Below are 56907 nucleotides of genomic sequence, written 5' to 3'. Positions count from 1 at the left end.
GCGAGCTTGTCAAGGGTTTGCTCAACCAGGGTTTTGGCGGCCGTTTGCGCGGTGTGATCCGTGCTGCCATAAGCTGTCTCAATAGCGAGGCATCCTCGCCGGACCGGATCACTGGTAAAGACTCCGGCTTTGCTCCCAAACAGGCGATGGAGGGCTGGCTGACCGACGTTCAACGCGTCACAAATCATTGAGACGCCAAGTTGGTCGGAGCCATTTCGATGGAACAATGGTTCCGCAATCGCTGTTGCGCGCGTCTTGTCCAGCCGGGGAGGGCGCCCGCGATTGAAGAGGATGGGAAAGTCGTCTTCGATTCCAACGCGATCCTTTTGCATCTGACTGACAAGACCGGGCAGTTTGCACCACCTGCGGGCGCGGAGCGTGCGGATGTGTTGTCCTGGTTGTTCTTTGTGGCCACAGGCGTCTCGCCGTTCTCTGGTCAGGCCGTGCATTTCGTACATATGTGCCCGGAGGACTTGCCCTATGCCAAGAACCGGTACCTGAAAGAGGTCGAACGGCATTACAGTGTGATGGACAAGCGGTTGGGGGAAACTGAGTGGCTGGCGGGAGCGGACTATTCCATTGCCGACATCGCGGCTTGGGGCTGGCTGAACGTGGCTGGCTTTATTTTGGGCGAGACAGGTCTTTCCCGCTGGCCAAATCTTGAACGGCTGCACACCGCAATCTCGGCCCGTCCAGCCGCCGCGCGTGCAAATGCAGCCAAGGAGACGTTGCCATTCAAGAAAGACTTTGACGATCAGGCGGCGCGGGCTCTGTTCCCGCAGAATTTCGCCACCTGAGCGCTTCGGCAAAGAACCCCACAGGCATTTTATGAATGCCTGTGGGTCCTGTGTGTCGCGTCGCAAACGCCGTTCAGAAGGACGATTCAGCATGTCAGACCCATCTCACCCCCCGCAGAGGGCGCATTTCAGCGAAGACACCTCTGTCGAGGTGGTGACCGCACAAAACCTGAATGCGGCAGAACCGCGCCTGCGTGAACTGACGGATGTGCTGATCAAGCATCTTCATCAGGCTGTGAAAGAGATTGAGCCGACGCAAGAGGAATGGATGAAGGCCATTCAGTTCCTGACAGCCACGGGCCACAAATGCGATGATTGGCGTCAGGAATTCATTTTGTTGTCGGATGTTTTGGGGGTGTCGACGCGCCAGACAAACTGTCTGAAATGCAGATCGACGCGCCCTACTACTGGGACGTTGCATTCGATTTCGTTCTCACGCCGATTGACTGATAGATCCCTCAACCGATTTCAGAAGACAGCTATGACAGACACACAGATCACAAAAGACGATACTTTGAAGGCAACAGACGGGACGCTGCAGAAGCAACTCTATGTTGTCTCCACTTCGCTCGTTGGCGGATTGGGTCCAGTCATGGCCGTGTTGAAAGAGCATTTGGAATATCTTGTCGCGATCGGAAAAAACGCAGTTCCCTTTGGGGCAGGGCCGCATTGGGCTGATGATGAGGAAAGCTGGAACGGCGAAGGGATGGTGATCCTGCGCGCCGAGAGCCTTGCACATGCCACCAAGCTGGCCGCGCAAGATCCAATGCATGCAAGCGGGGCGCGGAGGTTCACGGTACGGCCTTGGCTTTTGAACGAAGCCGGCATGAGCATTCAGTTCAATTTCGCGACGGGGTCATATTCTGTGACATAACCCTGGTAGCGCAGGCGCAGGGGTTACGAGCATTTGGGGTACTCCCGTACATTTGGCATGTTCTCGGGGATTGATGGTGAGATTGCGTTCGATGCGGAAGATCCTGCTGCCTCTTCGGTCAACGTGTCCATGCCCGTTCTGGCCATGTTCACCGGCTGGGAAGAGCGGACGCAGTATTTCATGTCCGATGACTTTTTCGGGGCAAGCGAAGGTGACCTGATCGAATTTGCATCCACCGGCATTGAAGTGACCGGTGAGAAAACCGCGAAAATCACCGGCGATCTGACGATGAACGGAACAACGAAAGCGATCACTCTGGATGTGGAGCTGAAGCAAGCGTCGCCCTATCCTTTTGGCCCAAAAGAGGGAACGCCAACCATGGGATTCCAGGCGACGACCACGGTTTTGCGGTCTGATTATGGGTTGGGTGCATTTGCACCAGCCGTCAGCGATGAGGTCGAGGTCATCATTTCTCTGGAGGCCGCCAAGCCTGCCGAAGGTCACACATTTTGAGGCCGACTGGTATCTGGTTGCCGCTGACCTTTCTGCGATCCCCGGTGCTGCGGCGACGCTGGAGGCGATGCCAGCAACGGCGAAAGGTGTCGCCATTTTTGAGGTGACGTCACCCAAGGACTGCCAAGCCATTGCGATGCCCGAAGGTATTGATGTGCATTGGCTTATTCAACCTGATCCGCATATGCCCTCAACGGCGCAAGAACGTCTGATCCGGTCGATCAATTGGCCGGACGGCCGTGTCCAGACGTGCATCGCTGGCGAAAGTGGCGTTATTCACGCCTTGCGTGCATTCCTCACCCAAGAAAAACAGGTGGCGAAGCCCGATATGTATATCTCGGGATATTGGAAGATTGATCTGGTTGAAGAAGACCACCAGAAAGCCAAACGTGCCGAGGGATGAATGCCTTGCTCAGACAGAACGATCAAACTCGCCCCTGATACGCTTTATGTATGGAGCAACATATTAATCAGTATTGGATTTGTCAGGTCAGACTGCGTTTGAGTGACGCGAGAAGGCCCCGCCCTTTCATCACAACGCAACCCCAGGCGCGGGGTCATGACACAAGGAAACGCAATGCAGCCGTTTATCTATACTGGCCATCCGGCCCGCGTGATTTTCGGCGTTGGCACGACGGCAAGGCTATCAGCCGAGGTCGAAAAACTGGGCATCGAAAAAGCGCTGGTTCTCACCACACCGCCGCAGAAAGAGCAGGGTGAAGCCCTGGTCGAGCTGCTGGGTGCGCGCAGTGCCGGGCTGTTTGCCGAAGCCACGATGCACACGCCGGTGAATGTGACGGAGCGGGCGATAGAAGCCTATCATCGCTCGGGCGCCACCGGTGTTGTATCGATCGGCGGCGGATCGACCATCGGTCTGGGCAAGGCCATTGCCCTCAGAACCGACTGCCCGCAGGTTGTGCTGCCGACGTCTTATGCGGGGTCGGAGATGACGACGATTATTGGTCAGACGGAAGAGGGGCGCAAAACGACCCGAAAGACCCAAAAGGTGCTGCCTGAAACGGTCATTTACGACGTGAACTATACGCTCACTCTGCCACCTGTCATGACCGTAACAAGTGGCATGAATGCAATCGCCCATGCGGTTGAGGCGCTTTATGCCGAAGAAGCAAACCCTGTTCTGTCGCTGATGGCCGAGGACGGGATTGCCAAGATGGTTGCAGCCCTTGGGCAGGTGCAGGAGCGCCCGCAGGATGTAGATGCCCGCGCAGATGTGCTTTATGGTGCCTGGCTTTGCGCGATTTGCTTGGGCTCTGGTGGCGTGGCGCTGCATCACAAGCTGTGCCATGTGCTGGGCGGGTCGTTTAACTTGCCGCATGCGGAAACCCATACGGTCGTGCTGCCCCATGCGCTGGCCTATAACGCCCCAGCGGTGCCAAATGCGATTGCGGCACTGCGCCGGGCCACCGGGTCCGACACGCCAGCGGCAGCCCTTTTCGATGTTGCACAATCGGGGGGCGCCCCGACAAGCCTGCGCGACCTGGGCATGCCCGAAGACGGTATCGAACGGGCTGTTCAGATCACCTTGGAAAACCCGTATTTCAACCCACGCCCACTTGAAGCTGATGCTCTCAAGGCAACCTTGTCCGCCGCCTGGGCGGGGGACCGACCGAATGCATAAGCACAGGTGACACCCTTGGATTTTCATCTGATCTTTCGCGGCTCTGTTGTGCGCCGGGCCGCCGTCATGGCAGCCATCGTCGGCTGCATTATTGCTGCGATCAATCACGGAAATCATATCTGGGCTGGCACAATGTCGATCAGTGCATGGGTTAAGGTCGGGATCACCTTCTTTGTCCCTTACACTGTTTCCACCATCTCGTCGGTCCTCGCGCTGCGGGAACAAGACCGGCTCATTGAAACCTTGCGCGAAACGCAAAAAGCCAATGGTCTTGGCACAGCAGGCGGTGGTCTTCCAACCACATAATTCTCACCAAACGCGGAACCCAAAATGACCCTTGGCCCACTCCCTCACATGACCCCTAAAACCATTGGATCGCTGCAGGTGTTCGCCTGTGTCGACTCTGCCGGCCCGACGCGGCTGCCGTCCGAGTTGCTCAAGAACGTCCCGGCAGAAGCCACTGCGCCAGAGTGGTTGGCCCCCTATCTGGCAGCAGATGGGCGCATGATTATGGCCTATCAGTCCTTTGTTCTGAAATTGGGCGCGCGCGTGATCGTCGTGGACTGTGCTGTGGGCGAGGATGGGAATTTCCCAGCTCGCCCCGATTGGCACGAAAAGAAATCCAACTGGCTGGCCCATCTGGGACTGGCAGGTGTAACGCCGGATCAGGTCGATACCGTGTTCCTCACCCACCTGCACATGGACCACACCGGCTGGTTGACGCGCAAGAACGCAGGCGAATGGGTTCCGACATTCCCAAACGCGCGTCACCTTGTCAGCCAGATCGAATTTGATTTCTGGACGACGCGCCACCAAGAGTTTCCGTATATGTCGACCTCGATCCCGGATTCGGTCGCACCGGCCGCGGATGCGGGGTTGATCGAGATCGTAGTGCCGGGCGCGGCCATTGCGGAAGGGCTGCAAGTCGTTGACCTTGCTGGCCATTCACCCGGCATGATCGGGTTGGAATATACGGAAGGCGGTTCCGTTCTCGCCGCATTCAACGCGGATTTGATGCATCACCCATTCCAACTGGCCCATCCGCAATGCCCAACACTGTTTTGCTCCGATCCAGATGCCGCTATCGAAACGCGCCGAGCCAAGCTTGCGCAATATGCAGACGCGCGTACCGTGATGTTCAACAACCACTTTCCGGGGGAATGTGCGGGCCGTGCGGTGCGGGCCGGTGACGGCTATCAGTTCGTTCCGTCAGACTAGCCGAGGAGCGAAGGCTGTACACAGTCCATAGGAGAACACATGGATTGGGATGAAATGGCACGGCCGCGGCTTGCGACGGCGCCCGATCTCAAAGCCGCATTCCAAGAGGTCTATGCGGCGATCTTTGAAGCGGCCAATCTGCGACCAGGTGAGCGTGTGTTGGACGTGGGCTGCGGGACCGGCCCAACTCTGACGGCGGCATCTGAGGCGGTTGGCACGGAAGGGCATGTTGTGGGGATCGACATTGTGCCGCCCTTGCTCGCCGCCGCTGCAAAGCGCACGTCTGGTGCGGTCGAGTTGATTGTCGGGGATGCGGGCGCCTATGACTTTGAGGCGGCACGCTTTGATGCGATCATCGCGAATTTCGGCATCATGTTTTTTCAAGACAACGCCGCCGCTTTTGCCAATCTGCGAAAAGCTGTGCGACCCGGCGGACGCCTGATTGCGACAGTTTGGGGCCCTCCACAGCAAAACCCGTGGTTTTCGATGCCGCGTCGATGTGTCGATCAGGTTATCGCGGATGTTCCGAGGCCTGACTTGACGGGGCCGGGTCCCATGCGGTTTGGGACGCCAGAGGGCCTTATCGAGGCGCTCACTTCGACAGGCTGGGCGCCAGAGGTTGAGCCAATGGACTTGCTGCTGCATCCGCCCGGCCCGGCAGAACGGGTGACGGATTTGCATATGACATTGACCGTCCCGATGATGTTGAAAGGTGTCGAGGTCACAGATGATCAGCTTGACGCGGTCAGGCAGCTCCTTCTGACGGCTTCCAGCGCAGACGAACAGGGCAACGACGTGTCAGTGCCCGCACATATTCATGTGGTGACCGCGACCGCTCTTTGATCGCAACATGAACTGCGTTACAGGCTGTCAGCTCTGGCGCTGGAACCGGCACAGGCGGCTCTCATCCAGATCAACACCTAGGCCGGGCCCAGATGGCAATTGTGCCGCACCATCGACGTAACGGATTGGCGTTTCAACCAGATCCTCCGACATTAGCATCGGGCCAATGATCTCTCCGCCGAATGGCAAAGACGGGAGCGCGCATGCCAAATGCAGTGCGGCCGCCGTTCCCAAAGACGTTTCAAGAAATGTGCCCATATAGGGCGACATGCCCGTTATGGCGGCCAGGTTCGCCATGCGGAGAGACGGCAGGATACCGCCCGCTTTCATAAGTTTCAGCGACAGGATTTGCGCCGCACCGTGCTCGGCAGCGCACAGCGTATCGGCCGCAGAACATGCGCCTTCATCGATCATGAGCGGCAGCGTGGTTTTTGCAGCAAGCCGTGCCATGGATGCCATTTGGTGACGGGGCAACGGTTGTTCCACAAAGTCTATTCCTGTGGCTTCCAGGGCGACCATCGCGGGCAAGGCTTCCGCTTCGCTCCAGGCTTCGTTGGGATCAACGCGCAGTCCGGCGCGCCCATTCAAATGCGACATATATGCGTCGATGCGCGCCATATCCTCGGACAAGGGCAGGGCGCCCATCTTGACTTTGAAGGCGCTCGCCCTGCGGGTCTCGAGCATGTTGTCCATTTCAGCACAGTCTTGCTGAATATCGCCACTGGCGATCGGCCAGGCGACCGCACAATTGGTGCGGTATGTGCCACCCAGCAGCGTCGCGATTGGCACACCCAATTTACGGCCCTGCAGATCCAGAAGCGCCATTTCGACGCCTGCCTTGACAAAACTATTGCCGCGCACCGACCTACCAATGGCATGCATCGTTGGGCCGGGTGCATCCGCCTTCGCGCCGATAAGCAAGGGTTTGATGTAGTGCACGAACGTCGCGTGCATGGCCTCAACACTATCCCCGGACCACCATGGCCCGCAGGGCGCCACCGCTTCACCGACGCCTTGGGCCCCGTCCTTGGACCACAGTCTGATAACCAAGCTGCTTTGAGCGCGGCTTTCAAATCGGGCAAAACGCTGAAGCCTGCGAAACGGTACATCGACGATCATCGCCTCGACCTTATCGATCCGATCTGGTTCGGCAACCTCGGTTGATCCAATTTCTACACTTGGCGAGCTTTGTAGATTCACGGGCGGTTTCCTTTGTTTCCAAGAATTTACATACTCAACTCATTGCGGCATAATACTATTTAGTCCGGCTCACCATACGGAAATAGTATCACGTGGAATTCAGACAGCTTCGCTACTTCATCGCCGTTGCCGAAGAGGGCAACATTGGCCGTGCTGCCGAACGCTTGCACGTCTCGCAACCTCCGATCAGCAGGCAGATTCAAGCGCTTGAGCATGAATTGAATGCCAAACTCTTTGATAGAACGCCCAAAGGCGTCAACCTGACGGACGCCGGGCGGATATTTCTGAATGATGCAAAAAAGGTTCTGGCCCAGACCCGGACAGCGATTGATCGAACGCGCGCGGCAGAGCGCGGAGAGTTGGGTCAGTTGGATTTGGCCTTTTTCGGCTCAACGGTCTACGGGGCCGTCCCGCTTGCCCTGCGCGCATTTCGGCGGGCCTACCCCTATATCACGGTGACACTGACGCGTATGGGCAAAAAAGAGCAGGTAGATGCGATCCGGGATGGGCGCATTCATGCAGGCTTTGGTCGATATTTTCAGACAACCGACGATATCGCGGTCGAACATTTGGTGGATGAGCCGCTTTATGCGGCGGTCCCTGCGGATCTTGCCTTGTCGCGACGTGAAAGCCTTTCGCTCGGCGACCTGGATGCGCTTTCGGCGGTGCTTTACCCAAGTGGCGACCGTCCCAGCTTTGCCGATGAGATCATTCGCGTTTTCTCGGATGCTGGCCGTACTCTGACCGTTGATACTGTCGCGTCGGATTCAGCCGCTGCATTGGCCATGGTCGCCTGTGGCGGACGCTTCACACTTGTGCCCCAAGCCATTGCCGCTTTGCGGTTTCCCACTCTCGGCTACGTCCCTTTGATCGATGAAACACTGACCGCACCGTCATCCTGCATTTTCCTTTGCAAAGATCAGCCACCGGTTTTGAGAGAGTTCCTAAAGGTCATACGCACAGTTTCGTTCAATGCTAGCTCTGATACGATTTTGGTATGAAGGCCCAAGAGCAAAAGTATTGGAGCGCAAGGACCGGGCCACCCTATTGTTAATCCAGACACCACTAGGGAGGCAGATATGAACGAACGTGTAACGACGATTACCATGGATATTGTTGAGTCCATTCGCGATGTCCTTCGGAAACATGACGTCACATTCTCAGAATACCGTGCCGGAATCATGCATCTGGCGAGGACGCAGGGGGACGGAGAAATCCCACTGCTCGTCGATGTGTTCTTCAACTCAACGATTGTTGAAATTGAGAATAGAGCACGCAAAGGATCGAAAGCGGCGATCCAGGGCCCGTACTTTGTGCCTGATGTGCCGCATGTGAATGGCGAGCTTGCCATCGAGGCGTCGGCCAAAGATCTGCCGAAGATGGTCATGCGTGGCAAAATCACCGATCAAGATGGAAAACCGGTGGCGGGTGCCGTCATTGATGTTTGGCACTCAACCCCGCAAGGCACATATTCTGGCATCGAGAAGCATGGCGATCTCGACAAGAAATACTATCGCGGCAAGATCTCGACCGATGCAAACGGCCGATATGAATGCAAGTCGATCCTGCCGGTGGCCTACCAAATTCCCAACAAGGGACCGACAGGGATGCTGCTGGAAGAATACATGGGCGGCCACTCCTGGCGTCCGGCCCACATCCACTATTGGGTGCAGGCCGATGGAAAGCGGGACTTGATCAGTCAGGCCTATTTTGAGGGCGGCGAGCACATCGAAGACGATTGCTGCAACGGCGGCGGGACAGATTTCATGGTGCCCGAAAAATACGAGGGCGACGTGCGTGTCATGGAGGTCGACTTCGTCCTTGATGAAGCCGTGGCATCCCTAGAAGCTGCCGAATAATCAAAAAAGACCAATCGGGGCCGCTCAGCGCGCCCCGTTTTTCGTTGCGCAAGGGCCAGATGGGCCTACCGCAGTCTATCGACGTGGGAGGATGAAATGTCAGCAAAGTACCATACGGAAGTTCTGGTGGTGGGCACTGGGCCGGCAGGCGCCGCGGCTGCCGCACTTTTGGGCCGCTACGGGATCAACGCGCTCTTGGTCAACAAATATGGTTGGACCGCGCCCACGCCCCGCGCGCATATCACCAACCAGCGCACGATGGAAGTGATCCGCGACCTTGGCATCGAGGATGAGGTCAAGCTGAAGGCCGTGCCAAATGATCTGATGGGCGAAAACACCATCTGTGCGAGCCTCGCAGGGGAAGAGTTCGGGCGCATTCGCACTTGGGGCACAGATGTCCGCCGCCGCGCCGACTATGATGAGTGCTCGCCCACGTCCATGTGCGACATCCCGCAGAACTATCTTGAGCCGATCCTGGTCAGTTCTGCCGCGCTCAGCGGGGGCAAGGTGCGTTTTGACACGGAATATCTAAGCCACACGCAGGACCAAAGCGGCGTCACCGCCACGCTGCGCGACCGTCTGACCGGTGAAGAGTTCGACGTCCGTGCGAAATACATGATTGGCGCAGACGGGGCGAATTCGCAAATTGTGTCCGATCTTGAGCTGCCGATGGAAGGCAAGATGGGGCTGTCCGGTTCGATCAACATGCTGTTCGAGGCCGATCTGACCGAATATGTCGCGCACCGTCCCTCCGTTCTGTATTGGGTCGTTCAGCCCGGCTCGGATATCGGCGGTTTGGGCATAGGCGTTGTTCGTATGGTGCGGCCGTGGAACAAATGGCTGGCCATTTGGGGCTATGACGTCGAACAGGGCCCACCAGAGATCGACAATGACTTTGCGAAAAGCATCGTGCGTAAACTCGTGGGCAACCCCGATCTGCCGGTCAAGATCGAGGCGACATCCACGTGGACGGTGAACGAGATGTACGCCACCAACCTGCAAAAGGGCCGCGTCTTTGCGGCGGGCGATGCGATCCACCGGCATCCGCCGACCAATGGTTTGGGGTCGAACACCTCGATCCAGGACAGCTTCAACCTGTGCTGGAAAATCGCGATGGTGCTCAAGGGGCAGGCCGACCCTGCGCTTTTGGAGACATACACAACCGAACGCGCTCCAGTGGCCAAACAGATTGTGACTCGCGCCAACACATCGCTGGGCGACTTTCCCCCAATCGCGATGGCACTGGGGCTGCCCAAGGCCAAGAGCATTGATGAGATGTATGCCAACATGGCCGCCCGCAAGGACAGCACGCCCGAGGCAGAGGCGCAGCGGACGGCCCTGCGCGATGCGATTGCCGGGACCGACTATGTCTATAACGCGCATGGGGTCGAGATGAACCAGCGCTACGACAGCATGGCGATTGTCGATGACGGCTCTGAGCCTGAAACCTTCGCTGATGACGAATTGTATCATCAGGCGTCATCGCGCCCCGGCGCACCTGTTCCCCATGCGTGGATTTACCAGCAAGATGGGCAACAGGTTTCGACGAAAGACCTGTGCGGCAAAGGGGGCTTCACACTGCTCACCGGATTGGGCGGCGAAGGTTGGCATGCGGCCGCAAACGCGGTGTGCGAAGCCTACGGCGTCGAGGTGACGGTGCATATCATCGGCCCCGGCCAAGCGCTTGAAGATCACTATGGCACCTTCGCAAATCTGCGCGGCACGACCGATAGTGGGGCGCTGTTGGTCCGGCCTGATTTTCATGTGGCCTACCGGTGCGACGTGATTTCTGCGGCAGCAGCGGGCGATTTGACGGCCGCGATGGGCCGCATTCTGGGTCGTGAAGCGGTACAAGTTACCGCGGCGGCTGAATAACCGTCCCCGAGGGGCGGCTTTCGGGTGGCCGCCCCCAAATTGTCAAACCAAGCCAATAGAATGGCAGTTAGATCATCCATGACACCTCCCTGTATCATCTGCGTGGCCATCACCGGCTCACTCCCGACCAAAGCCAACAATCCGGCGGTGCCAATCACCGTGTCCGAGCAGATTGAAAGCACGCACGCGGCCTTTGAGGCCGGGGCGCGCATCGTCCATGCCCATGTGCGCAATGACGACGAAACGCCCTCATCCGACCCCGAGAAATTTGCCCGGCTCAAAGAGGGGATCGAGACGCATTGTCCGGGGATGATCATCCAGTTTTCGACAGGCGGACGGTCGGGTGCAGGCAAAACCTGTGGTGGCATGTTGCGCCTCAAGCCCGACATGGCATCGCTGTCGGTTGGGTCGAACAACTTCCCGACGCGTGTCTACGAAAATCCACCTGATCTGGTGGATTGGCTCGCAGGCAAGATGAAGACCCACGGCATCAAGCCGGAAATCGAGGCCTTCGATCTCAGCCACATCCTGCAGGCCGCGAAAATGCACGAAGATGGCAGATTGGCAGACACCCCCTATGTGCAGTTTGTCATGGGCGTGAAAAACGCGATGCCGGCTGACCGCGCGGTGTTTGATTTCTACATCGCGACGGTGAAGCGGTTGTTCGGCGCAGATGCCCAATGGTGCGCTGCCGGGATTGGGGCCCATCAGTTGACATTGAATGACTGGTCGGTTGCGGCGGGTGGTCATGCGCGGACCGGACTTGAGGACAACGTTCGGCTTGATCGTGAGACGCTGGCACCATCAAACGCGGCCCTGGTAAGACGGGTCGTCGACATCTGCGAGCGATATGAACGCCCGGTTGCGACCTGGCAGGAGGCACGCAAGATACTGGGAGTGCCCCAGGCTTAGATTACGCATTCGCTCCAAGCCCGTTGATTGATTCAAGCAGAAGGGCTGTTTGGACAAGCGAAGCCCCGGTTGCAAGGCAAAGCTGCGGCATCGCGATCCATTCCAGCGTCCACGCACGGCCAGACCGGAAGCCTTCGTGCCGGGCCGCGCGTGTCAGGCTCATTTGCAGCGTTCCAGCATAATCGCTGAGCGCGATCAGGGCCTCTGCTTTCACCGGGTTGTTCTTGTGCGCCATGGCAGATGACCCGCCACCGGACAAAGTAATCTGCGACGGGCCGATCGCCGCCATCAACGCGATATCCTCGCCAATCTTGCCTGCCGCGGTGGTGATCTGTACCAGCGCATGCGCGACGTTGGCGATGATGCTGCGATCCATGTGCCATGATCTGCCGGGGTCGGTCAGGTTCAAATTCCTGGCAAAGGCCACCCCGAGCTGTGCGGCATTCGGGTGGTCCCGCATACCAATTGGCCCGCCCCATTGGATTTGAGCCACCTGCTTTCGAGCGGTTTCCACACTGGTCAGAAGCCGTGGAACGGGGTGCCGCCAACGGCCAATCGTTTCTGCAACGCGCGTTTCCAGTGCCGGCTGCATGCGGGTGAAGGCTACCAGACGGGCCGTGCCAAACCGCCGCTGCAGATCGTCCAGGCTTTCGTCCAAGTTTTGCAGGCGCTCCAGAAGAATGCGCAGAACACCTTGCAGGGCAAGTACAAGGCTTGTGTCCATCACATCCTGGGAGGTCAGCCCCTTGTGAACCCATTCGGCGGCGTCCGGCCCAAGCTGCGCCTGCAACATCTTGACGAGCGCGGGAACGGGCACGCCATCGCGGGCAAAACCGTCCTGTAAATCTTGTGGGTCTATCTGTGCCGCCTCGATGCTGTCTGCAACGCTGTACGCATCGGGCGTTTCGCCAATATCCCCCAAAGCGCGGGTCCAAGCCGCTTCGACTTTGAGCATGCGTTTCACCTCTGCCTCAGGGGCAAAGATGGCAGCAAGGTGATCGTCCCCGAACAGACCACGCATCCAAGGATGCGTCGCGAGGTCAAACATATGGCCGCAGTCCGAGGATTTCACGCGCTTGAGCCGCTGTGGCCACAGGGCGGTCATATTTGGCGCAAAGATCAGCCGCGCGTTCGATCAGGGCGGCATTCGACGGGGCGAGGGTGGATTTGTCCAGACGTATGTTGTCTTCCAGCCCGGCCCGTGTGTTCCCACCCGCCGCGATGGCCCATTCGTTGACCGTCACCTGCGCTGCACCGATGCCTGCAGCACACCACGCAGCCAGCGGTGCGCGGCTTTGCATCATGTGGACGTAGAAATCAAAGACCTCGCGATCCACGGGCATCGCGTTTTTCACGCCCATCACGAACTGGACATAGAGCTTTCCATAAAGCTTGCCTGACGCGCTCATATGAAGCGCTTGCAGGATATGGCTGAGATCAAACGCCTCGATCTCGGGGGTGATGGCATGCGTCTGCATCTCGGAGGCGAGCCACGTGACCAAGTCGGGTGAATTCTCATAAACGCGGGTCGGGAAGTTATTCGACCCCACAGAGAGCGACGCCATATCGGGCCTGAGCGGCAACATGCCGCCGCGTTCACGTCCCGCACCGGATCGTCCCCCGGTCGAAAACTGAATGATTACGCCGGGGCAGTGCTTTTCCAACCCTTCCTTGAGGGCCGCAAATTTTTCGGGATCGCTTGAGGGGGTTTCATCCTCATTGCGGACATGGGCGTGGATAATCGACGCCCCTGCCTCAACCGCTGCATGGCTGCTTTCGATTTGCTCGCTCACAGTGATTGGAACAGCAGGGTTGTCAGATTTGCGCGGCACCGACCCAGTGATCGCACAACACAGGATGCAGGGCTTGCCGCGCACATCAGACATCGAAAAACACCGTTTCTTTAGGGCCTTGGAGGCGGATTACATGCGTGTAGCCCGGTTCCGCCTTGGCGGCGACAAGCGTCTCCGCGCGATCACCTGCGGCGATCATGAATGGATCAGAGGCGTTGTTTTCGTCCGGGAAATAGATGCGGCTGGTCAGGGCGAGGTTGATGCCGCGCGCTGCAATCCAGACCAGAACATGCGGGGCTTGGCCCTTGAGCGCGCCCGGCTTGAGCGTCTGGAAACGGGCCTGTCCAGTTGTCAAATCAGCAGCCTGACGCCCCCAGTTGGAAAACTGCGCCGTCGGTGCATAGCTGCCCTCTGGTCCGGCCTGCCAGATCTCGATCAGCGCATCTTTGACGGGCGCGCCTTCGCCGTCCAAAACGGTAATATCAAGCGTCATTTCATGGCCTGGCGTGACACCAGCGATCATCTTATGGCCAAACGGCGCGCCCATACCGCGTTGCTCCAGCCCCGCAGTCTGCGGCGCGCAACCGATATGGACATAGGGACCCGCGGTTTGTGACGGGCTTTCCTTGAAATCAGACATCACCGGCCCTCCATCTGATTTTCGAACAGCGTCGCATTCCGTCCACGCAACACGATATCAAAGCGGTAAGCCCGGATATCCATCGGGATGGTTTTATCCATATCGAGGCGCGCCACAAGCCGATCAATGGCTGTCTCATCTGGAATGGACTGAACGATTGGGCACAGCTTGATGTGAGGATCTCCCTCGAAATACATTTGCGTGATCAGTCGCTGCGCGAAGCCATCGCCGAAAACTGAGAAATGGATATGCGCGGGCCGCCAGTCGTTTCCGCCGTTGGGCCATGGGTAGGGACCCGGCAGGATGGTGCGGAAACTGTAACTGCCATCCGCGCCGGACAGGCACCGCCCGCATCCGCCGAAATTGTCATCAAGCGGGGCAAGGTAGCCGTCATTCACATGGCGATAGCGCCCGCTTGCATTCGCCTGCCAGACCTCGATCAGCTTGCCTGCGACGGCGCGTCCGTTTTCGTCCAACAGCTTGCCATGCACGATGATACGTGGGCCTTGCGCCATCTGCCCATCGGTGGCGTAGTTCAGGATCAAATCGTCGTCGAGGGGACCAAGGTCATTCTGCCCAAAGGTCGGACCCGTCAGCTCCGTCTCTGTTTGTGGCATGTGCAACAGCTTGTGCTGCGGCGCGCGTAGATGGGTGGAGCGATAGTCGTGATGCAGCGCGGGGGGGTGCCACTGCAGGTCACGGGGGCTGAAGGGGTTTTTAGTCATCGGCGCTGTCCTCCATCTCCGCAAATGTCTGTTTGGCGAGCTTCAAAGCGTGGTTGGCGCGGGGGACGCCTGCGTAAATTGCCACATGTTGAAAGGCTTCCGTGACGTCGCGCTGGGATGCGCCGGTCCGGGCCGTGGCGCGAATGTGCATCGGGATTTCTTCGAAGTTTCCGGTCGCGGCCAGCAAGGCCAGCGTGATGATGGACCGATCCCGTGCCGAGATACCCGGATTGGCCCAGACCGTGCCCCACGCGCCCTCGGTGATGAGCGTTTGAAAGGCCTGATCCAATGGCGTGATCTGTGCCTGCGCGCGGTCCACATGGGCATCGCTGAGCACCGCACGGCGGATGGCCATGCCGGCGTCAGCGCGATTGTCGTTGATCGGATCAAAGGCCTCGATCAAGGCGGCCAGTTCCTTGGGCATTTCCAGACAGGGCAGGTGACCGAGATCAGCGAAATTACGTAAGGTGCCTTTTGGGATCACATCTGCCAAGGCCTCGACGGCTTCTGGCGGTACGGATTTGTCGTGGGTGCCGCTGATACACAGAACCGGAATGCTGATGGCGCGCGCATGCTCTGTCAGGTCTGCGTCACGAATGGCGGCGCAGGCGGCGGCATAACCGGTGTCTGAGGTCCGGGCGACCATGGCTTGGTGCAGGGCCATCCGATCTGTCTTTGCGGCGTAGTCTGCCCCGAACCAGTTGTTCACGACCGTCTCGGCTATGCTTGCGATGCCGCCCTTTTCAACCGCAGCAATCCGCTCGGCCCAACGCGCGGACGTTCCAATCTGAAGGCCCGTGTTGCACAGGACCGCCGCGCAGATCACATCTGCACGTTTTGATGCCAAGACCTGCCCGATCATCCCGCCAATGGAGACGCCGCAAAACAACACATCGCGCAGGCCAAGCGCGTCGACCAATTGCGACGCGTCATCCGCCAGACCTTCGATGCTGTCAGCCACACCACCGCTCAGCCCATGACCGCGCAGATCGTAGGTCAGGACACCGTAACCCGTAGGCAGGGCGGCAATCACATCGTCCCAAATGCTCTGGTCGCTGCCCAGCGAATTGGCGAACAGCACCGTTCGTCCGAGACCCGGGCGATGCTTATAGGCGATATAGGAGCCTTTGATCTTGATGACATCCATCGTACTACTCCAACGGTAAGCCAATGTAGTTTTCGGCAATCGCTTTCGAGGCTGCTTCAGACTCGGTGATATAGTCAAATTCCGCGCGTTGCATACGCCTTTCAAACGGTGAGTTCTCAGGGAATTGGTGCATCAGGGTTGATAGCTGCCAAGAGAAACGCTCGACCTTCCAGACCCGGTTCAGCGCCGTTTCAGAGTATGTGTCGATGTAGTGATCATTGCCAGCGTAGTGTTCAATCAGGGCCCGCGACAGCAGCCGAATATCGGCCACGGCAAGGTTCAACCCCTTGGCACCGGTGGGCGGCACGATATGCGCAGCGTCACCTGCCAGAAACAGGTTCCCGTAGCGCATGGGTTCGGCCACAAAGGAACGCAGCGGCGCGATGGACTTTTCAAATGACGCTCCGGTTTGCAGATTGGCGGCGGCATCGGGTCCGAGGCGCGTTGCGAACTCCTCCCAAAACCGGTCATCCGACCAGTCGGAGACGCAATCGGTCGCCTCGCACTGAATGTAATACCGGCTGCGTGTCTCTGAGCGCATGGACGCAAGGGCAAATCCGTGCGCGTGGTTCGCGTAGATCAGCTCATGACTGACAGGCGGCTGATCCACCAGGATCCCCAGCCAACCGAATGGATAGACGCGTTCAAACGTCTTGAGCACATCATTCGGGATCGCGGCGCGGGATACGCCGCGGAACCCGTCACAGCCCGCGATATAGTCGCAGGTGATCACATGCTGTGCGCCGTCTTGGGTAAAATGCACCTGAGGCTGGTCAGACTTCAGCTCTGTTGGGACGACGTCGTCAATATTGAAGAAGAACTGCTGATTGTCGGCGAAACGGGCATCAAAGAGGTCTTTCGTAACCTCCGTTTGCCCGTAAACCACCACGGCGCTGCCCGTCAGTGCTTTCAGGTCGATACGGTGGCGGACACCGTCAAAGGCAAGCTCGAACCCGTCATGTGTTAGCCCTTCCGCATGCAACCGTTCTGCGACGCCTGCCTGCTCCAGCGCGTCAACGGTCCCTTGCTCCAGGACACCCGCACGCACGCGGCCTTCGATATAGGCGCGATCCTTGCGATCCAGAACGATCGTATGGATGCCTGTCTTGGCCAAGAGTTGAGACAGCAAAAGACCGCTGGGCCCGGCGCCAATAATGCAAACTTGGGTTTTATGTCGTTGGGGCACGGAACGCTCCTACAAAAGGCTGGGAAGAAAAAGGGACAGCACAGGCAAGCCGATCAACACCGCGACCCGCACCAATTCAATGGCGAAAAACGGGGCCACACCCCGGAAAATCACGCCCAGGCCCGTGCTGGGAGAGAATGACTTGATCACAAACACATTCAGACCCACAGGCGGCGTGATCAGCCCAAGCTCGACCACGATCAGCGCGAGTATCCCGAACCAGATGCGAAGCTCATCCGTGGTCATGCCGAAAGCAGCGGTGTCGGCGCTGACGAAATCGCCGCCGTTCAGTTGGATCAGCACAGGCCAGAAAAACGGCACCACGACCAGGATCATCGACAGGCTTTCCATGAAACAGCCAAGGATGATCAGGATCACCAGCATCGCCAGCAGGATCGTATAGGGCTCCAGCGTCGATGTCGCGGCCCAGTCGCTCAGGAATGCGGGCAATCCGGTGCGGGCGAAGAACCCCTTCAGGATATCGGCGGAAAACAGGATGAAATAGATCATCGACGCGGTCTTGGCCGTCGCAAGCAAGGCGGCCTTGAGACGCGCAAAGGTCAGGCCGTCATCGGAGAATTTTCGCAAGATGACGCCATAGACCAGGATGAGGAAGACACCGATCCCCGCCGCAGGTGTGGGCGTGAACAGCCCCATGCCGAGGCCCAGAATGATGGACCCAAAGATCACGCTGACGGGCAGCAGACGACGGATCGCCTTGCGTTTTTCTTCATCGCTTAGCGGCAACGGGTCGGGCGCAAGTGCCGGGTTGCGTGCGACGCGCACCCGCACAACAATCAGGAAAAAGATCACGGCCAGAATGCCGGGAATGATTGCGGCCTGGAACATTTCAATGATCGGCGCCTCGACCACGACCGCATAGATCACCAGGGCGACGGAAGGCGGGATCAGGATGCCCAAGGTGCCACCAGCCGCCAAGACACCGGTCGACAGACCTTCGTGATAGTTCAGGCGACGCAGCTCCGGCAGAGCCACGCGGCTCATGGTGGAGGCCGTCGCAATGGACGATCCGCTGACCGCGCCGAACCCCGCACAGGCCAGGATCGTCGCCATTGCGACGCCGCCTTTCACTTTGCGGGTCAAGGCGCTCAGCCCTTGGAAAAGGTCCCGGCTCAGCCCGGTCTCTGCGGCCAGAAAGCCCATCAGCACAAAGAGCGGAACAACCGACAAATCGTAGTTGGCCACTGAATTCCAGAGCGCGGTTTTGAACTGCAGCAGATAGGGGCCGAACTTGATGAAAGGCGATACGAGGCTCAGGACCCAGGTCCCGACAATCCCGGTCAGCAGCATCGCCAAAGCGACGGGGATCCGCAGCATGATCAGCAAAAACAACGCCACCAATCCGTAGACGCCGACCAACTCACGTTCCATCAGCAGTCTCCGCCGGGGCAATCACGTTCAGCACCGCCGCTGCAGCCCACAGCAAGCAGGAGACCACGGCAAACGGCATGAAAATCCAGACGGGCCAGCCCAGCACCGTGGTTTCAACATTGTCAGACCGAACCTCAATCGTGCCGAGGATCAGCATATAGGCCATCCAAGCGACAAGCGCGGCAAGGACAAGACCGGAGATGACGGCGACTGCGCGGTTTGCCCAATCAGGTGCGTATTGCATGAAGACGTCAACAGCCGCGTGGGCCTTGTGCAGCTGCGCGTAGGGAAACATGGTCAGGGCCGCGACACCGACCAGCATCTGCACCGCGTCCTCATATCCCGGCAGGCCCGAGACAGTGCCGCCCCAGAGACGGGCAATCGCATTGCCCGTGAACCCCGCCGCGTTGATCGCCGTGATCGTGACAATCAGCAACAGCAGCGCGCCGCCGATCAAGGCCCATCCTTCAATGAGCTTTATCAGAAGGGCCTTGAAAGGCATTTATCGTGCCCTTTCTATTGCGAATTGGCAGCGATTGCGGCGCGGGATTTTTCCAAAAGACCCTCCGCATCAACGCCGTTGCTCTGCGCTTCTTCGACCCAGCGTGCCACCGTCGCATCGAAGGGCCCTGCAAATTCTGCGGTCGCTTCGGCGGACAGTTGTGTCACTGTCTTGCCCGCCTCCAACGCGCGTTTGATGCCGACAGGTTCAATGTCGTTCCACGCATCCCCCATGGCCGCTGTAATAGCAATGCCGGACTGTTCGTCGATGATTTGCTGAAGATCGGCCGGCAAGGAATTGTAGCTGTCCTTGTTCATCGCAAACAGGAAGGTCGCGGTTCCGAAACGCGCGCCATCGGCCAGTTCAACGGATGTTTCCGTCAGATCAGCCAGACCCAGCGGGATCGCGACCTCAAAAGGCACCAGACCCGCGTCAACCGTGCCTTTTGACAAAGCCTGCGGCAAAGCAGGAACCGGCATTCCGACGGGTTCTGCACCCAACTCTTCCAGCATCCACGCCCCTGTCCGGGAGGGGCTGCGCACTTTCAAGCCTTCAAAATCGGCAACGCTTTCGACCGTCCCATTGGCCAGATGCAGCGCATTGCCGGTGTGCACATGGTGTGCACATGAACCAACAACGGGTGGACGTCTTCGAAATCGGCGGCCAGATCATCCATCATGTCCTGGATCGCCAAATTGGTCGCGCGCGCATCCCCAAGATGTACGCTCGGCAGTTCAAAGACTTCCAAGCGCGGAAAGGTGCCCGGCGTGTACCCCGGTAGCGTCCAGACAATATCCACTACGCCGTCCCGCACTTGGCTGTAGAGTTCCGGCGGCGCACCACCCAAAGCCATCGCAGGGAAAATTTCAAATGCGATGCGGCCGTCAGATGCCTCTTCGACAGCCTTTGCCCAAGGCTCGATCAACACGGTCTGCGCCGGTGCTTTTGGGCTTAGGAAGTGCTGAATTGAAAACGTAAACTCTTGTGCGTGTGCAGCGGTTGAGAGTGCAATGGCCGCCACGCTTGCACCCGCAAAAAGCACGGTGCTCCTTCGATCTATCATAGTGTCCTCCCTGAAGGTCGTGTTGCCTCAACCTATAGAACGAAGGGCAGTGGGGAATGGACGCAACATGCAAAGTCTTGCACTATTCGATCATTTTGTGCAGGTTTCCATGATCTGGATCAAGAGGTAAGATCATGTCATCCATCCCCAGCTACGAGCTATACGGCGAATTTCTATCTGGGGCTGTGCCGGACCCGGTGCACCACGAAACCATTAAGGAGCGCAGCAGCAAACATGATTGGACTATTCGACTTCACCGGCATCGTAGACTGGCGCAAATCTTCCTGTTTCGTTCGCCCGGTGTGTTTTTCCGCTTGGGAGATATCGAATTCACCACCAATCAGCCCATGATCCTGGTCGCACCGCCGGGCATCCCGCACGGGTTTCTCTTTTCGGAAGATGTGAATGGCGATGTTTTGAGCATCCGGCTCGACGAAATGCCACGTACGATACAACAGAGGTTTGGCCAGTTCAGCGCTCAAACCGATACATTTTTTTTGCAGAACCGAACGCATAATTTCAAACATGTTGCTGATCTCTTTGTGCAGATGGAAGAGATCTATCATCGGCCAGGAACCAATCGATCCGATATCTTGACGGCCTTGGTCGATCTGATCGTGACGTATTTGATCGGCAATCTGCGCAGGAAAACTATTCTGGGGCAGGCGCCGTTCATTGAACGCCGTGACAGAAAGGACCTACAAGCCGAAGCATTTTGCACGCTGCTGGAAGCGAATTTCCAAAAAGCGTGGAGTGTCGCGGATTATGCAGGTCAGCTTGGGGTCTCTGCGCCACATCTGACACGGATCTGCCGCGCCGTACTGGGTGCGCCCCCGAACGAATTGGTGCGGCAAAGGCGAATCCTCGAAGCAAAGCGCCTTTTGGAATACACAGCACTGTCCATCACCGAAATCACCCACAGATGCGGCTTTCGCGATGCCGCATTTTTTAGCCGCGCATTCAAATCCGTGGTCGGAACGCCGCCGAAGATCTATCGGCAAAGCGTAAACTGAGAACCGCACGGGCCGTAATCACCCGCCGCGTGAGCGCGGTCAGAGATGGCAGTTAAGCAGCGCTGGTTGCGGGTGGGATAACGATCTGGCGTTGTTCACCCCAGCGCAGGATTTGATACTTCTATATGAAAGGCAATCAGACTAGGTCTCCAGTACCGCCGTCACGCGGTCTGGGGTAAAGGGCAAGTGGCGCAACCTTTGACCTGTCAAGGCGTGGAACCCGTTTGCGATGGCCGCAGCCACCATGGGCGTGCCCACCTCTCCAATGCCCGTGGGCGCCGTCTCTCCTTGTGCCAGGTCGATCTCGATTTCAGGCACTTCATGGCGCGCAGCACCTCGTAGTCGAAGTAATTCGACTGATCGACCTGCCCACCGGTCAGGGTGATCCGTTCCTTGAGGCTGCTGGACACGCCAAAGACGATGCCGCCCTCGATCTGGTTCCGCGCATTATCTGGCGCGACAACCAAACCTGCGTCCACAGCCGCCCAAAACCGCGGAACCGAGATGATGCCGCTGTTGCGGTCAACAGCAACTTCGGCGATCCCCGCAGCCATCGAATTGCCATATCCGGCAAACGATAGCCCGAGCGCCGTATCCGAGGCTGCACCACCCCATCCTGCCATATCGGCAACGCGTTCCATCAACCGTGCGCCACGGGGATTGTTGCCTAACAAGGACATCCGAAAATCGAATGGATCACGCCCTGCCACTTCGGCAAGTTCATCCATGAAGGCCTCTGCTGCGAAGCTGGTATAGCTCGCGCCGATCCCCCGCCATGGGGCAATGCGCGCGTGAGCCGGGGTGATCACATGCTGCGCCCGCATATGGGGCAGATCGTAGAACTGGCTTTCGGAGCCCCGGACCGAAATGATGTCATGCGGGCGCACCTGCTCCCACCTCAAGGGATTGAAGTAGGAGATGACCGATGGTGTTGCGATGTCGTGCTGCCAACCGGACACTGCATTGTCCTCAGTCAGGCCCGCACGCATCCGCTGCACCGCGGCGGGTCGGAATGCGCCGCTGCGCACATCATCCTCACGTGTCCACACCAGCTTTACCGGGCGTCGCATCGTGCGGGACAACAGGACGGCATCGCGCAGGTACTCCTGCCGCAGCGCCGTGCGGCGGCCAAAGCTGCCGCCCATCGTCATGGCATTCAGCCGTACCCGGTCCGGTGTCGTGCCCAGAGTTTCGGTGACAGTGTAGGTGGACCAGCTTTGCGTTTGTGTCCCGACCCAAACTTCTGCGCCCAGATCATCTGCATCGACGGAGGCGACGGCAGCCATCGGTTCGATTTGACCGTGATAAGCGTAGTCTGATCGGTAGTCTTCGGTGATGGTCCGGTCGGCGGCTTTCAGGGCCGCGCTGGCATCTCCGGCCTCGCGCCATATGGCGCGCTCGACATTCGGATCGTCAAGGGCAGCGGTGTAGGCATCCAGTGTTGCATCGCTGTCCAGTGTTTGCTCGGGCGTGGGAGTGTCCCACGTCACATCGAGCGACGACTTTGCCAGAAACGCATCTTCCAGACGCGCGGCAACCACCGCCACGCCATCCGGTACCTCAATCACATCCAGAACGCCCGTGTGCGCGCGCGCAGCCTCTGCGTCATAAGACGCAGGTCCTACGCCGTCGAACGGGGACCGTTCCACCGCTGCATACACCATATCTGGCACGGAGACGTCGATGGCATAGACCTCGCGCCCAGTGCTTTTGGCAGGCACATCGACGCGTGGGCAATCCTGTCCAATAAGGCGATAGGCAGAGGCCGGTTTCAGGTCCGCCACAGTGACGTCTTCGGGCAAGCTCAAATCAATGTCAGGTAATGCCGCGATCTCACCGTAACTCATCTGCCGGTTTGTTGCCCCATGCAGAACCAGACCGGGCACCGTCTCAACCTCGGCCACAAGAACGCCCCACTCGGCCGCCGCCGCGCGCATCAGCACGGCACGCGCCTGTGCGCCAGCTAACCGCAGGGTATCGAAATACCCCGATACTCCCGTACTTCCTGCGGTATAGAGCACATTGCCAAACAGCGGATTGCCGAATGCCCTGTCGTCGCGGTGAAGTTGTTCAACCGTGACCGCATCCCATTCCGCATCCATCTCTTCGGCCAGGATCAACGGCAGAGCTGTTGAACCGCCTTGGCCCATCTCCGTCGATGGAAATAGAATATGCGTTGTGCCGTCTGGTGAGAGGCTGACCCACCCCGACACATCGCGGGGAAGCGCCTGCGCGGACGCGCGCGAAATGCCCAAAAGCCCTGTCACACCTATGGCAAACCCGAGTGTGGCACCGCTTTTGAGGAATGTGCGGCGGTTCAATACATCTCCCATCTCACACCTCCGACGCGGCGTTCTGCACCGCTTTGACGATACGGTTGTACGTCCCGCAGCGGCACAGGTTTGTGCTCATATGATCCAGGATGTCCGCACGGGTGGGCTGCGGGTTCTGAGCCAGCAACTCCGCGGCCTTCATAATCTGCCCGGACTGGCAATACCCGCATTGGGGCACCTGTTCTTCAATCCACGCCTTTTGCAAGGGATGATCGCCCGATTTTGATAGCCCTTCAATCGTCGTGATTTCGGCCTCCGTGACGTTCTCCAGGGGCGTGAGGCACGAAAACGTTGCCACCCCGTCGACGTACACGGTGCAGGCACCGCATTGCCCCACCCCACATCCAAATTTTGTGCCAGTCAGGCCCAGATGCTCGCGAAGCACCCACAGCAAGCTTGTGTCGGGTGCGGCGTTAACTTCGATGGTATCGCCATTGATCGTGAGAATTGCCATAACTGCTCCCTTTGCACTCTTGACCGCGGCCAGGCGGAGCCGGGATGTCTTTTAGAAATTTAGGACCGCGCAGCGCATTGCCGACGTGTATCCCTGCACACCGGCTGTGCGGACACAATGTCGTGAAATTCGAAGGCCTGTCGTTGTGGGCCGAGCTGGCAGTTGAGTGGTTCAAGGGAGATATATCGCCTGTGATTTTGATCGGCATGAACGCTGTTTGCTGGCACTGCGCCTAAAGCTATTCGAACTATTGCGGATTAGGTGTCGTACGTGAACGCGTGGAATTTGGACTAGCGGCAGCGGGGGCGCGAGGGCGCGAATTTGATCGCTAAACAGATCAACGCATAAAATCGAACAAGCTCGCGCCCAAGGTTATCGCATCCGTCGAAGAAGGGCGTAGCTATCGTTGAATTGTCCGAATTTACTGTATTAGCATATCCGTAGTCAGAGTTTTTGAAACCAATGGCAGCTTAATTTAGGAAAGCTTCCGGATCATCTGGTTGGATTGATTATGCGGCATGTTTGCGATGATGCAAACGTCGCATTCCGAACTTCTTCCGTTTCATCCTTTGTGTACAATCCAAGGTGAAGGTCCGCAAAGCGCACCAAATCAGCCTCCAGCACAAACGCAGCGAGAACTCTGAATTTACAGATCGGGCTCTCCGCCGACCTTAGCCGCAAGTCGTTCCGAGGTCAGCACTGCGGACCGAGCCGCCTTTTACTGATGCAGCTATTGCTGACGCAGCATCATTTGACGATTGCAGCAAGCTCGTCTCTGCAATGCAGTCAAACTCATCGAACCGGTCGTCTAATTATGCCAATCCTGGCAGGTCACAAAGCGTCATTTCGCTGCGGTCAGCTCCAACACTCCAGACGCGGACGAAGCTGATCTTGCCGTCTGCATAATTGACGACTGCTTCTCAAGTGCTGCACCAGCAGCAAAACGCACCAACGGCGGAAGGACGAAGCCGCTCTCGCGGCAATGGCGCTTTTGGGTTGTGTTTTGAGGTGACTGAGACGGTGCGCACCTTGTGATCTCTTTGACCTGTCAGACGATTGGGGTTTCTCAATCTGATGACAGGAGGTTCCCATGCCTTCCTTCCTTTTGGTTTTTTGGTCCTGAGCGGACCTTCACGTGTTCAGAAAACAATCGGATGGCCTCTTCAGACATGACTCTGTGCGGTGCATGATCCTTCCTCTTTTTGAGGCGCAACTGACGTCCAAGCCAATCACTCGGATCGGGTGCGACCCGACAAACGGATCAGTTCTTCGTACAATTCGAACCAGACAGTGTGATAGCTTTCTTTCATTGGGTGCGCGACCATTTCCAGATCTGCCTCATCAATCTTGCGCAGCGCATTTTCAAGCCGTGCGTTATACCGGATCAGTCGCTCTTCACTTTTTGCCACCGCCTTGATGATTGGCGTAATCACCCTGTGGACGTCAGTTTTGATACGCTTGATAACCCAAGCGTCATATTCGGGATCGCTGTGGTCATTGATTGTCTGTTCGCCATCTATTTCGCGCAATTGCCAATCTGTCACGACGCCCTTGAACGTGTCGTTGACCGCGTGAAGCGCATTCATCTGCGGTTCGATCTTGGCCTTGAGCCGCTTAGCTGCCTCAGCGTACCAATCATCGACGCGATCGGACAATTCCTGAGATGGACGCACCCGGTTCTTGGGCATCGCCTCGACCTCTCCGCTTTTTACGAGTTCATCCATGATGGCGGAGACCTCGGATTCTTTGGCACCCAGCACTGCAGCAATCGTAGATAGATCCCCCATCCCCTTCAGGGCAAGCGCCCTTGAGACAGTATCGCGCGTGGCGGCTTCGCAATATCCATCCTGCAGTGCGGTTCCCGCCGTGCTTGGCGGGTCGCGCACCCAATTTCCCAAGATCGCCACTTCGGGCACCTCGATCTTGTCGTGGTGGTGCGCGCCAAGAAACACTTCTCCGGTGTTTCCATCAATTGTAACAACAGTGCCGGTTGGCACGTGGCGGCCCGCGATCATGATCCCGTCGGTCGCTTCGGCGCGCATAAGTGGAAAATCAGGGTCTTCGGCCATGTCGATGGCCATACGCAACGCGGCGTGCGGACTGTGTTTGCCTCTTCGATATTGCCGCATCTAGAGCTTGCCCTCTTCGACGGTAAATTCGATATCTACGAGATCACTCAAATCTCGTTCGAGCAGATGCGCGGTGTTTTTGAGTTCGGCGGCCACTTCAGGCCAAACATCAGCCAGCACAGAGATCGGCAAAGTCTGATGTGTGCCCGCGACGACGTCCTCGCCTTGCGCACCTTGCAGGAAGTCGCCCATCAGTTTTGGCGTGCCGTCAGACGGGCAACGTGAAAAAGCGAAACCGGTGCCAGACCGGGTGCCCAAGTTGCCGAACGCCATCATCTGCACGGTCGCAGCGGTGAACAAGTAGTTGGCGATATTTTCAAGGCGGCGGTAGGTTTTTGCCCGCTCGCAGGTCCATGAGGAAAAAACTGCGCCAACGGTTTCGCGCACCTGTTCGAGTGGATCGATGGGCACGACATAGCCACGTTCGGCGAATTCCGCACGCAATGCGATGGTGGCTTGCGCGAGAGAGTCTGGAGATAATCCGGCACCGTCGTCCGGACCAAGATGCGTTTTGCTTACTGTCCGAACGAGCTCGGGGGGAGGATCGAGGACGACAGAAACAAAGGATTGCACAAAGCGGCTCAGCGTATCCTAGCCGAACCGTGCATCGCCCGTCGCTTGACCCAGCGCCTGGGCCGTGTCGTTTGTCATTCCTGCATTCAATACCGTATCCATCATCCCGGGCATGGGAATCGGCGCTCCAGACCGTACACTCACAAGGAGCGGAGATGAAGGATCGCCAAGCCGTTTCCCAGAGGCCGTTTCCAACTCTTTCAGGCAATCGACCAACGCATTTTCCTTATCCGCAGTCCAGCCATCCTTTAGATAGGATTGGCAAGCTTTGGTGGTAAGCGTAAATCCCGCCGGGACCGGAAGCCCCAGCGCCGTCATCCGCGCAAGGCCCGCCCCCTTCCCCCCGAGCAATGCCGCACGTTCGCTCTCAGGAAGCGTAACGCCTTGCGCAAAAGACAATCCAAACTGCTTAGACATTCGTATTCTCCAGTTTCCGGGGCGCAGCCGCCCCGTGTCAATCCCTTTGGCCGCGCCGGTTCCAGGTTGTGCATCTCGTTTGTCAGCCCTTGTCGATCAGCGTTTCCACGACGGTGGCGGTGATCCTGAACTGGCGGTGCTCCTCCAACCAGGGATGGCTCTTGGCGCCGTTGAAAGGTTCGCCCCAAACCACTGTCACCTTGGAGCCCGGTTTGGCATGTTTTGCGACGACCACGGCGGTCGATATCATCGATCACACATTCCAGCTGAACCCGGTGTAAACGGCAGCGCCGATCATTTCACCGTTGCAGTCGCAGACCGCATCGTACTGCCAGTTCGCATAATTCGACAAAGGTTGATTCACGTAAAGGGCGGGGAGGTTTTCCTTGTTCGTATAGGTGCGGACGAGGGCCTCAACATCTTTCGGATCCCACATAAGCGCGGCCTTTTTACGATGTATTTTTTCGGCCGCTTTTCGAGCGCCGCACGCCCAATGAAATCGTGATCGAACTTAACCAGGTGCCCGTAGCCCAGTTCTTACGGATTGAAGTAATAGTCTTCAATATTGGGTGAATACGCTGAGTGACGGCGCAAAAGCTCTTTGGGAAAACCGCGACCAGATGTTAGCTCTTGTGCAAACTTGATGGATGGCGTGATCGGCAGCTTTGAAGCTGGTGTGCTCGCGGAGATCGGCCAGCGGTGCGTGATGACCTTTAACGATCTCGCCCGTCAAGCTTTTGGCGATGCAGGAGTGAACAGCCTCAACCAACAACTGGACGAGTGAGGTCAAACGAAAATGCTCGCTAAAACAGACATTGAAGCGTCGCACACCACCTGACACGTTGGGCTCGCTCCGGTCAGTTGCTGCAGTAGTATTCTGCCCTGATCCGCGCTCAAAGACCTTTCGGTCTTTTACTTTCCAGTAGGGCGGTTGCCTAACTGGAGTTGCCCCGGTTGCCAAGGTGAGCGGCAAAGCCGCTTCCCACATCACCAGCCAAAACAACTGCCCTTGCCTGCAACCACGACGGGTTGGAATAGCCAATCCGGCTCAAGACCGGCGCTTGCAGGTCCAGTGGCCGCCCAGGATACCTTGTGCAAATCTGCCGCTTTCCTGCCGAAAATGCATCGTCGCATGAATTCAGACCCCGACGTTCCACCAATTTCCCGTCACACGTGTTGCCCGCCATTCACCTCGATCTCGACGCCGGTGACGTAGGAGCTTTGGTCGGAGCACAGGAAATAGATTGCATCGGCGACTTCCTTTGGCTGGCCTAGGCGGCGTAGGGGCAGGGTGGCAATGATCCTGTCGGTGCCTTCGCTGAGGATGCTGGTGTCGACCTCGCCGGGGGCGATGGCATTGACGCGTACACCAAGCGGGCCAAAGTCATGCGCCATTTCGCGGGTCAGCGCGGCGAGGGCGGCCTTGGACGTGGCATAGGCCGCACCGGCGAAGGGATGCACCCGCGCCCCGGCAATGGAGGTCACGTTGACCACCGACCCCTTGCCGCGCGACAGCTCGTCCTGCAACCCGCGTGCCAGCACGACGGAGGCGAAGAAGTTGACGTGGAACACCTCGCCCCAGACCCGAAGATCGGTGTCGAGCGTGCTGAGACGTTCGCCCGCCGGGCCCTTGGGCGAGATCCCCGCGTTGTTGACCAGTGCATGCAGCGCGTTGCCGTCGAGCAGGGTGCGGATGTGTTCCACTGCTTCCGTGATCTTGTTCGGCTGGCTGAGGTCGACCTGCACATGATCGCGCGCGCCGCCGGGCCAAGGGCACTGAGGCGAGAAGGGTTGCCGCGAGCAGCTGATCACGCGCCAGCCTTCGCTGGCGAATTTCTTGACTGTGGCGTGACCAATGCCGCGGCTGGCACCGGTCAGCAGAAGGGTCTTCGTCTCCGGATCGGCATCGGTCATGGGCTTTCCAATCAGAAGGGCTGGGTGTCTATTCCACCTGCATCAAGGCACGTTCGTAGTCCTGTCCCGGGATCGCGTCCAGCAGGCTTTGTGTATAGGCGGTGTCGGGATCGTGCAACACCTTGGCGGTCGGCCCGACCTCGACGATGCGGCCCTTCTGCATGACGATGATTCGGTCGCAGATCCGGGCGGCGACCCGCAGGTCGTGGGTGATAAACAGCATCGACAGGTTCAGCCGCGTCTTGAGGTCCGCCAGCAGGTCCAGCACCTGTGCCTGGATGGAGACATCGAGCGCCGACACCGCTTCGTCCGCAATGATGATCGACGGATCCAGCGCCAGCGCGCGGGCGATGCCGATGCGCTGGCGTTGTCCGCCGGAAAACTCGTGGGGAAACCGTTCCATCGCGGAGGCGTCAAGGCCGACAAGGTCCAGCAGCTTACGGGCCTTGTCCATCGCCTGTGTCCGCGGCGTGTCGTATGCGATCAGCCCCTCGGTCAGGATGCGCGACACGCGGGCGCGGGGGTTCAGCGATGAGAAAGGGTCCTGAAAGATCATCTGCATCTTGCGCCGCGTTTCGCGCAGTTCGGTGCCCGACATCGGCGCGATGTCGGCCCCGTCGATCAGGACGCGGCCCTTGTCCGGTTCGACCAGCCGCACAAGGCAGCGCCCCACGGTGGACTTGCCCGATCCGCTTTCCCCCACGATGCCTATCGTTTCGCCCGAAAAGAGATCAAAACTGACACCCTGCACAGCCTTGACCACACGCTGCTTGCCGAAGAAGGAGCCCGAGCCGGTGGTGAAGGTCTTGCTCAGCCCCTCAACCCGCATAATGGGGGTGCCCAGAGGGTCGTCGCTGTGGGCGTAGCGGGTCAGACGCGGGATCGCATCAATCAGGGCGCGGGTATAGGGATGTTCGGGATGCAGCAGGACCGCGTCCGCCGTTCCGGTTTCGACGATTTCGCCTTTCTGCATGACGATGACGCGGTCGGCAATGTCCGCCACCACGCCGAAGTCATGGGTGATAAAAATCACGCCCATGCCGCGTGAGCCGCGCAGGTTCTCGATCAGCTTGAGGATCTGCGCCTGTGTCGTCACATCGAGGGCGGTGGTGGGTTCGTCCGCGATCAGGATGTCGGGTTCCAGTGCAAGCGCCATGGCGATCATCACGCGCTGGCGCTGGCCGCCGGACAGTTGGAACGGATAGGCGCGGATCGCGGCCTCTGGGTCGGGGATGCCGACCTCGTCCAGCAGTTCGAGCGCGCGGGCGTGGCGTTGGGACGGGCCTAGTGCGCCGTGGGCCTCGAACACTTCGGCGATCTGGGCACCGACGCGCATCAGCGGGTTGAGCGCGCTGAGCGGTTCCTGAAAGATCATCGAGAAGCGTTTGCCGCGCAGGGTCATCATTTGCCTTTCTGGCAGGTTCAGGATTTCCTGCCCGTCGAAGGTGATGGTGCCGCCGGTGGCTTTCACGCCCTGCGGCAGCAGGCCCATCACGGCATTGGCCGACATAGATTTGCCCGACCCGCTTTCGCCGACGATGCATAGGATCTCGCCGGGGGCGAGGTCGAAATTGATGTCCTTGGCCGCAAAGGGCCGGTCGGCGCCTTCCGGCAGCGCGATATCGAGGTTGCGGATGCTGAGCAGGCTCATTCGGATTTCCTTGTGAGGCGCGGGTTGAGCGCGTCGTTCAGCCCCTCACCGATCAGGTTCAGCGCCAGCACGGTCAGCAGGATCGCCATGCCCGGCAGGAAGGACAGCCACCAGGCGGTGCGGATCACGGTGCGCGCCGCCCCGATCATGTAGCCCCAGGACATGATGTTGGGATCGCCCAGACCGAGGAAGGACAGCGAGCTTTCCAGCAGGATTGCCTGCGCCACCATGAGCGAGGCCAGCACGACGATCGCGGGCAGGGCGTTCGGCAGGACGTGGCGCAGGATGATCTGGTCGTTGCCGAGGCCCGACAGCGTTGCCGCCTCGACAAACTCCCGCGTGCGCAGGCTGAGGACTTCGCCGCGCACGAGGCGGGCGACGGGGGGCCATGACACCACGGCGATGGCGATGATGACGTAGGTGAGGCTGGGCTGGAAAATCGCCAGCAGCACGATGGCGAGCGCGAAGCTCGGGATGGTCTGGAAGAACTCCGTGAGGCGCATCAGGATGTCGTCGGTGCGGCCCACGAAATACCCCGCGAGCGCGCCCACCGGCACCCCGATGGCCAGCGCCACTATGGTGGAGACGAGACCCACCAGAAGGCTGACATAGGCGCCGTGCGCCAGCCCCGACAGCACGTCACGCCCCAGTGCGTCGGTGCCGAGCCACAGCGTATCGTCGGTAAAGGGTGGCAGGAACGGTCGCTGCACCATCTTCCAAGGGCTTTGCGGGAACAGGAAAGGGGCGGCGATGGCGGTGGCGATGACCAGCGCGAGGATTACCAGCCCGATCACCGCGCCGCGGTTATAGCGGAAGCGTTTCCAGAATTCCTTCATTTGGTCAGCCTTATGCGCGGGTCGACGATGACATAGACGACATCGGTAATCAGGTTGAACAGCAGCACCATGGCGCCCGAGATGTAGAAGACGCCGAGGATCACGGCGTAATCGCGCTGGTTGATTGCCTCGAACATCAGGCGTCCGATGCCGGGCCAGGCGAAGACGGTTTCGGTCAGGATCGCACCGCCGAAGATCTGGCCTGCTTGCAGGCCCGCGAGCGTGATCACCGGCAGCAGCGCGTTGCGCAGGATGTGCCGCCGCTGGATCACGCTGCGTCTGAGGCCCTTGGCGCGGGCTGTCTTGACGAAGTCGAGGCGGCTGACCTCCAGCATCGAAGAGCGCGTCATGCGCATGTAGATGGCGGTGAAGAAGAGGCCCAGCGTTGTCGCGGGCAGCACCAGGTGCTTGGCCACGTCGAGCACATGGGCGAAGCCTGTATAGCCCGCGCCGATAGTCGAATAGCCGAAGCCGGGCAGCCAGCCGAGCCAGACGGAAAAGACGAGGGACGCCATCAGTGCCACCCAGAACAGCGGCGTGGCGTAGAACAGCAGGGCGAGGGTGGAAATGATCGTATCGCCCCACGAGCCCTGGCGCGCGGAGGCAGCAACACCGGCGATTACGCCGAGCACCAGCGACAGCAAGAAGGCCACGCCGGTCAGCAGCAGCGTGGCGGGCAGTCGGGTGGCGATCAGTTCGGCCACCGGCATCTGCTGGCGGTAAGAAAAGCCGAGGTCCAGTTGCACGGCACCCTTGAGATAGGTCCAAAGCTGGATGTAGAGCGGCTGGTCCAGACCGAAGCGCGTGCGCAGGTCGGCGAGGAATTTCTCGTCCGCGGCGCCGGCCTCGCCGGCCATGACGGCGGCGGGGTCGCCGGGGGCGGCGTGGATCAGCAGGAAGTTGAAGATAAGGATGGCCAGCAGGATGAAAACCGACTTGACCAGCCTGCCCAGAATGAAACGTAGCACGCGATTTGCCCTGTTCTTGATGCGAGATGGGTCCCGACCATCAGTGCGGCCCGGACCCAAAGGCAGATGCCCTTAGTTCCGGTCGATCCACACGTCCCGGAAACCGTCATTCACACCAAGCGCGGTGTTGACCGGGTTCTTGATGTTGCAACGGTAGATCGTAGGAAAGCCAAGCTCCAGCAGCCACAGGTTCGGCACATCAGAGACGATCATATCCTGGATCGTCTTGTAGGCGGCCATGCGGTCGTCGGGGCTTGCCATCAGCGCCGCCTCGTCGAACATCTTGTCCGTCTCGGGGTTCTGATAGTTCGACACGTTGTTCCAGGGCGAGCCGGGTTCAGCATTGGTGGACATGTAGGTCCGCGAGACGCCAAGGGCCGGATCGCCGTACTGGTAGAGGTACGTGAACGCGAGGTCGAAGTCGCGGTCAGCGACCTTCTGATTCCATCCCGCCACGTCCGAGGGGACAAGTTCGACGTTCATGCCAATCTCGGTCAGGTTCTGCTTGACCGCTTCGGCCCAGCGTTGCCATGTCTCGCCGTAGGGCAGGCCCAGCAGACGGATGGTTTCGCCGTTGTAGCTCGATTCCTCCAGCAGCCCCCTGGCCTTTACCGGGTCATAGCCGATGTCCGGTGTGTCCCCGGCGTAGAACCGGGTGGAGGAGGACAGCGGCCCGGTCGCAACCTTTCCCAGACCGTTCCACAGCGCGTCTTTCGCAAAGTTGCGATCCAGTGCGTGCATCATGGCCTGACGCACCTTGACGTCATCCAGCGGCTTGTTGTTCTCGTTCACCCAGATCCATGACAGCGGCCCGAAATATTCCCAACCCTTGTCGGTGATGCAGGTGTTTTCCAGCTCGCGGATGCGCGGCACGTCGAAATTTTCGACCGACCCGCCGGGCAGTACGTCGACCTTGCCGGTCTCGTAGGCCACCGCACGCGACGCGGCGTCGGGGATCACGTGGTAGTAGACCTCATCGACATAGGGCTTGCCCTCCATGTAGTAATCCTCGTTCTTGACGAGGTGGATGTAGCTTCCCTTGACCCATTCACCGAACTTGAACGGGCCGGTGCCGATCGGCGTATTATTCGCCGGGTTGTTGGCGAAATCTGTGCCCTCGTAGATGTGCTTGGGGATCATCGGTGCGGTGCCCTGTTCGAAGATCCCGATGAAGGGGCCGAAGGGCTGCTGGAGATTGAACACGACCGTCAGATCGTCCGGTGTGTCGATGCTTTCGACCCGGTCCATGTAGGTGCGGGTGCGCGGGTTGGTTTCGCGCAGGAACACGTCCATGGTGAACTTCACGTCCTCGGAGGTGAAGGGTTCGCCGTCGTGGAACGTCACGCCGTCGCGCAGCTTGAAAGTGTAGGTCAGCCCGTCCTCGGAAATCTCCCAGGATTCGGCCAGCTGCCCTTCGGGCTTGAGGTCGGAATCGTAGCGCAGCAGGCTCTCGTAGATGTCGCCCGCGACCATCTGGGTCGGGCCGTTCTGCACGATGCCCAGCATCAGCCCCGGGGGCTCGGGTTGTATTACGACGTTGAGCGTGCCGCCCGCCTGCGGTTCCCCGTCCTGCGCGGCCAGCGGCCCCGCAAGCGCCAGGGCTAGGGCAGCAGCGATGAACTTGAATGGTTTGAGCATATGTCTTTCCCCGTTTGTTGATGTCCGTTAGGACTGTTTATGCGGCTCCTAAGGTGAACCGATCCTCGTCAAGGTGCTTCCCGTCATGTCGTGAAACGACACGTCCAGGCGCCTCAGTCTTCGTCAAGCGACTGGATATACTTGGCAATTCCATCTTTTGGTTTCTCGATATCGTCCCGCATGGCGGCCCGCGCGGCGGCGGGATCGTGTGTCTTGCAGGCGGCGATGATCTGGTGATGGTGTTCGACCATGTCCTTATGCGTCGCGGCATAATAGCCCGAAATCAGCGGCCCGGTGCGCAGCCAGAGGCGGCTCAGTATATCCAAAAGGATCGGCATGCCCGCGATTTCCGCAAGGGCGAAGTGGAACTTCTGGTTCATTTCGATCGCCAGCGGCCAGCGTCCGGCGAGACATGCCTCTTCGTTGCGCAGCACGATCCGTCTGAGCAGCGCCACGTCCTTCTCCTGTGCCACTGCGGCGGCGCCGGCGGCGGCCAGGCCTTCAAGCTCTGCCCGGATGGCGGTGATTTCGAGGTAGGCGGCGGTGGTCAGCACTGGCACTCTTACGTCGCGGACGCTGCGCTGTTGCAGCGCGTTGTCCTGCAACAGGCGCTGCACGGCGTCGCGCACGGGTGTCGAGCTGGTCCCAAGTGAGTCGGCAAGACCCCGGATCGTGATCTTCTGGTTCGGTTGCAACTTGCCCCGGATCAGGTCCTGCGCGACTCGTCCGTAGATGGCATTCCCCAGCGACTCCTTGTTGATTTCCTTCATCTGCCCTCGATCTCCAGTGGCCTGAGAAGGCCAAATATTGGTGCATGATGCATCAATATTATTGTCACGGCAAACGTTAACTGCAATAGTCCCCGCAAATGAGCCGGGTGCCGGAGGCGTTGCCCGAAAAACGGCACTTGCAGAAGGCCCTGACATGAAAGTCTTTTTCGACCCACGCCAACTTGGTCATGCACCTGAGGTCTATTTCAGGCGGGGGATGGCGATGCCGCATCAGGAGCAGCCTAAACGAGCCGAGATTCTGCGAGACATGCTGCTTTCCGAAGGGTTCGAGATCGACGCGCCGCAAGATCACGGGGTCAGGCCGATCAAGGCGGTGCACAATCCCGATTATGTCGATTTCCTGCCCGACGCCTACGCTCGCTTCGTTGAAAGCGCCGGGACGGAAGCGTTGGCGATCCCGACGATGCACCCCGGCGTTCGGCGTGGGAAGGAGCCCCGCGACATTCACGGACAGCTGGGCTGGTGGATGACCGATACCTCCACGCCGCTGACGCCCGGCAGCTGGGACGCGGCCTATTGGTCGGCTCAGGCTGCCGTAGAGACGGCTGAGGCGGTGTTGTCGGGGGCCCGCGCGGCCTATGCCCTGTGCCGTCCGCCGGGCCATCACGCGATGCGCGACTGTTCCAACGGCTTTTGTTTTTTCAACAACGCCTGCATCGCGGCGCATCACTTGACGTCCAAGTACAAGAAGATCGCGCTCATCGACGTGGACGTGCATACCGGGAACGGGTCGCTCGACATCCTCTACGCGCGCGGCGACATCTTTTTCTGTTCGCTGCATCCCGATCCAGCCAACTATCCGACTTTCTTTCTTGGTCACGCGGACGAGACGGGCGAAGGCCCGGGGGTCGGCAAAAAGCTGAACCTGCTGCTGGAGCAGGGGGCCAGCCATGCCGCCGTGCTGGCGATGCTCCAGCGGGGGATTGCGGCGGCACAGGACTTCGGCGCACAGGCGCTGGTCGTGTCGCTTGGCTTTGACATGGCAGCGGACGATCCCTTGGCGGCGGTCAACGTCTATCCCGACGGTTTCGCTGCGATGGCCCGCAAGCTGGCGGGCATGGGCCTGCCGACCGTCCTGGTGCAAGAGGGCGGCTATCTTGGCCCCTCGCTGGCCGACAACGGGCGCGCCTTCCTCACAGCCTTCCGCGAGGCGATCCGATGAAGGACCATCCCAAGACGATGAACGGCGCGGAAAGTGTCGTGCGCAGCCTGCACGAGGCGGGCGTCGACGTGTGTTTCGGCAATCCTGGCACCTCCGAGATGCAGTTCGTTGATGCACTGGACCGGACCAAGCTGATGCGTTGCGTGCTGGGCTTGTTCGAGGGGGTCGTGACCGGGGCCGCTGATGGCTATGCCCGGATGGCGGGCAAGCCGGCTGTAACGCTGCTACACCTCGCGCCGGGTTTCGCCAATGCCGCCGCCAACCTTCACAATGCGCGCAAGGCGCGGGTGCCGATGGTGAACCTCGTGGGCGATCACGCGCTACGGCACCAGCAATACGACGCACCGCTGTCGGCGGATGTGGAAGGCGCCTGCGCGCCGTTCTCGGATTGGGTCCGGTCGGGCAGGCATGCGGGCAGTTTTGCCAACGACGCGATGGAGGCGTTGCGCGTGGCCACCGGTAAGCCGGGCCGTATCGCCACGCTGATCGCGCCCGCCGATATCGGTTGGGACGACGGCGGCGTGATGGCTGATGCGCTGCCGCCGAACGGTCCGGTAGCGTTCGATCCCGACGCGCTGCACGGGGCCGTTGCCGCGCTGGAGCACGGCGCGCGGACGGTGATGATCGTCGGGAACGGCGTGCTGGAGGATGTGGGCGCGCTGGCCCTGTTGCAGGGGATTGCGGACCGCACGGGCGCGAAGATCCTCGCGCCGACCTCGAACCGGCGGATGGAGCGGGGGCAAGGACGGTTTCCCGTCGCCAAGATCCCCTATCCCATTAACGACGCCATCGCGCGCCTTGCGGGCTTCGACCACGCGATTCTGATCGAAGCAATGCCGCCCGTGGCTTTCTTTGCCTACCCCGGCAAGCCGAGCTTGTTGTTGCCCGAGACCTGCGAAACCGTGACACTCGCCGGGCTGGATGGCAACGGGCCGGAGGCGATTGCGGCGCTGGCCGACCGCATGGGCGCGCAGGCGGCAAAGGCACCGGCGATGATCCAGCCGACCCCCCCTGCTGCCGGGGCGATCACGATGGATAACATCGCGGCGGCGCTGGCAAATTCGCTGCCTGAGGATGCCATTGTCGTGGACGAGGGGGTCAGTTGGGGCGGGGCGCTTTATGCGGCGGGCAATGCGGCGCGGCCAAACTCGTGGCTGTCGCTGACCGGTGGATCCATCGGCATCGGCATTCCACTGTCGGCGGGGGCGGCCATTGCGCGACCCGACCGCCCCGTCATCACACTGCAGGCGGACGGGTCGGCCATGTACACGATCCAAGGACTGTGGACGCAGGCGCGGGAAGGGTCGAATGTCACGACAATCATCCTTGCCAACCGGGCCTATCAGATCCTCAAGGGCGAATTGCACAATGTCGGCGCGCAGCCGGGCGAGGATGCGCTGAGCATGCTGAACCTCGACCGTCCAACGCTGGATTTTGTGGCGCTGGCCAAGGGCATGGGCGTGCCAGGCCGCCGGGTCGAGGACGTGCGCGACCTGATGCAGGCCATCGAGGACGCGGCGACGGAGCCCGGGCCGTTCCTGATCGAGGCGCTGCTGTGATGCGAAAGGCGGTGACATGACACCTGCCCCCGACCTGCGCGGCCGCATCATGCAATCGCATCTCGACGTGGTGCCGGAAGTTCTGGCGGAGATGTGCACCGATGCGCACTACTCGGGCAAGGTCGAAGGCGACTGGATGTTCGGGCGCGGGGCGACGGAAATGAAGGCGGTGGGGAACCTGTTCGCGCTGGATGCGCTCCGGCGGATCGGGCTGCAACCCGCGGCGACCGTCGATATGCAGTCGGTGGTGGAGGAAGAGCCGACCGGCAACGGCGCCCTGCAAACCTTTCTCGAAGGCTGTACTGCCGACGCCGTGCTGATCCCGAAGCCCGAAGACGAGAAACTGGTACGCGCCAATACGGGAGTGCTGTGGTTCCAGGTCGTGCTGCGCGCCGCGGCGCATGAGGCGGCGATCAGCGCACCGCTAAAAAGCTTTACGATGGCGGGTTACCTCGATGCCTGGGTTTACGCACTCTATAACAGGATACCGGCGCTCTGCTACGGGGTGATCTCGCGGAATATACACGGGATCGACGAATGTGTGAACCTGCCGTCGGTCATCCGCATCACGCAGGCGATGCCGCTGTTCATCACGGAACGGTGCGGCGTCAAAGAGGAGTACGCCTGATGCCGAGGCCCGCCGCGATTTCGCCTCAGAGTGCGCACGACGTTGTTGGAGGGGGGCGGGCCGATCTGTTATCGCACGAGGCACCTGCGATTTCGCCGGACCTTGCGGCGGAGCTGGCGCGGGATCTCTACGGGATCGCTGGGCAGGTGCACAAGCTGACCGCCGAGAAGGATGCGAATTTCCGGGTGACCGACGCCGTGGGCGCTCAGGCGCTTCTAAAGATCACCAATGCTGCCGAAGACCCTGCGGTGACCGACATGCAGACCGCCGCGCTGCTGCATCTGGCGGCGGTAGATCCGACCCTGCCCGTGCCGCATGTTCGACCGTCTCTGAACGGGCGCGCGTCAGAGCGTGTGACCCTGCCGACCGGCCAGACCCATGTGGTGCGGTTGCTGAGCTATCTCGACGGCACGGTGCTGAGCGGTGCAGCGAATGGCGCGGCCCTGCACCACGATATCGGGCGCTTGCTGGGACGGCTGACATTGGCGCTGCGCGGGTTTTCGCATCCGGCGGCGGGGCACTTGTTGCAGTGGGACATTCAGCAGGCCCACCGCCTGCGTCCAATGCTGGAGGCGGTCGCGGGGCCGCGCCTGCGCGCGCGGCTGACGGACCTGATCGACCTGTTCGAGGCCGATATCCAGCCGCGTCTGGTTCCATTGCGTGCCCAGGTCGGGCACAATGATTTCAACCCGCACAACCTGTTGGTGGACGGCCCGGAAGCTACGCGTCTGACGGGCATCATCGACTTTGGCGACATGGTGCGGACACCGGTGGTTTGCGATCTGGCGGTGGCGTGTTCCTACCAGATTACCGATGGAGACCGGCCGCTGGATGACGTCGCCCGCCTGATCGCGGGCTATACCGAGGTTCTGCCGCTGCAGGCGGAGGAGGTGGCACTTTTGCCCGACCTCATGCGCCTGCGCCACGCCACCAGCCTGACCATTGGGGCATGGCGTGCGCGACGCTATCCCGAGAACGCGGAGTATATCCTGCGCAATGGCGCCGCTTCGCTGCGGGGGCTGAACGCGCTGGACCGGATTTGTACGGACGCCGCCGTAGCGGCGCTTTCGCGCAGGGAGAACGCAAGATGACAATGGTCAACGCATACGACAGCAGCGGGGCCACAGGACTGGACGCAGAGGATGCCGCGCTGATCGCGCGCCGCGAAAAGGTCATGGGGCCCGCTTACCGGCTGTTCTACCGCGAGCCGCTGCATCTGTTGCGCGGCGAGGGGGTGTGGCTGTGGGACAGGGCGGGCAAGCGATATCTTGATTGCTACAACAACGTCGCCTCCGTCGGGCATTGCCATCCGAAGGTGGTCGGGGCGATTGCGGCACAGATGGGCACGCTGAACACGCATACGCGGTATCTGCACGACGGGGTGGTGAATTATGCCGAGCGGTTGCTGGCAACGATGCCGGATGCGCTGGGGCATGTGATGTTCACCTGCACCGGGTCGGAGGCGAACGACCTCGCGTTGCGGATCACCCGGTCGCATCTGCAGCGGCAGGGGGTGATCGTGACGCAGCTCGCCTACCACGGGTTGACGGAGGCGGTATCGGAGCTGTCGCCATCGCTCGGTGATTTCGTGCGGCGCGGCGACCGGGTGCGGCTGATCCCGGCGCCCGATGCGCTGAGCGTGCCGCCCGAGGAGCAGGGCGCGCGGCTGGCTGCCGATCTGGGCGATGCGATTGCGGCGATGCGTCGGGACGGGATCGAACCGGCGGCCTTTGTCGTCGATACGGTGTTTTCCAGCGACGGGCTTTACCCCGATCCGGCGGGGTTCCTGAAACCCGCCGTGGACTTGATCCGCGCCGAGGGCGGCATTTTCATCGCCGACGAGGTGCAGCCGGGCTTTGGCCGCACGGGCGACGCTTTCTGGGGATTTCAGCGCCACGGGCTGGTGCCGGACATGGTCACAATGGGCAAGCCAATGGGCAATGGTTTTCCGCTGTCGGGTGTTGCGATGCGGCCCGGTCTGGTAGAAGAATTCGGCAGCAAGGCGCGGTATTTCAATACCTTCGGGGGCAATCCCGTCGCCGCCGCCGCCGGCATGGCGGTGCTGGATGTGATCGAGGACGAGGGCTTGCAGGAGAACGCCCGCGATGTCGGCGCGTTTCTGAAGGAGGGCCTGTGCGAGATAGGCGCGCGCGACGCGGGGATTGTCGATGTGCGCGGCGCGGGGTTGTTCCTTGCCGTCGAGATCGCGCGGGACGGCGCGCCGGATGCCGACCGCGCGGCCTTTGTCGTGAACCATCTGCGGCAGAACGGCGTATTGATCAGTGCAACGGGGCCTGGGGCCAACGTGCTCAAAATTCGCCCGCCGCTGGTGCTGCAACGGGCGGAGGCTCAAGTGTTCCGCGATGCCGTGGCCGCGGCCTTCGCTGCGGATGCGACGTGAACCAGGCGATAGGGGAAAGAAGACATGTTGAAACCAAGGGCCACAGCCGTTCCGTTGGTCGAGGACGATCGGGTCCGAGTCACGCGGTTCGAATTCGAACCGTGCGCCGAGACGGGTTGGCACACCCACGAATACGACGGGACTGTTGCATTAACCGCGCGTAGTTGAACATCTGCGGGTTTTGCCCATGCGGTCACGCGGCGGCGTTGAACAGCCGAAGGATGAATTCGATCTCGCCTCGGACCCCTGGTTGCTTGTGATGAATATCCGCAGCCAGCCAGTCTGGTTTAATGCCGAACCGCTTCTCGGTGCGATCCAGCACTGTTTGTGAGGCACGAAGTTCTGCCTGACGGATTGCACGTGTGGCTTCAACGTCCATGATTGCCGAGCTTTTCGTATCGATCAGATAGTTTGTGGCATAGGTAAAGTAGGGACGACTTTCTTCGGTATATGTCCATTAGACCGCCGGATCAGACTTTGCGGCAAACTTTGGCTGGACAGCTGAGGCGGCACCGAAGGCCGCATCGTCAAGCGTCTCGAGATACTCTACAGGGCGTGCGCCCCGACATACATTGGACCGGTGGTACAAACACTATCGCCTGCATGCCAAAGACGGCGGGCTGGTAAACACCGAAACCCGCAACGTCGATCTGTGCCAAGATCTGGCAACGACAAAAGAGGCAGAACAGTTGCGCCTGCCTGAAGGCGCGCCAGTTGACCGGATCAGGCGCCCAATCGCTTGTAAGGCGTGTAGAAATCAGAACTATTGGCGCCTTCAGGCGGGGGTTTGGTAAAGCCGGAACGTCAGCAAGATGGCTTGGGGGACAGCGATGAAAAAGAAACATCTTTGCGGTGAAAGCTGGTTGCCTGCCCGGTGTCTCCGGCGTGGATCGGTAGGTAGTTCAGGTGTCTGAGCGGCTGAAGATCGATCTGTTAAACGAGGCGTCTGTCCGGGCATCCGGGCGCCGTGCCTTTGGTCTCGTCCCGCAAGACCCTGGCGCTCATGGCCTATCTGGCCCTGACCGGACAGCCCCATCTGTGCGAGTTGTTCTTTCCTGATACCAACGACCCCAAAGCTTCGCTGCGCTGGTTGCTCAGCAAACTGCGCCAGGCGCTGAACACCCAAGCGGAGTGTATCAAGACACCCGGTACCTCGGTTCTGCTTGATCCTGATCTGATCGATCTTGACGTTCATCAAATCCAGGCGGTGCATGATGCCGTAGCCCCTACCACCGCGGAGTTGTTGCGTGCGGCGGAGCGGCTGTCGCACAAGCCGCTGTTGGGGCTGGAGCTGTCCCGCAGCGATGACTACGTGCTTTGGCTGATGGGGGAGCGTGAACAGCTCCAGAGCCTGCGAACAAGTATCTTTCAGCGGCTGGTCACCGCCGAAGATGTCAGTGATCAGGATGCCGTCAAATGGCTGCGCACGTGGCTTCGGCTCGATCTCTATTCACACGAGGCCCCCCGGCTCTTGTCACAAAAGCTTACTGATCTGGGCCTGCAGGATGAAGCCGCGACCGTGGCACGAGAGTATACCGCGCTTGTCTTATGAATTGGTGGCTTCGTTGGTAGAACGGAGCCATCGCCCGGCACGGCATTTATACCGGGCGATGGCGGGGATGGATCGGAACCGCGCCGGTTTTGGGAACCGTCCTAGAGTGTGATTGTCCCCGTCTTTTCCGAGAGGCCTGAACGGATACATGGGGGCTGATATTTGCCCCGAATGACAAGCATAGGACAGGAAAAGATGACGAAGCATACCATCGGAGTGGACATTTTAAAGGACCAGTTGGACATCCACGTGCTACCAAGCGGCGAGGCGATGACGGTCAAGAACTCCGGTCACGGGTTCAGGAAAATGGTGCGGCGGTTTCGCGAGCTTGATCCGACGATCATAGTCTTTGAGCCCACTGGCTCTTACCATCGTGCCTTCAAGCAGGCCATGCATGCACGCAGCGGGGTTTGCGATCCACGGGGTCAATCCACTTTATGCGCGTCGCTTTGCCCAGGCGGTTGGTATTCTGGCCAAAACGGATCGAGTGGATGCGGCGTTGCTGGCTCGGATGGGTGCGGCTCTTGAGTTGCGACCCCAGCAGCCACAGTCGGAAACGGTCGTTCTTCTTCGCGAGTTGGCCATGTCACGACGTGGGCTTATGAAAGAACGCACCGCGACTCTGAACCGGCAGAAGGTGCTGAGCCATCCTCTTCTGAAGCGGCAATGCGCTGCGCGCCTGCGGCAGATCGAGCGACAAGTGAAGCAGCTCGATGCGGAGGTCGCCAAGGTCATTCGCGCTGACGAACACCTGCACCGTCGCGCGAAGATCCTGACCAGCATTCCCGGCATCTCAGATGTGACTGCCTTCACGTTGATGGTCGAAATGCCAGAACTTGGGACGCTTTCGCCTCCTCAGATAGCCAGCCTGGCAGGCCTTGCACCGATGACCCGAGAAAGCGGCAAATGGAAAGGCAAGTCGTTCATCCAGGGCGGCAGGGCAATTCTGCGTCAGTCGATGTATATGTCCGCGCTGGTCGCCACACGCTTCAATCCGGACATGCGGGCGTTCTATGAAAGGCTCATCGCCGCCGGAAAGCCTGCCAAAGTCGCCATCACGGCGGTCATGCGGAAACTGATGATCTTGGCAAATGCTTTGGTTAAGGCCGACAGAACGTGGGAACCGTCACCGTACCGACTCGATCCTTCGCAGCACAGGCCATGAACTGAAAGGATGTGTGAGTCGGCCGCTATTCGCTTCTCGGCCCCTGCTGACGCTGTTACGCTGCTCAAGCAGCGTAACAGCGGTCGCATCGACCCAACAGGTCAGGTTCAACGGACGGGCACGCTACATTTGAAATGCGGAGAGAAGGTAACGGTTACCCGTTGGAAATCTCAACACCATCAAAAATCACCGTAAATTCGCCGTTCTCAAATCGAGCGCGATGCATCTCCGTATAGCTGTCTTTGAGAGCAGTCATGTCTGTCACATCGGCGCTTTCCAGCGATTTCGACATCATATCTGAAGCAACTCCGTTGGTTTCCGCCATTTGGAAACCAGCAAGGTTGATGCGAACTTGTACACTTATGGCGTAGTCCACCGCTTTCTGCCGGTCTTCTGCTTTGGACATATCAAGACCTTGCAGCTCTTCGGCCTTGTTTAGACCGCCCATGCCGTCTGATAGCTTCAACGAGTAAGACTGATCGAGGTTGAGTTCTTTTGCTTGCGAAGTAGCCATGCCCATCGCGAACTCCGCAAACAAGGCAGATCGATTAATGTTCAGAACATCTTTCGGCAGCTTAGAGCGCGTGAGTGAACCTAAATCTCGAAACGTTTCAGACTCGCCCAACGACCTTCCGAGAGCTGCTTCCAAACCAGCTTTGGCCTGCGCCTTAACTTCTGAAAACTCATTCTGGTAGGTTTCTGTGACGGCATTGATCACACGTTGCGCCAGGCTTGGTTGTTCCTTAGCCGATTTTTCAGCGCGGCGATCAGAATATATACCTTTGAGCTCAGGTGTTGCCTCTACGTACCGCGTTGAAGCTGATGTATACAATTCTGCCGGGCTTGGTTGTTGGGTCGCTGGTTGCCCGCTAGCTGTACCCAATAGTTGAAGCGCGACTGCGCTTGATGACATGATCTGCATAGTTCCCACTCCTTGCTCAACAAAGTCATCATGCACAGACTTATTCTACCGAGATTAATATCACCTGTACGCAAGGAGGAAATTCTGCCCTTTCATTTGCAAAAAGAACCATCCGGCACGGCAAAAAACTGTTGTGGTTCAGACCACTAACAAGGGAAATGCGGATTTGCTTAAAAAAATTTATAGCAAATCCGCAGTATTTCTCAAGCTATGAGAAAGTCGCCATTAGTGTCTGTACTAAACGACAGCAGCGACTCATCCAAATCTTCTATGTAGATGAAGTGGTTTCCAGGAGCGGCGGTGTTGTAGGACCACACCATCGCTCCATCCAAAGGAACACCAAACACGCCACTGAACAATGCGGCGTCGTAAATCTCCACGTTCGTGTAGTTAACACCAGCATCGACAAGTCGGAGGTTATCAGTCCCGTCCACAAAATCCGTGATCTGGTCAAACGTGTTTATTTCCACGCCCAGATCAAATCGGAACTCGTCCGCCCCGGAACCGCCGGTGAGCAAGTCGCCACCAGTTCCGCCTTCCAGGATGTCATCATCGGAGCCGCCGTTCAGCTCGTCATTTCCACCAGCACCGAACAGATAGTCATCACCGCTGCCGCCGAAGATGAAATCATCGCCCGTAGCAAAGGTCGCTTCGTGCTGATAGTCGCCATACAGGAAGTCGTCCCCGGCATCACCGCTGACCGTATCGTCACCGTCACCCCCTTTCACGATGTCATTGCCTCCGCCGGAATATAGCGCATCGTTGCCGTCGAACCCGCGCAGGTGGTCGCTCCCGTTGAGCGTGAATATTGTGTTGTTTGTCGCGCTGGAGGTTGAGCCGGAGACACTGTAGCCAGAGTTATCCGGAGCGGTCCAGTTTATTGAGAAGTCGCCACTATTCTCAAAGAGGCTGTTCCCTGGCGCGAAAGAAGGAGTGAATGTTGGTGTCAGAGTTATATGGGTTCTCCATGTCGAATGAGCCTCCTGTGTCCGTAGACTAGGTTAACATAACCTTCTGAAATTAATAACAATTTTAGACAACTCGTGATTTTCGCTTACCCAAATCCGGCGATAGGAAGTTTTCCGCTGACATCTCCAGATTTTGGTGAAACCGCGCCAAAAGATACTTTGCTTTTGTCTCCAGAAGTGGACGCACGACGACAGGCGTTATCGCTCTTTCGTTGAGCAAGCCGCACACGGCCCGAACAGCGGCTGTCTGGACGTCCTCGTTTTTGATCAGAAAAGCGCTTGACGCACAATGGATACTCATGGGCGAAGAAGCGGTGCCCGCACCTGCCCCTCGGCGCGCGCTCTCCGCCCCGGTGCGGGCGCGTCAGTCCATTGGATTTTGCCAGGCCGTCGATGGCGTCAAGATCGCTTATGCGACGGTCGGCAATGGCCCGCCGCTGGTAAAAAAACGGCGAACTGGCTCAACCATCTGGAGCTCGACTGGGAAAGCCCGATCTGGGCTGACATGTTCCGGGAACTCGCCGCAGAGCATACCTTTGTGCGCTATGATGAGCGCGGCAACGGCCTGTCGGACTGGAACGTGCCCGAGATCAGCTTTCCGGCCTTTCTGGAAGATCTGGAAACCGTTGTCGATCACCTGGGCCTCACAGGGTTTCCGCTGCTCGGCTTGTCACAGGGCTGTGCCGTGTCGATCGAATATGCCGTGCGTCATCCGGACAAAGTCTCTGCCCTGATCCTGATCGGTGGCTACGCGGCGGGCTGGCGCATTGGCCTCTTGCAGGAGGAGTGCGAGCAGCGTGAAGTGGTTCTGACGCTGACCCGCCATGGCTAGGGGACCTCAAACCCCGCCTATCGCCATATCTTTTCGCAAACCTTCATGCACAAAGCCGATGCCGAGCGTCCGGCCTGGTTCGACGACTTCCAGCGCCAGACGACTTCTCCCGAGAATGCCGTCCGTTTTCAGGATGCATTTGGCGATATCGACGTGCGCCACCTGCTGTCCAAGGTGCAAACGCCGACGCTTGTGCTGCATGCCCGGGACGATCAGCGCATCCCGTTGTCGTGTGGTCGCGAACTGGCGGCCAATATCCCCGATGCGGAACTGGTGACGCTGGAAAGTCAAAGCCACATCATTCTGGGTGATGAACCGGCGTGGAAGGCCTGTATGGATGAAATTGCACGATTCCTGAGCACACAAGTGTCGCAGGCGCACGACAAGACGCGCTGAGCAGTCTTGGTGCGTATCGCGTTTGAGGCATGCGCAGGGTGAACGGTGACATGTTACATCATGAACCCAGACGCTCAGGCGCCGGCTTTTGGTGCTGCCCGTGCTCTTTCCCAGCGCCTCCACAGCGGCAAGCGGCTTTGTTGCGTTGATGATTTTGGGTACGGGGATTGCACTTTTGGCGTGGTTCACGCGGCCTTTTTGAACAAGCTTTCAACAGATGCGATGTCGTTCGAGACGCCAGGCGCGTTGTTGGCGAAGGGGCCTTTCTTGATTGCCCGGTATGTCTCGATGCCCTTGAGGGTGTTCTTCGCAGCGCTCAGCTTTCGGAAACTTCGCCCTGGACGCAAGAGCTGTTTCAGGGCGGCGTGATCTGCCTCCATCCGGTTGTGGAGATGTTTTCGGTCTACCTGCCGGGTTGCGTCGCCGCCCGTTGCCAAAGTTCATTTCCGCGATAACCTTGGCACGGCTGTGTGCTTTGTCCATTGACCGGCAGTGCATTGCGTCAGCAATGTCACGAGAGGGGGGATGATGCTCAGCGGTTGATAGCAACGCACTGTGTCAGTGTCCGGACGCCTGAACGCCCTTGCGGCTCTGGCGGTTCGCTTTGCGGTCAGGCGAAAATAGATCCGTTGACCTCCCGGATCCACCGCCCGCCAGAGATAACCCCATCTGCCGTTCACCCGCACGTATGTTTCATCGACATGCCATTGCAGGCCGCGCCAGGAGCGGTGCCGACCATAGGCACGTTTGCGGATCTCGGGCCCGACTGTCTGAACCCAACGATAGATCGCCGCGGAGGCGACCGTGATCCCGCGCTCCGCCAAAAGGTCACGCACGTCTCGATACGACAGGGGATATCTGCAGTGCCAGCGGACTGCCAGCAGGATAACTTCCTTCGGAAAACGGTGCGGCTTGAACGGACCGCCGCGCGCCATAGCAAACTCCATGAAGGTCAGCCTGACCCTTGCAGTCAAAACCTGCTAATGCAACAGAGCCGGTAAAACAGGAATGTTCTGCACAAACTCGCAAGGAGCGATATGATATACGGGCAGAAGGCATCCATGATCCGTGACGTTTCGATCCCGGCAATCTATATGGGTCTGCTGGCGGCGTTCGTAGGCTATTCGGCATCCTTCGCCATCGTTCTCGCGGGCTTGATCGCGATGGGGGCCACTGACGCCCAGGCCGCAACCGGACTGTTTTTTGCAACGATCGGCATGGGGATTTGCAGTCTTTGGTTGCCTGCCATTACCCGAACCCCGGTGGCTGTGGCGTGGTCTACACCGGGCGCCGCTTTCCTTGCGGCGAATGCGGCATTGCCGGGTGGCTTCGGTGAGGCTGTGGGGGCTTTGATCTGCTGCGCGGGTTTGATCGTTTTGACAGGGTTCATTCCCGCCCTCGGGCGGGTCGTCGCTGCGATCCCGAAACCGATTGCGAACGGGTTGCTTGCCGGCGTTCTGCTGAAGCTCTGTCTGGCCCCCGCGTTGGCCCTTGGCGACATTCCCCAGCTTATTGGGCCGGTCCTGCTTGCCTGGCTCATAGGGCTCAGATGGAACAGGTTGGCCGCGATGCCATTTGCGGTGATCGCCTTTCTGGTGGTTCTTTATTTTGCCGTTGACCCGTACGAAAGCCCTTTTCGAAGCAATGCCACATGGCTTCCGGCGTTCACCCCGGTTGCCCCGACCTTTACATTTCAAGCGTTCATATCTACAGCGCTGCCTCTCTATCTGGTGACGATGGCCGGTCAGAATATTCCAGGTTTTGCCGTGTTGGAGCTGAACGGTTATCCCGTGGACCGGCAGCCTCTGATCCGCAACACCGGCCTTATCAGTCTGGGAATCGCAGCGTTCGGGTCTGTTCCCGTGAATATGTCCGCCATTACCGCCGCGATGATGGCAGGTGAGGACGCGGGACGCGACCCTGCAACCCGCTATTGGGCCGCCATCACGTCTGGCATCGTGTATGTTCTGCTGGCGTTCGCGGCTGCTGTCGTGACGTCCCTTGCCAGCCTTGCACCGGTGGCACTGATCACAGGCGTTGCGGGCCTCGCGCTTATCCCCGCTTTGGTCAGCTCAGTTTCGGCAGCGTTTAGCGAACCTACGCAACTGGAGGCCCCGGCGCTGACATTCCTCATTGCTGCCAGCGGTATGACCCTCTTTGGGATAAGCGGAGCGTTTTGGGCTGTCATTGCCGGTGCGATGGTCTGGTTTTCGAAAAAAATGGCCCGTTGATGGGCGGATCGGCCGGTGTGGACAAGGTTTTAATCATCGAGGTCGCCCGTTCAAGATCAGCTCAGCATCACGCAGAATGGGTTTTATATGACATTCGTTGCATTCCGCACGATCAGGTCTTGTTTTGCGCGTTTTCGGACTGAAAAGCCCCACCGGTCGGAAACCAGTGGGGCCCTGTCTCGGCACCCTCGTCACGAGGGTGCCGAGAACGCCAGAATGTAAAGCGATCTGTCGCAGACGGGCACAAGACGAGGCAGGACGTGTGCCGGCGTGCGGATCGCTTTGACGCTTCAACGCGTGAAGCGGTAGATGAGTGGTCGGGGAAAAAACCACTCAGGTTGCAAATCACAAACGCCGGAGGCGCGGGAAAAGTTCCGGGCCTTGGGTCAGATTTCTGATGGGTCGCAACCCCGGCGCGACAGGGCAGGGGCGCGGGTCTGCGGGCCCCTTTGCAGCTAACCCGACGTAACCCAGTTGCTATGTCACAGTTTAATGCGATGTCGGTTGAGATGATCCATAATCATGCCTCTCACAGAGGGGTACGCCGCATGGATGACTGTCTTAGAGTTTTTATCATCGAACGGGATTTGTTTGTTTCTCAGGACATTGCCGACAGCTTTCGCTCAGTGAAGCCTTCGGCGGCTTGCTCGACGTATCAAAGTGTCGATGAGGCCCGTGCGGCAGCGCAAGAGGGGGCTGATCCTCAGTTGGTTCTGATGTCAGCGGGCGCCGACGGCACCTTGCGTATCACGCCGGATGACATGGCGTGGCTGCGCGCGCGCAAGATCATCACCTTTGACGTGCGCAATCCCCAGCCTGATGCAAGCTGGGCAAATCTGAGCAAACCTTTCACCGAAGAAGAGCTGATCGAGACGGCGTTTCGCATGTTCGGCTGCGGGACCGGACCCTCTTTGCCGGAACCATCGGGCGTTTGACCGCAAAGACCCGTTGCCCGGCCTTGAAGCGGTCAGGGGGCGTTCCCGTACCGTGCCTGATATCCCGCGCGCCCTGGGGCTGCCTGCATCGCGGGGCGGCATGGCGGGGCTTGTCCCCCGGTTTGACCGCGCCTTGATAAAGCGCCGTCCCGCGATCAGTTGGGGCCGAGCAGGTCGCCTTCGTCTTCAGCGGGCACGTCTGCGGCGTCGACCGGGGTGTCCGTCAGCAAATCGCCTTCGCCGGATGTCACGGCGGGTTCCTCGACGGGCGGGGTGATCTGGACCGGGGGTTGGGCAGGTTTTGGCGCGGGCTCCGAGCCGTCCAGCACCCGCACCCCTTCGGGAAAGATCACCTCGCGCGCTTCATCCGGCATCGAGATGCCCTGGTTGGTCAGGGCGGTCTTGACCGCGCGCAGCAGGGCCGATTTCAGCTTGATGGGAGAGATCACGTGGCCATTGAACCAGAAATACGTCTTGATGTTCACGGTGGCGGCCCCGAGGGCGTCCACCAGCACCATTGGCTCCGGCTCTGCCAGGACCGCTTCGTGATTTTGCAGGCAGTCGAGGATGATCTCCTGCGCCTCGGAGATGGCGGCGTCATACCCGATGCCCACCATGAAATCCCCCCGGCGGTCGGGCATGGAGGTGAAGTTTTCGATCACGTTCTTGAAGACGGTCGAATTGGGGATGTGGATCTGGTTGCCTTCGACCGAGGTGAGCAGCGTGCTGCGGGTTGTCATGCTCTTGACCGTACCGCTGAGGCCTGCAACCTGGATGAAATCGCCACGCTGAAAGGGGCGTCTGACGCTGAGGATCAGGCTGGAGAGGAAGTTCTCGGCAATGTCGCGAAAGGCAAAGCCGATGACGATACCGATAACGCCGGCGCCGCCGACGAGAGACAGCGCAAGCTGCGTCAGGCCGGCAACCTGCAGGACGATGTAGAGCCCCAGCAGGAACACGGGGAAGGCGATGGCGCGGGCGATCACCTGCCGCAGGAAGGGCGAGGCGACCCGCTCTTTCAAAAGCCATTGGGCCAGACCGGACACCAGCCGCGCGCCATACCACGCCAGCGGCAACACCAGCACCGCCAGCAGTATGAGCGGCAGCGCCGCCACCGATTTCCGCGCAAGGTTTTCCAGCTCCGCGACGGCAGGTTCAAGGGACCAGACAACGGTGTCATCGATGCGGATGCGGTTGACGACAGCCACCACGCCAGAGGTCTTGGCGGCGAGATTCTGTGCCCAGATGCGATGCGCGTCCGATGTGGTCTGGCCGTCCAGGAACGCAACACCCTGATCGACCTCGACACGGATGTCGCGGTACCAGCCGGTGGCCTGCAGGATGTCGAGAATCCGGCCCTGAATGGCGGTATCCGGGGCGACCGGGTCGATCTCGACCGGCTGTTCGGGGGCCGCGGGGGCGTCGGGGTCGGGTTGCAGGAGGGTCTGGGCACCGGCTGCGGGGACGATCCAAATCGACAGGCAGAGGCTGTAGAAGACCGCCCTTGCGCCCTCCAGAAGGTTCAGGTTCCGCCGGGCTCTTGCCATGGTGTGTTTCCTTTGTCGTTCTCTTCTTGCGGCACGTCACAATGGTAGCAGCCCTGTCCTGCACCACAATCATCATCGCGGCGGAAAACAACCCCGCCGGGCCGCAGAGGCCGGGGCTTTATGCCTCCTCCAGCGCGGCCTTGCAGCTGTTGTAATGCGCCAGTGTCAGATGATCGTTTTCGCAATAGGGAAAAGAGGCCAGAAAACTGCGGCGGAAGAGCTCTTCATAGGTCAGTTTTGGTCCGAACCGGTATTTGCCGGCGCCCTCCTCTCCGAGGCCCGCGCGGTAATGTTTCGCCGTCTTCAAGGCGTTATGCATCCAGTTTAGGCAGTTTATGGCGGTGAAGGGATCGTTGACGCCGGGCGAGAGGGCCCGTGCCAGCATCTCGACAAGCTCATCCACCAGAAACAACACGTTCTGATGCTCCGTCCGTCCCACGCCAACGGCAAGGCAACCGCGCAGCTCCGCGCAGTTCTGCTCTGATAGATCCGCATCGGCCCAGATCAGCAGGACCGGCGTGAAAGGGGTCACAAAATCACCCGGCACCTTGTCAATCCTGAAGCGCCATCCGTGGTCGTCGGCCAATGCCTCGACCCGCTGATAGTTCAGCGTCTGGATGTAGCCCGCGGCGCTCAGTGTGATTTCCTGGTCCGGGTCCCCTTTTGGCGCGCGGGGGCGGTCGGCGTCTTCCAGCGCCTCATTTGCCTCGATCAGGTTGATGATCTCACGCTCAAGCCGTCGGCCCAGGTCTGCGGTGATATTCGAGACGTTGATCGTCTCGGGCACATGGTGCACGAAGAAGATCATCGTAAAGACCGCAATCACGCTGCCCAGCATGGCGATGAGCATCGAATACTGCGGCACGAAGGCGTCGATGCCACCTGCCTCCGACGGGTCCTGGACAGCCCGCAGGATCGACAGGGCGTAGACAAAGGTGGCAATCAGGATGCCCAGGCTGATCTGGTTGCCCCTGTCGCGCATGAAATTGCCAATCAGCCGCGGCCCATAGGTACCGGCGGCAAAGGACACCGCAACGATGGTCATCGAGAACATCACACCGGTCACGCCGATCACCGATGTTGCAATGGTCGAGAGCGTGCTGCGCGCCCCATCCACCTGAGTGTCGATGATGGTGGCGGGCAGCTGGAACGGCAAAAGCTCTGTATGACGGTCCAGCCATTCGGAGACCTGGGCCAGGACCAGCGCTGTCAGCACAAGAGCGGCAGGAATGAACCAGTAGCTGGCTCGGATGTCCTGCGCCAGTTTGAGGAGAAGAGCGCGTTTCTTCACGCCGGGGTCAACTCGCGTATCATATTTTCTCAGGCCCTCGAGGATCGGCTGCCGCTAGAAAGTTGCTGATGACATTCAGCCTGTCGACCTTGTCGCAGATTACCTTGAAAACCAACAGGAAAGGAACGGCCACCAGCGCGCCGGCCACCCCCCAGAGCCAGGCCCAGAGCACAACGGTCAGGAACACGGCGACGATGTTGAGCTCCATCCGCTTGCCGATGAGATAGGGGGTGACGAACTGTGCCTCGATGGCGGTCAGGAGCTGGTAGGCGACCGGGGCCGCCAACGCCATGGTGAGGGTGTCAAAAAATATGATCGAATGGACAGCCACCAGCACGGTGCCGATGAGACCCCCGAGGATCGGCAGGTAGTTCAGCAAAAAGGCCGCGATGCCCCAGACATAGGCGTATTCCAGTCCCAGCAGCCACAGCGCGGCAAAGACCACCAGACCGAGGCCCGCGTTGATCAGCGTGATGGTCAGCAGATAGCCGGAGACCTGTCGTTCGATGTCGTAGACGGTGGTCAGGGCGTGTTTCTTGCCGCTGAGCGTCGGGAAAGCCTGCACCAGCTTGACATAGAAGAGATCGCCCGACGCCAGCAGAAACAGCGCCAGAATGAGCGCCACGCCGATGGAGGTGGCGCTGCTGGCCATGGCCGTCACGGCGGAATTCAGCAGACCGGGTTGCTGGATCACCACCTCCTGCGGGCCATCGGCGGGCGGTGCGGTCATTTCCTCGACCTGCGAGGAGGCGTCTTTCACCGCGTCGATGGCCTCGGTGACACCGCTGAGTTTGTTCTTGAGCTGCTGGGCAATGCGCGGCGCGTCATCGGACCAGGTCCGGACGGTATCGCCTGCAAAGAAGATGATCGCGCCAATCGACGCTGTTGCCAGCAGGATCAGAAAGGCGGCGGAGACGGCGGCGGGCAGCCCTTTTTTCTGCAGGTACCGGTTGATCGGGCTCAGCGTCAGGGCGAAGAGGAACCCCAGCATGACCGGCAGGATCAGGTCGCGGGCAAAATAGGCAATGACAAAGATGGCCAGGGTCGTCAGTGTCGTAATACTGCGCCTGAGCGCCTTGATATCTTCGGTCATGTCTCTTTCCCCAAAATGTACCCACGCCGTGGGGGTGCGGGTTCGCGCGGGCCGTCAGCTGCTTGTTGGTGGGGCGGATTATCTTGACGATGATACCGCCATCTGCGGGCGAAATACAGGCACGGTCGAGATCGACATCTTGGCCGATCCGTTCTGTACCTCGCGGGCGTGCGCGATGTAGATCAATGTCTGGTTCTTTTCATCGAAGATCCGCTTGACCCCCAGTGACTTCCAGATGATCGAGCGCCGTTCCGAGAAGACATTTTCCCCTTCGTCCGACCGGTCGATATCGCCAATGACGATGGGTCCCGTCTGGCGGCAGGCAATGGAGGAATTCGAGGGGTCCTCGAACCAGTTTCCATTCTGCAGGCGGTCGATGATGCCGCGCTCGAAATAGGCGACATGGCAGGTCACGCCCTGCACCTCGGGGTCGTTGAAAGCTTCAAGGACGATATCGTTGCCAAGCCAGTCGACGTCCACGTTTCCGACCTTTTCGGCCAGCGCCATGGGCGCGGTGAGGATGGTGCCGCTGATGGCGGCCACGAAGGATCGGCAAAACACAAGGAAGCGACGGGGCACGGGATTTACCTCAGACCCAGAAAGGACAGGATGGCGAGAATGACGACGATAAGGCCAATAATATAGATGATGCGGTTCACGGTGTTCCCCTTTTCCCAAGGTTTGAGCGCCGTGCATTCTGCATGACGCCTGAGAGAACAACGGCCGGCAGGCGAATTGGTTCCCCCAGAGGCAAACAATCGGCTTTCAGCGACGTGTCCGGGGCCAAGGCCGCGCTATCCGGCGGGATATGCCGCCTGCAGTTCAGCGTTGGCGTCTTCGACGGTTTCGTAATGCGCGCAGTGTGCCATGGCCTCATGCGCTGACAGAGCCTCTTGAACGGGTCTTTGCAGGGCGGCAAAGGCGACCTTGAGGTCTTTTTCCTCGATGTTGTCGAGCAGGCGGGTCAGCATGCGCAGCCCGGTGGCGTCCACATCGGTCACCGCCCGCATGTCGAGAATGAGACAGCGGGCCTGGGGATGCTCCGACACGATCCGGGTGACCTGTTCCTCGGCATAGCCCACATTGCCAAAGAACAGCGGCCGGTCGATGCGGAGCACGAGCACAGGCCCGGTGTCTGCGTCCACGGCGTCGCGGGCGACAGATCGGAACACGCCGTTGTCCTGCGCCTGATCGGGACCTTCGCGGGTGATGCGGGGCAGAGAGGAGGCCCAGAGCAAGGCAAACACCCCCGCGGTGGCCCCGGCCAGCAGGCCCCATTGGACCCCGAGAAGCAGGGTGGCGAGGAAGGTCGCCGCGATCACCATCGCCTCCAGCCGGGAATGGGCGACCACGCCGCGGATCTCCTTGATCTTGATCAGGCCGGCGATGGCGCTGATGACAAGGGCGGAGAGGGCGACGACGGGCATTTTCGCCAGCAGGGCCCCGCCAAAGGCCGCGACGGGCAACACGATGAGGGCGGCCATCGCGGAGGACAGCGGCGAGCGGGCGCCCACATCATGCACAAGCGCCGACCGCGACAGGCTGACCCCGGCCACGTAGCCACCGCTGACCCCGACGGTCAGGTTGGCGGCCCCGATGGCAAAGGCCTCGGCATTGCTGTTGACCGCCTGCCGGCGCCGCGAGGACAGGGATTTTGCCACCGCGATGCCGGTCACGAAGACGACGATTGCCACCGTCAGGCTGGGCAGCAGCAGACCGATCCAGACGGCGGGTGTCGCGCGTGGCAGGTTGAGCGCGGGGACCGCGCTTTGCGGGGCCTCGACCATGGTCACATCCGGCAGCCAGAGGGCGGCGGCGGATACCAGGACGATCACCACAAGCTGCGCGGATTTCATCAGCGCCAGCCGCGCGGTGCCTGTCAGTCGCAACAGCAGGGCGGCGCGGCGCATCAGCGGCTCGCCCAGAAAGAACCCGCCGAGGGCTGCCAGCCCCAGACACAATGTGGGCAGATGCAGACCGCCTGCCTCCCAAAGGGCCATGATCCCGCCCTGCAGCGTGCCCGAGCGCGCCGCATCAACGCCCGTGAGCCCGGAGAGCTGGCTTGTGCCGATCAGAAACGCCGCCGCCGCGGTGAACCCCAGCAGGGCAGGTTCGCTGATGAAATTCACCAGACGCCCCATGCGAAACAGGCTGAGCAGGATCAGAAAACCGCCGCTCTGCAGCGCAAGGATCGCAGCGACGGTTGCGGCTGGGCCGTCATGGCTGCCAATCGCATCGGCCACCAGCAGGGAGGCAAGCGCCACCGGTCCCATGGACACGGCAGCGCTGCGTCCCAAAAGCGCATAGACCACCGGCGCAATCATCGCGGTAAAGAGCCCGGCAGCCGGGGGCAGACCGGCAAGCTGGGCGTAGGCCATCGCCTGCGGGATCAGCAAAACACACAGCACAGCGCCGGCAAGCACGTCCTGCCCGGCGGCGCGCGCGTCATAGCCGCCCAGCCAGCCTGGTCGAAGAGATCGGATAAACTCCTGCATGGGACAGACATACGCCGCAGCACCCGGCGCGTCGATAAGCCAGGACATGCACCGGGCAAAATAGGGGCTGGCATGCCCGACCTATGCCGGGCGTGGACGCTCCCATATCATCCCCGCCAGCCGGGGGTCGCCGGAAAAAGCATCAGGGGGGAATTCGATGCCAAGGCGCGGATGGTCCCGGATCGCTTGCCCCCCGGTCCGGCTGATGCGAATCCGCCAGCTTTGCCGGTCCACCGGCTTTGGGCTGGAAAACGCGGCACAGCTGAGAACGGCAAGGTTTGCACCGGCCTGCGGATCGCGCACCGAGGTGTAGCGGATGATCTCCGCCCCGATGTCGCGGGCGGTTTCGGCCAGGCTTTGGCAGGGCTCAAAACCGGTCGGATGTTGCCAATGGGCCGCATCACGTGCCAGCGACCCCATGGTGAGGTCAAGCGCGCTCCCTGTCGCAAGCTCAGCCGCAAAGGCCGTGTATTCCGTGGCGTCATCCGGGAAGGGTGTCATCGGGCTTTCGGCATAAAAGAGGAAGCGGTAGAAGACCATTTCCGCCAGCGCGGTTTCAGCGCGTTCCGCCCCATACCAGACGCCCGGTGTCAGCCCGGCGCGGCGAAAGCGCGACCCGGAAGGGTAGGGGCGGTAGCGAAACGGGGCGGAGAGCAGATAGTCGAGACCGCGACAGTCCTCCGGCACCGGCGGCTTGGTGGTGTCGAGCATGTCTTCCAGCACCGCCTGTTCATCAAGACCGTCCACAAGTTTCAGGGTTGAAACGCGGTGCTGTGCCTCGACCAGGCGCCAGGCCGGGCCTGCAAGACGCCGTGCCTCAGATCGGAGCGCGTCT

General features: G+C 59.8%; 55 protein-coding genes and 6 pseudogenes (3 of these 61 only partly in view). 24 read left to right on the top strand and 37 right to left on the bottom strand.

Features of this window, described 5'->3' with window-relative positions; all coding sequences use genetic code 11:
• On the bottom strand, positions 1–188 hold the 5' portion of the coding sequence (locus tag H7847_RS27210; protein WP_406676016.1) for a hypothetical protein. 97 nt of this gene lie to the left of the window's left edge; 188 of the gene's 285 nt are visible here — the first part of the coding sequence; its start codon is at positions 186–188; its stop codon lies beyond the left edge, outside the window.
• Positions 189–218: 30 nt separating this feature from the next.
• On the opposite strand from H7847_RS27210, the gene H7847_RS17205 reads away from it, so the two are divergent.
• The 8 genes and pseudogenes from H7847_RS17205 to H7847_RS17170 all read left to right on the top strand — a co-directional run bounded on the left by H7847_RS17205 (position 219) and on the right by H7847_RS17170 (position 5884).
• Positions 219–797, top strand: a complete 579-nt coding sequence (locus H7847_RS17205) for a glutathione binding-like protein (protein ID WP_227270718.1) — start codon at positions 219–221, stop codon at positions 795–797.
• A gap of 91 nt (positions 798–888) precedes the next feature.
• The gene (locus H7847_RS17200) at positions 889–1671 is read left to right on the top strand and encodes a dioxygenase (protein ID WP_227270717.1); all 783 of its coding nucleotides are present in this window, start codon (positions 889–891) and stop codon (positions 1669–1671) included.
• Positions 1672–1695: 24 nt separating this feature from the next.
• Positions 1696–2184 (top strand): annotated as a pseudogene (locus H7847_RS17195) (YceI family protein); the annotation flags it as partial.
• Complete coding sequence (locus H7847_RS17190) at positions 2123–2587, top strand: siderophore-interacting protein (protein ID WP_227270716.1); 465 nt, start codon at positions 2123–2125, stop codon at positions 2585–2587. The pseudogene H7847_RS17195 and the gene H7847_RS17190, both read left to right, overlap by 62 nt.
• Positions 2588–2743: 156 nt before the next feature.
• Positions 2744–3823 carry a maleylacetate reductase gene (locus H7847_RS17185; RefSeq protein ID WP_227270715.1) on the top strand — a complete coding sequence of 360 codons (1080 nt, stop codon included), beginning with the start codon at positions 2744–2746 and terminating at the stop codon, positions 3821–3823.
• A gap of 15 nt (positions 3824–3838) precedes the next feature.
• Complete coding sequence (gene nrtS, locus H7847_RS17180; protein ID WP_227270714.1) at positions 3839–4129, top strand: nitrate/nitrite transporter NrtS; 291 nt, start codon at positions 3839–3841, stop codon at positions 4127–4129.
• A 24-nt stretch (positions 4130–4153) separates the two neighbouring features.
• Complete coding sequence (locus tag H7847_RS17175) at positions 4154–5041, top strand: MBL fold metallo-hydrolase (RefSeq protein ID WP_227270713.1); 888 nt, start codon at positions 4154–4156, stop codon at positions 5039–5041.
• Positions 5042–5080: 39 nt separating this feature from the next.
• Positions 5081–5884, top strand: a complete 804-nt coding sequence (locus H7847_RS17170) for a class I SAM-dependent methyltransferase (protein WP_227270712.1) — start codon at positions 5081–5083, stop codon at positions 5882–5884.
• A gap of 27 nt (positions 5885–5911) precedes the next feature.
• Here the strand turns inward: H7847_RS17170 and H7847_RS17165 are convergent, their stop codons facing one another.
• On the bottom strand, positions 5912–7084 hold the full coding sequence (locus H7847_RS17165; RefSeq protein ID WP_227270711.1) for a muconate/chloromuconate family cycloisomerase: 1173 nt from the start codon (positions 7082–7084) through the stop codon (positions 5912–5914).
• A 92-nt stretch (positions 7085–7176) separates the two neighbouring features.
• Between H7847_RS17165 and H7847_RS17160 the strand changes: the two genes are divergently transcribed.
• The 4 genes from H7847_RS17160 (at position 7177) to H7847_RS17145 (ending at position 11730) form a co-directional block, all read left to right on the top strand.
• The gene (locus tag H7847_RS17160; protein WP_227270710.1) at positions 7177–8085 is read left to right on the top strand and encodes a LysR family transcriptional regulator; all 909 of its coding nucleotides are present in this window, start codon (positions 7177–7179) and stop codon (positions 8083–8085) included.
• 78 nt (positions 8086–8163) lie between these two features.
• Positions 8164–8943, top strand: a complete 780-nt coding sequence (locus tag H7847_RS17155; protein ID WP_227270709.1) for a chlorocatechol 1,2-dioxygenase — start codon at positions 8164–8166, stop codon at positions 8941–8943.
• A 96-nt stretch (positions 8944–9039) separates the two neighbouring features.
• Positions 9040–10818 carry an FAD-dependent oxidoreductase gene (locus H7847_RS17150; protein ID WP_227270708.1) on the top strand — a complete coding sequence of 593 codons (1779 nt, stop codon included), beginning with the start codon at positions 9040–9042 and terminating at the stop codon, positions 10816–10818.
• Positions 10819–10896: 78 nt separating this feature from the next.
• A complete protein-coding gene (locus H7847_RS17145; RefSeq protein ID WP_227270707.1) occupies positions 10897–11730 on the top strand; it encodes a BKACE family enzyme in 834 nt (277 codons plus the stop codon).
• A gap of 1 nt (position 11731) precedes the next feature.
• Here H7847_RS17145 and H7847_RS17140 read toward each other — a convergent pair whose 3' ends face one another.
• The 11 genes and pseudogenes from H7847_RS17140 to H7847_RS26805 form a co-directional block, all read right to left on the bottom strand.
• Positions 11732–12778 carry a lyase family protein gene (locus H7847_RS17140; protein WP_227270706.1) on the bottom strand — a complete coding sequence of 349 codons (1047 nt, stop codon included), beginning with the start codon at positions 12776–12778 and terminating at the stop codon, positions 11732–11734.
• Positions 12771–13616 carry a BKACE family enzyme gene (locus H7847_RS17135; RefSeq protein WP_227270705.1) on the bottom strand — a complete coding sequence of 282 codons (846 nt, stop codon included), beginning with the start codon at positions 13614–13616 and terminating at the stop codon, positions 12771–12773. Before H7847_RS17135 ends, H7847_RS17140 begins: the two co-directional genes overlap by 8 nt.
• Positions 13609–14163 (bottom strand): protocatechuate 3,4-dioxygenase subunit alpha, encoded by a 555-nt coding sequence (gene pcaG, locus H7847_RS17130; protein WP_227270704.1) that lies wholly within the window; start codon positions 14161–14163, stop codon positions 13609–13611. Before pcaG ends, H7847_RS17135 begins: the two co-directional genes overlap by 8 nt.
• Positions 14163–14888 (bottom strand): protocatechuate 3,4-dioxygenase subunit beta, encoded by a 726-nt coding sequence (gene pcaH / locus H7847_RS17125; protein WP_227270703.1) that lies wholly within the window; start codon positions 14886–14888, stop codon positions 14163–14165. The genes pcaG and pcaH overlap by 1 nt, the downstream gene beginning before the upstream one ends.
• Entirely contained in the window at positions 14881–15312 is a 432-nt protein-coding gene (pcaC, locus tag H7847_RS17120; protein WP_264479619.1) for a 4-carboxymuconolactone decarboxylase, read from the bottom strand. The genes pcaH and pcaC overlap by 8 nt, the downstream gene beginning before the upstream one ends.
• Positions 15289–16035, bottom strand: a pseudogene (gene pcaD / locus H7847_RS17115) (3-oxoadipate enol-lactonase); the annotation flags it as partial. The pseudogene pcaD and the gene pcaC, both read right to left, overlap by 24 nt.
• 4 nt (positions 16036–16039) lie before the next feature.
• Positions 16040–17221, bottom strand: a complete 1182-nt coding sequence (gene pobA / locus H7847_RS17110) for a 4-hydroxybenzoate 3-monooxygenase (protein WP_227270702.1) — start codon at positions 17219–17221, stop codon at positions 16040–16042.
• A gap of 9 nt (positions 17222–17230) precedes the next feature.
• On the bottom strand, positions 17231–18613 hold the full coding sequence (locus H7847_RS17105) for a TRAP transporter large permease (protein ID WP_227270701.1): 1383 nt from the start codon (positions 18611–18613) through the stop codon (positions 17231–17233).
• On the bottom strand, positions 18603–19115 hold the full coding sequence (locus H7847_RS17100) for a TRAP transporter small permease (protein ID WP_227270700.1): 513 nt from the start codon (positions 19113–19115) through the stop codon (positions 18603–18605). The genes H7847_RS17105 and H7847_RS17100 overlap by 11 nt, the downstream gene beginning before the upstream one ends.
• 14 nt (positions 19116–19129) lie before the next feature.
• Positions 19130–19729 (bottom strand): type 2 periplasmic-binding domain-containing protein, encoded by a 600-nt coding sequence (locus H7847_RS26810; protein ID WP_319799779.1) that lies wholly within the window; start codon positions 19727–19729, stop codon positions 19130–19132.
• The gene (locus H7847_RS26805) at positions 19660–20136 is read right to left on the bottom strand and encodes a type 2 periplasmic-binding domain-containing protein (RefSeq protein ID WP_319799778.1); all 477 of its coding nucleotides are present in this window, start codon (positions 20134–20136) and stop codon (positions 19660–19662) included. The genes H7847_RS26810 and H7847_RS26805 overlap by 70 nt, the downstream gene beginning before the upstream one ends.
• Positions 20137–20312: 176 nt before the next feature.
• Here H7847_RS26805 and H7847_RS17090 point away from each other — a divergent pair, with 176 nt between their 5' ends.
• Positions 20313–21191 carry a helix-turn-helix domain-containing protein gene (locus tag H7847_RS17090; RefSeq protein WP_227270699.1) on the top strand — a complete coding sequence of 293 codons (879 nt, stop codon included), beginning with the start codon at positions 20313–20315 and terminating at the stop codon, positions 21189–21191.
• Between the two features lie 206 nt (positions 21192–21397).
• Here the strand turns inward: H7847_RS17090 and H7847_RS17085 are convergent, their stop codons facing one another.
• The 7 genes from H7847_RS17085 to H7847_RS17055 form a co-directional block, all read right to left on the bottom strand.
• A complete protein-coding gene (locus tag H7847_RS17085; RefSeq protein ID WP_227270698.1) occupies positions 21398–23524 on the bottom strand; it encodes a xanthine dehydrogenase family protein molybdopterin-binding subunit in 2127 nt (708 codons plus the stop codon).
• Between the two features lies 1 nt (position 23525).
• On the bottom strand, positions 23526–23978 hold the full coding sequence (locus H7847_RS17080) for a (2Fe-2S)-binding protein (protein ID WP_227270697.1): 453 nt from the start codon (positions 23976–23978) through the stop codon (positions 23526–23528).
• 1229 nt (positions 23979–25207) lie between these two features.
• Complete coding sequence (locus tag H7847_RS17075) at positions 25208–25993, bottom strand: hypothetical protein (protein ID WP_227270696.1); 786 nt, start codon at positions 25991–25993, stop codon at positions 25208–25210.
• A 114-nt stretch (positions 25994–26107) separates the two neighbouring features.
• Positions 26108–26680 carry a PEP/pyruvate-binding domain-containing protein gene (locus tag H7847_RS17070; RefSeq protein ID WP_227270695.1) on the bottom strand — a complete coding sequence of 191 codons (573 nt, stop codon included), beginning with the start codon at positions 26678–26680 and terminating at the stop codon, positions 26108–26110.
• A gap of 18 nt (positions 26681–26698) precedes the next feature.
• Positions 26699–27097: a PEP/pyruvate-binding domain-containing protein gene (locus H7847_RS17065; RefSeq protein ID WP_227270694.1), complete on the bottom strand. Its 399-nt coding sequence runs from the start codon at positions 27095–27097 to the stop codon at positions 26699–26701.
• A gap of 82 nt (positions 27098–27179) precedes the next feature.
• On the bottom strand, positions 27180–27347 hold the full coding sequence (locus H7847_RS17060; protein ID WP_227270693.1) for a hypothetical protein: 168 nt from the start codon (positions 27345–27347) through the stop codon (positions 27180–27182).
• Between the two features lie 3 nt (positions 27348–27350).
• Positions 27351–27533: a hypothetical protein gene (locus tag H7847_RS17055; RefSeq protein ID WP_227270692.1), complete on the bottom strand. Its 183-nt coding sequence runs from the start codon at positions 27531–27533 to the stop codon at positions 27351–27353.
• 207 nt (positions 27534–27740) lie between these two features.
• On the opposite strand from H7847_RS17055, the gene H7847_RS17050 reads away from it, so the two are divergent.
• Positions 27741–27881 (top strand): hypothetical protein, encoded by a 141-nt coding sequence (locus tag H7847_RS17050; protein WP_227270691.1) that lies wholly within the window; start codon positions 27741–27743, stop codon positions 27879–27881.
• A gap of 383 nt (positions 27882–28264) precedes the next feature.
• Here H7847_RS17050 and H7847_RS17045 read toward each other — a convergent pair whose 3' ends face one another.
• From H7847_RS17045 to H7847_RS17020, 6 genes are all read right to left on the bottom strand, one after another.
• A complete protein-coding gene (locus H7847_RS17045) occupies positions 28265–29011 on the bottom strand; it encodes an SDR family NAD(P)-dependent oxidoreductase (protein ID WP_227270690.1) in 747 nt (248 codons plus the stop codon).
• Positions 29012–29039: 28 nt separating this feature from the next.
• The gene (locus tag H7847_RS17040; RefSeq protein WP_227270689.1) at positions 29040–30662 is read right to left on the bottom strand and encodes an ABC transporter ATP-binding protein; all 1623 of its coding nucleotides are present in this window, start codon (positions 30660–30662) and stop codon (positions 29040–29042) included.
• Positions 30659–31498, bottom strand: coding sequence for an ABC transporter permease (locus H7847_RS17035; RefSeq protein WP_227270688.1), 840 nt, complete (start codon positions 31496–31498; stop codon positions 30659–30661). Before H7847_RS17035 ends, H7847_RS17040 begins: the two co-directional genes overlap by 4 nt.
• A complete protein-coding gene (locus tag H7847_RS17030; protein WP_227270687.1) occupies positions 31495–32466 on the bottom strand; it encodes an ABC transporter permease in 972 nt (323 codons plus the stop codon). The genes H7847_RS17035 and H7847_RS17030 overlap by 4 nt, the downstream gene beginning before the upstream one ends.
• Before the next feature lie 72 nt (positions 32467–32538).
• The gene (locus H7847_RS17025) at positions 32539–34104 is read right to left on the bottom strand and encodes an ABC transporter substrate-binding protein (RefSeq protein WP_227270686.1); all 1566 of its coding nucleotides are present in this window, start codon (positions 34102–34104) and stop codon (positions 32539–32541) included.
• A 113-nt stretch (positions 34105–34217) separates the two neighbouring features.
• The gene (locus H7847_RS17020) at positions 34218–34874 is read right to left on the bottom strand and encodes a GntR family transcriptional regulator (RefSeq protein WP_227270685.1); all 657 of its coding nucleotides are present in this window, start codon (positions 34872–34874) and stop codon (positions 34218–34220) included.
• Positions 34875–35028: 154 nt separating this feature from the next.
• Between H7847_RS17020 and H7847_RS17015 the strand changes: the two genes are divergently transcribed.
• From H7847_RS17015 to H7847_RS16995, 5 genes are read left to right on the top strand one after another with little or no spacing between them, the layout of a single operon-like run.
• The gene (locus H7847_RS17015) at positions 35029–36057 is read left to right on the top strand and encodes a histone deacetylase family protein (protein WP_227270684.1); all 1029 of its coding nucleotides are present in this window, start codon (positions 35029–35031) and stop codon (positions 36055–36057) included.
• Positions 36054–37616 carry an acetolactate synthase large subunit gene (locus tag H7847_RS17010; protein ID WP_227270683.1) on the top strand — a complete coding sequence of 521 codons (1563 nt, stop codon included), beginning with the start codon at positions 36054–36056 and terminating at the stop codon, positions 37614–37616. The genes H7847_RS17015 and H7847_RS17010 overlap by 4 nt, the downstream gene beginning before the upstream one ends.
• Before the next feature lie 16 nt (positions 37617–37632).
• Positions 37633–38244: a M20/M25/M40 family metallo-hydrolase gene (locus tag H7847_RS17005; protein WP_227270682.1), complete on the top strand. Its 612-nt coding sequence runs from the start codon at positions 37633–37635 to the stop codon at positions 38242–38244.
• Positions 38244–39335 carry a phosphotransferase gene (locus H7847_RS17000; protein WP_227270681.1) on the top strand — a complete coding sequence of 364 codons (1092 nt, stop codon included), beginning with the start codon at positions 38244–38246 and terminating at the stop codon, positions 39333–39335. Before H7847_RS17005 ends, H7847_RS17000 begins: the two co-directional genes overlap by 1 nt.
• Positions 39332–40645 (top strand): aspartate aminotransferase family protein, encoded by a 1314-nt coding sequence (locus H7847_RS16995; protein WP_227270680.1) that lies wholly within the window; start codon positions 39332–39334, stop codon positions 40643–40645. The genes H7847_RS17000 and H7847_RS16995 overlap by 4 nt, the downstream gene beginning before the upstream one ends.
• Positions 40646–40910: 265 nt before the next feature.
• Here the strand turns inward: H7847_RS16995 and H7847_RS27375 are convergent.
• Positions 40911–41210 (bottom strand): annotated as a pseudogene (locus H7847_RS27375) (IS5/IS1182 family transposase); the annotation flags it as partial.
• Between the two features lie 402 nt (positions 41211–41612).
• Between H7847_RS27375 and H7847_RS16985 the strand changes: the two are divergent.
• Both H7847_RS16985 and H7847_RS16980 read left to right on the top strand, forming a co-directional pair.
• Positions 41613–42197: a hypothetical protein gene (locus H7847_RS16985; RefSeq protein WP_227270678.1), complete on the top strand. Its 585-nt coding sequence runs from the start codon at positions 41613–41615 to the stop codon at positions 42195–42197.
• Between the two features lie 195 nt (positions 42198–42392).
• Positions 42393–43362, top strand: a pseudogene (locus H7847_RS16980) (IS110 family transposase).
• A 154-nt stretch (positions 43363–43516) separates the two neighbouring features.
• Here the strand turns inward: H7847_RS16980 and H7847_RS16975 are convergent.
• Positions 43517–44284, bottom strand: a complete 768-nt coding sequence (locus H7847_RS16975) for a hypothetical protein (RefSeq protein WP_227270677.1) — start codon at positions 44282–44284, stop codon at positions 43517–43519.
• A gap of 203 nt (positions 44285–44487) precedes the next feature.
• The gene (locus H7847_RS16970; protein ID WP_406676017.1) at positions 44488–45165 is read right to left on the bottom strand and encodes a calcium-binding protein; all 678 of its coding nucleotides are present in this window, start codon (positions 45163–45165) and stop codon (positions 44488–44490) included.
• A 376-nt stretch (positions 45166–45541) separates the two neighbouring features.
• Between H7847_RS16970 and H7847_RS26800 the strand changes: the two are divergent.
• Positions 45542–46480 (top strand): annotated as a pseudogene (locus H7847_RS26800) (alpha/beta fold hydrolase).
• A gap of 185 nt (positions 46481–46665) precedes the next feature.
• On the opposite strand, the pseudogene H7847_RS16955 reads toward H7847_RS26800, so the two are convergent.
• Positions 46666–47415: pseudogene (locus H7847_RS16955) on the bottom strand (IS6 family transposase).
• Between the two features lie 126 nt (positions 47416–47541).
• Here H7847_RS16955 and H7847_RS16950 point away from each other — a divergent pair.
• A complete protein-coding gene (locus H7847_RS16950; protein ID WP_227270674.1) occupies positions 47542–48711 on the top strand; it encodes a benzoate/H(+) symporter BenE family transporter in 1170 nt (389 codons plus the stop codon).
• Between the two features lie 548 nt (positions 48712–49259).
• Entirely contained in the window at positions 49260–49646 is a 387-nt protein-coding gene (locus H7847_RS16945) for a response regulator (RefSeq protein ID WP_227270673.1), read from the top strand.
• 155 nt (positions 49647–49801) lie between these two features.
• Here the strand turns inward: H7847_RS16945 and H7847_RS16940 are convergent, their stop codons facing one another.
• The gene (locus H7847_RS16940; RefSeq protein WP_227270672.1) at positions 49802–51193 is read right to left on the bottom strand and encodes a mechanosensitive ion channel family protein; all 1392 of its coding nucleotides are present in this window, start codon (positions 51191–51193) and stop codon (positions 49802–49804) included.
• Between the two features lie 118 nt (positions 51194–51311).
• Positions 51312–52484 carry a DUF2254 domain-containing protein gene (locus H7847_RS16935; RefSeq protein ID WP_227270671.1) on the bottom strand — a complete coding sequence of 391 codons (1173 nt, stop codon included), beginning with the start codon at positions 52482–52484 and terminating at the stop codon, positions 51312–51314.
• 19 nt (positions 52485–52503) lie between these two features.
• Complete coding sequence (locus H7847_RS16930) at positions 52504–53577, bottom strand: AI-2E family transporter (protein ID WP_227270670.1); 1074 nt, start codon at positions 53575–53577, stop codon at positions 52504–52506.
• 78 nt (positions 53578–53655) lie between these two features.
• Positions 53656–54084, bottom strand: coding sequence for a CreA family protein (locus tag H7847_RS16925; RefSeq protein ID WP_227270737.1), 429 nt, complete (start codon positions 54082–54084; stop codon positions 53656–53658).
• Between the two features lie 287 nt (positions 54085–54371).
• Entirely contained in the window at positions 54372–56120 is a 1749-nt protein-coding gene (locus tag H7847_RS16920) for a SulP family inorganic anion transporter (RefSeq protein ID WP_227270669.1), read from the bottom strand.
• Positions 56121–56153: 33 nt separating this feature from the next.
• On the bottom strand, positions 56154–56907 hold the 3' portion of the coding sequence (locus tag H7847_RS16915; RefSeq protein ID WP_227270668.1) for an RES family NAD+ phosphorylase. It continues 23 nt past the right edge of the window; only the last 754 of its 777 coding nucleotides appear in the window; the start codon falls outside the window, past its right edge; the stop codon is at positions 56154–56156.
• Positions 56890–56907, bottom strand: partial view of an MbcA/ParS/Xre antitoxin family protein gene (locus H7847_RS16910; RefSeq protein WP_227270667.1) — the final stretch only. 363 nt of this gene lie beyond the right edge of the window; the window shows 18 of its 381 coding nt (coding positions 364–381); its start codon lies beyond the right edge, outside the window — the gene reads right to left on this strand; its stop codon occupies positions 56890–56892. Before H7847_RS16910 ends, H7847_RS16915 begins: the two co-directional genes overlap by 41 nt.

Origin of the sequence: Roseobacter weihaiensis (assembly GCF_020622345.1) — a bacterium.
GTDB lineage: Bacteria > Pseudomonadota > Alphaproteobacteria > Rhodobacterales > Rhodobacteraceae > Roseobacter > Roseobacter weihaiensis.
The sequence above is the reverse complement of the archived record's forward strand: the minus strand, read 5'-3'. Positions and strand labels throughout refer to the sequence as shown.

Bases quoted from the DNA above. Each gene is read 5' to 3' on its own strand.
- H7847_RS17205 (WP_227270718.1), top strand. From the start codon at position 219: ATGGAACAATGGTTCCGCAATCGCTGTTGCGCGCGTCTTGTCCAGCCG.
- H7847_RS17200 (WP_227270717.1), top strand. From the start codon at position 889: ATGTCAGACCCATCTCACCCCCCGCAGAGGGCGCATTTCAGCGAAGAC.
- H7847_RS17190 (WP_227270716.1), top strand. From the start codon at position 2,123: ATGAGGTCGAGGTCATCATTTCTCTGGAGGCCGCCAAGCCTGCCGAAG.
- H7847_RS17185 (WP_227270715.1), top strand. From the start codon at position 2,744: ATGACACAAGGAAACGCAATGCAGCCGTTTATCTATACTGGCCATCCG.
- H7847_RS17175 (WP_227270713.1), top strand. From the start codon at position 4,154: ATGACCCTTGGCCCACTCCCTCACATGACCCCTAAAACCATTGGATCG.
- H7847_RS17170 (WP_227270712.1), top strand. From the start codon at position 5,081: ATGGATTGGGATGAAATGGCACGGCCGCGGCTTGCGACGGCGCCCGAT.
- H7847_RS17155 (WP_227270709.1), top strand. From the start codon at position 8,164: ATGAACGAACGTGTAACGACGATTACCATGGATATTGTTGAGTCCATT.
- H7847_RS17150 (WP_227270708.1), top strand. From the start codon at position 9,040: ATGTCAGCAAAGTACCATACGGAAGTTCTGGTGGTGGGCACTGGGCCG.
- H7847_RS17145 (WP_227270707.1), top strand. From the start codon at position 10,897: ATGACACCTCCCTGTATCATCTGCGTGGCCATCACCGGCTCACTCCCG.
- H7847_RS17140 (WP_227270706.1), bottom strand. From the start codon at position 12,778: ATGTTTGACCTCGCGACGCATCCTTGGATGCGTGGTCTGTTCGGGGAC.
- H7847_RS17135 (WP_227270705.1), bottom strand. From the start codon at position 13,616: ATGTCTGATGTGCGCGGCAAGCCCTGCATCCTGTGTTGTGCGATCACT.
- pcaG (WP_227270704.1), bottom strand. From the start codon at position 14,163: ATGTCTGATTTCAAGGAAAGCCCGTCACAAACCGCGGGTCCCTATGTC.
- pcaH (WP_227270703.1), bottom strand. From the start codon at position 14,888: ATGACTAAAAACCCCTTCAGCCCCCGTGACCTGCAGTGGCACCCCCCC.
- pcaC (WP_264479619.1), bottom strand. From the start codon at position 15,312: ATGCCCAAGGAACTGGCCGCCTTGATCGAGGCCTTTGATCCGATCAAC.
- H7847_RS17105 (WP_227270701.1), bottom strand. From the start codon at position 18,613: ATGGAACGTGAGTTGGTCGGCGTCTACGGATTGGTGGCGTTGTTTTTG.
- H7847_RS17100 (WP_227270700.1), bottom strand. From the start codon at position 19,115: ATGCCTTTCAAGGCCCTTCTGATAAAGCTCATTGAAGGATGGGCCTTG.
- H7847_RS17090 (WP_227270699.1), top strand. From the start codon at position 20,313: ATGTCATCCATCCCCAGCTACGAGCTATACGGCGAATTTCTATCTGGG.
- H7847_RS17085 (WP_227270698.1), bottom strand. From the start codon at position 23,524: ATGGGAGATGTATTGAACCGCCGCACATTCCTCAAAAGCGGTGCCACA.
- H7847_RS17080 (WP_227270697.1), bottom strand. From the start codon at position 23,978: ATGGCAATTCTCACGATCAATGGCGATACCATCGAAGTTAACGCCGCA.
- H7847_RS17075 (WP_227270696.1), bottom strand. From the start codon at position 25,993: ATGATCGCGGGCCGCCACGTGCCAACCGGCACTGTTGTTACAATTGAT.
- H7847_RS17065 (WP_227270694.1), bottom strand. From the start codon at position 27,097: ATGTCTAAGCAGTTTGGATTGTCTTTTGCGCAAGGCGTTACGCTTCCT.
- H7847_RS17060 (WP_227270693.1), bottom strand. From the start codon at position 27,347: ATGATATCGACCGCCGTGGTCGTCGCAAAACATGCCAAACCGGGCTCC.
- H7847_RS17055 (WP_227270692.1), bottom strand. From the start codon at position 27,533: ATGTGGGATCCGAAAGATGTTGAGGCCCTCGTCCGCACCTATACGAAC.
- H7847_RS17050 (WP_227270691.1), top strand. From the start codon at position 27,741: ATGGATGGCGTGATCGGCAGCTTTGAAGCTGGTGTGCTCGCGGAGATC.
- H7847_RS17045 (WP_227270690.1), bottom strand. From the start codon at position 29,011: ATGACCGATGCCGATCCGGAGACGAAGACCCTTCTGCTGACCGGTGCC.
- H7847_RS17040 (WP_227270689.1), bottom strand. From the start codon at position 30,662: ATGAGCCTGCTCAGCATCCGCAACCTCGATATCGCGCTGCCGGAAGGC.
- H7847_RS17035 (WP_227270688.1), bottom strand. From the start codon at position 31,498: ATGAAGGAATTCTGGAAACGCTTCCGCTATAACCGCGGCGCGGTGATC.
- H7847_RS17025 (WP_227270686.1), bottom strand. From the start codon at position 34,104: ATGCTCAAACCATTCAAGTTCATCGCTGCTGCCCTAGCCCTGGCGCTT.
- H7847_RS17020 (WP_227270685.1), bottom strand. From the start codon at position 34,874: ATGAAGGAAATCAACAAGGAGTCGCTGGGGAATGCCATCTACGGACGA.
- H7847_RS17015 (WP_227270684.1), top strand. From the start codon at position 35,029: ATGAAAGTCTTTTTCGACCCACGCCAACTTGGTCATGCACCTGAGGTC.
- H7847_RS17010 (WP_227270683.1), top strand. From the start codon at position 36,054: ATGAAGGACCATCCCAAGACGATGAACGGCGCGGAAAGTGTCGTGCGC.
- H7847_RS17005 (WP_227270682.1), top strand. From the start codon at position 37,633: ATGACACCTGCCCCCGACCTGCGCGGCCGCATCATGCAATCGCATCTC.
- H7847_RS17000 (WP_227270681.1), top strand. From the start codon at position 38,244: ATGCCGAGGCCCGCCGCGATTTCGCCTCAGAGTGCGCACGACGTTGTT.
- H7847_RS16995 (WP_227270680.1), top strand. From the start codon at position 39,332: ATGACAATGGTCAACGCATACGACAGCAGCGGGGCCACAGGACTGGAC.
- H7847_RS16975 (WP_227270677.1), bottom strand. From the start codon at position 44,284: ATGCAGATCATGTCATCAAGCGCAGTCGCGCTTCAACTATTGGGTACA.
- H7847_RS16950 (WP_227270674.1), top strand. From the start codon at position 47,542: ATGATCCGTGACGTTTCGATCCCGGCAATCTATATGGGTCTGCTGGCG.
- H7847_RS16945 (WP_227270673.1), top strand. From the start codon at position 49,260: ATGGATGACTGTCTTAGAGTTTTTATCATCGAACGGGATTTGTTTGTT.
- H7847_RS16940 (WP_227270672.1), bottom strand. From the start codon at position 51,193: ATGGCAAGAGCCCGGCGGAACCTGAACCTTCTGGAGGGCGCAAGGGCG.
- H7847_RS16930 (WP_227270670.1), bottom strand. From the start codon at position 53,577: ATGACCGAAGATATCAAGGCGCTCAGGCGCAGTATTACGACACTGACG.
- H7847_RS16925 (WP_227270737.1), bottom strand. From the start codon at position 54,084: ATGGCGCTGGCCGAAAAGGTCGGAAACGTGGACGTCGACTGGCTTGGC.
- H7847_RS16920 (WP_227270669.1), bottom strand. From the start codon at position 56,120: ATGTCCTGGCTTATCGACGCGCCGGGTGCTGCGGCGTATGTCTGTCCC.